The following is a 56,437-nucleotide window of genomic DNA, read 5'->3' as shown; positions in this document are numbered from 1 at the left end:
TGCCTTCGACATGCGCGTCGACCGCGTCGACGAGCGGCCGCGCGTGACCGCGCCCTTCTCGGATGATGCCTGGGAGCGGCTCGACGCGCTTGGCGCGGCCGTCGATGCCGATCTCGTGGCCAATGACGTGCGCCTCACCATGGGCGGCGAGCCGACCTTCATCTCCATCGACGATTACGAGGGCGAGGAATGGAATTCCGGCGCCGTCGGGCCGATGAAGCGCGACCGCGCCGACGTGCTCATCCGCCGCCTGCGCGAGGCCTTCGCCCCCGGAGGCTTCCTGCATTACGGCCAGGGCAAGTGGTATCCGGGCGAGAGCCTGCCGCGCTGGACCTTCGCGCTCTACTGGCGCCGCGACGGCAAGCCGATCTGGCGCGACGAGAGCCTCATCGCCAAGGAGACCGGCACCGAGCCTGCGACCATCGACGGCGCGGCGGCCCTCGTCTCCGGCATCGCCGACAAGCTCGGCCTCGACAGCGACTCCGCCATCCCCGCCTGGGAGGACCCGGCGCACTGGGTGCTGAAGGAGGCGGAACTGCCGGTCAATGTCGACCCGCTGGATTCAAAGCTCGAGGATGCCGAGGCCCGGGCCCGCATCGCGCGGGTCTTCGAGCGCGGCCTGACCGAGCCCTCCGGCTACGTGCTGCCGGTCCAGCGCTGGAACGCCGCCGCCTCGCGCTCCAGCTGGATGACCGAGAAGTGGAAGCTGAAGCGGGAACGGCTATTTCTCGTGCCCGGCGACAGCCCCGTCGGCTATCGCCTGCCGCTGGCTTCTCTGCCCTATGTTCCGCCGGCCGCCTACCCCTATGTGGTCAGCGCCGATCCGGGTGCTGTGCCGTCCGACCTCCCCGACCCCCAGGAGATCGAGGGCCGCATCGTCCAGCGCATTTCCGGGGAGCGCGAGCGCGAGGCCGACCGGGCCCAGCAGGTGGAGCAGGTGCTGACCGAGGGCAATTCGGTGCGCACGGCGCTGGCCGTCGAGCCGCGGGACGGCAAGCTCTGCGTGTTCATGCCGCCGACGGAACGGCTGGAGGATTATTTGGAGCTGCTCGTTGCCACCGAGGCGACCGCCAAGGAGCTCGGCCTCACCGTCCATGTCGAGGGCTATCCGCCGCCGACCGATCCCCGCCTCAACGTCATCAAGGTGACCCCGGATCCCGGCGTCATCGAGGTCAATGTGCAGCCCGCCGCCTCGTGGCGCGACTGCGTCCACATCACCCGCACGCTCTACGAGGAGGCGCGGCAGTCCCGGCTCGGCACCGAGAAGTTCATGCTCGACGGCCGCCACACCGGCACGGGCGGCGGCAACCATGTGGTGGTGGGCGGCGCGACGCCAGCCGATTCACCCTTCCTGCGCCGGCCGGACCTCCTCAAGAGCCTCGTGCTCTACTGGCAGCGGCACCCGTCGCTGTCCTACCTCTTCTCCGGCATGTTCATCGGCCCGACGAGCCAGGCACCGCGCGTCGACGAGGCTCGCCATGACGGGCTTTACGAGCTGGAGATCGCCATGGGCATGGTGCCGAAGCCCGGCGAGGGCGAGGCGCCAGCGCCCTGGCTGGTCGACCGGCTGTTCCGCAACCTGCTGGTCGATTCCACCGGCAACACCCACCGCACCGAGCTGTGCATCGACAAGCTGTTCTCGCCCGACAGCCCCTCGGGCCGCCTCGGGCTCGTGGAGTTCCGCGGCTTCGAGATGCCGCCGGATGCCCGGATGAGCCTTGCCCAGCAGCTTCTCATCCGCGCCCTCATCGCCTGGTTCTGGAAGGAACCGCAGGACGGGCCGCTGGTGCGCTGGGGTACGGCGCTGCACGACCGCTTCATGCTGCCGCATTTCGTCTGGGAGGATTTCCTCGGCGTGCTCGGCGACCTCGGGCGCGCCGGCTATGCCTTCGATCCCGCCTGGTTCGAGGCGCAGTTCGAGTTCCGCTTTCCCCTCGCCGGCCAGGTCGATCATGCGGGCGTCCGCATGGAGATCCGCCAGGCGCTGGAGCCCTGGCACGTCCTCGGCGAGGAAGGCGCGATCGGCGGCACGGTGCGCTACGTCGACTCCTCGGTCGAGCGCCTGCAGGTGCGTCTGCTCGGCCTGCAGCCCGAGCGCCACACGGTGGCGTGCAACGGCCGGCCCGTGCCGCTCACCCCGACCGGCCGGACCGGCGAGTTCGTCGGCGGGGTGCGGTTCAAGGCCTGGCAGCCGCCATCGGGCCTGCATCCGACCATCCCGGTCCACGCGCCACTCACCTTCGACATCGTCGACACCTGGAGCCGGCGGTCGATGGGCGGCTGCGTCTATCACGTCGCCCATCCCGGCGGGCGCAACTACGACACCTTCCCGGTCAACGCCTACGAGGCCGAGGCGCGGCGGCGCGCCCGCTTCCAGGACCACGGCCATACGCCCGGCCTCGTCGACCCGCCGCGCTCGGAGCGCTCCGGCGAGTTCCCGGCTACCCTCGACCTTCGCCGTCCTCCGGTGCATTGAGGCCGCATGACCGTCAGGGGCCACCGCACGACCGATTCCCGCGCCGAACGCATCCTGGCGATGCTGGCGCGCTATCAGCCCGTGTCCGGCGTCTATGACGAGATGCTCGATGCGGACGGTGAACCGCGGGAGCACTGGAAGCCGATCCTCGCGACACTGGCCGATCTCGGCCCGCGGGAGCTGGAGCGCCGCTTCGCCGGGGCCGACCGCTACATGCGGGAATCCGGCGTCTTCTACCGGGTCTATGACGACCCGCAGAACAGCGAGCGCACCTGGCCGCTGGCCCATATGCCGCTGGTCATCGCCCCGGATGAGTGGAAGGCGCTGAGCGCAGGCCTCGCCGAGCGCGCCGAACTGCTGGACATGGTGCTGAAGGACCTGTTCGGACCGGCCGAACTGGTGCGCGACGGGCTCCTGCCGGGTGCGACGCTGGCGGGATCGCCGGATTTCCTGCGCCCGCTCGTCGGCATCCCGCCGCGGGGCGGCTCGCACCTGCTCTACTATGCCGTCGATGTGGGGCGCGGCCCGGACGGCCGCTGGTGGGTGCTCGGCGACCGGGCCCAGGCGCCGTCCGGCGCGGGCTATGCCCTGCAGAACCGCCTCGCCATGTCGCGGGCCCTGCCCGAGATCCATCGCACCCTGCCGGTCGAACGCCTGGCCGGCTTCTTCCAGGCCTTGCGCTCGGAGTTTTCCTCGCACGCCCAGGCGACGGATTCGCGCGTCGCGGTGCTGACCCCCGGTCCGCTCAACGAGACCTATTTCGAGCACGCCTTCCTGGCGCGCTATCTCGGCTTCCTGCTGGCCGAGGGCGCCGACCTCACGGTGCGCGACGACAGCCTCTATGTCCGCACCGTCTCGGGCCTCAAGAAGCTGGAAATGGTCTGGCGGCGCCTGGACGCCGATTTCGCCGATCCGCTCGAGCTCAACCCGCGCTCGCAGCTCGGCGTTGCCGGTCTCGTCCATGCCGTCCGCTCAGGCACCGTGACGCTGGCCAATGCGCTGGGCTCGGGCGTCGTCGAGGCCCGATCGCTCCTTGCCTTCCTGCCCTCGATTGCCCGCGCGCGCCTCGGCCGCGACCTCGCCATCCCCCATGTCGCGACCTGGTGGTGCGGCCAGCCGCTGGAGCGCGGCGCGGTCATCGCCGATCTCGATTCCTTCGTCATCGCCCCGGCCTTCACCCAGACCATTGCGGGCCTCTTGCCCGAAGGCGCGGTGCTCGCCTCCGACCTCGACGCCGAGCGCAAGCTGAGGCTCGCCGAAGAAATCCGCATCCGTGGCTCCGACTTCGTCGCCCAGGAGGCGGTGAAGCTTTCGACCATGCCGGTCTGGAGCGATGGCTATCTGGAGCCCCGCCCCTTCATCCTCCGCCTGTTCCTGGCCAAGGTGAACGGCCGCTGGGAGGTCATGCCCGGCGGCTTCTGCCGCATCAGCGACCGGGTCGATGCGCGCGCCGTGACCATGCAGGCCGGCGGCCGTTCCTCCGATGTCTGCGTGCTCAGCGACGGGCCCGTCGAGGAGACGACGCTGCTGCCGACGCCGGACAAGATCGAGCTGCGGCGCGCCACGGCCTCGCTGCCCAGCCGGGCGGCGGACAATCTCTTCTGGCTCGCCCGCTACATGGAGCGCGCCGAGGGCACGCTGCGCCTGATCCGCGTCCTCGGCGACCAGGTCGGCGGCGGCGAACCGATGAGCGCCGACGTCGTGCGCCGGATCATCGAACTCCTCATGTCCTGGGAGGCGCTGCCGCGGGAGCCGACGGTGGCGGATCCGCAGGCCGTTGCCGCCGTCGTCCTGCATGGCCATGCGCCCGGCGGGCTGCTGGCGCTGTCACGGGCCGCCCTCAATGCCGCCTCCGTCATTCGCGACCGGTTCTCGCCCGACGCCTGGAAGACCATCGGCGACATGGTGCGGCTGGCGGAAAGCGGGGCCAAGCCCGAGGGCACCGCGCTCGACCGGGTCGAGGCGGGGCTGCGGCTGGCAGCCGTCTTCTCCGGCCTGTCGCAGGAGAACATGAGCCAGCTCATGGGCTGGCACTTCATGACCATCGGCAAGCGCATCGAGCGGGCGCTCGCCACCTGCCGCTTCGCCCGCACCTTCGCCGATGGCCGCGCCGGAACCGGCGGTTTCGACCTGATGCTGGCGCTCGCCGACAGCCAGATCACCTATCGCCGCCGCTACGTGATGATTGCGGCGCGGGCGCCGGTGCTCGACCTGGTCATGCTCGACCCGAACAATCCGCGCTCCGTCGCCTTCCAGGTGGAGCGCATCGCCGACCATCTCGGCCATCTGCCGAACCACCTGAACGATGGCCGGCTCAACGTGCCGGAGAAGCTGATCGCCCGCGCCCGCGTCGACCTGCAGACGGCCGACGCCCATACGCTGGACGTGAAGCAGATCGTCGCGATCGAGCAGCGGCTGATGGCCGTGTCCGACGAGATCTCGGAGCACTATTTCACCCATCGCGACGGGGCCCTGCCGCGCGGCGCCGGGGATCTGTTCTGATGCTCTACGACGTGCGCCAGGTCACCGACTATCGCTATGCGCGCTCCGTGGTCTTCGCCCAGCACGTGCTGCGCATCCTGCCCGTGGACCGCCCGGGCCAGCGCGTCGTCGGGGTGGATGTGACGATCTCGCCGTCGCCCGCCAAGCGGCGCGACGACATCGACTTCTTCGGCAACCGCCGCATCTTTCTCGATCTCGACCGGCCGCACCGCGAACTCGTCATCGACATGCGGGCCCGCGTCCAGGTGACGGGACAGGGCCGCCCCCTGCCCGGCATGGACCCGCCCTGGGAGCGGGTGCGCGAGACCGCCTTCGCCAGTGCCGACATGTCGGCCACCTCCCCCGTCCACGCGCTTTTTCCCTCGACATACGTGCCGCGCGACCCGGCCATCCGCGCCTATGCCAGCGCCTCCTTCCCGCCGGGGCGGCCGATCCTCGAGGCCGCCTTCGACCTCGCCAAGCGCATCCAGGCCGACTTCACCTATGCGCCGGGGGCGACCGACGCCTCGACGCCGGCGGCCAAGGCCTTCGCCATGCGCAAGGGCGTCTGCCAGGACTTTACCCATGTGATGATCTCGGGCCTGCGCGGCCTCGGCCTGCCGGCGGCCTATGTCTCGGGCTTCCTGCGCACCATCCCGCCGAAGGGCCAGCCGCGACTTGAGGGCGCTGACGCCACCCATGCCTGGGTGTCGGTCTGGTGCGGACCGGAGCTCGGCTGGTGGGGGCTCGATCCCACCAACGGCCTCATCGTCGGCGAGGACCACATCGTGCTGGCCATCGGCCGTGACTTCGTCGACGTGGCGCCGAATGGCGGCGTCGTCATCGCCGCTGGCGAGCAGGAGATTGGCGTCGCGGTCGACGTGGTGCCCGTGGCGGGCTGAGCGCTCAGGTTCCGAAGGTGAGCTTGAGGCGGCGGCGCAGATCCGGGTAGCCGCCCATGATCACCGCGCGCTCGGGAAGCCTGAGGCCTGCGAGCATGGCGGCATGGGCGCCGATCCAGACGGGGATGTGGACGGAGAGATGGGCGTCGAGCTCTTCGAGATCGCGGCGCAGCGCCTCGCGATCCTCGGGGTGGACGATGCTGAGAACCAGCGCCGCCGCACCGACATCGCCAACGCTCCGCGCCAGGTCAGCCGCGGGCATGCCGGCGCCGAAATAGACGATGCCGTGGCCCAGCGCCGCGGCCAGGAAGGCGCCGGCGAGCAAGCCGAGTTCGTGCTGCTCGCCCGACAGGGTCGCAAAAGCAATGGGCGGCCGATGGGCGGCCGGCGCGAGAGCGAGGGTTGCCGACTGCACAACGTCCCTCGCCCGGGCCGACAGGCGGTGCTCGTCGCCGATGCCGATCACCCCCTCCTCCCAGCGGCGGCCGATATGGCGGAGGGCATGGGCGAAGACATCGACCGAGACCGATGCGGGAAGAGTGGCGAAGGTGATCCGCAGCAGCGCCGTGAAGCGATCGACATCGCGCTCGTCGATGGCCTGTTCCAGACGCAGGATCGCATCGCGGGAGAAGGGATCGGTGGCCGGCGCCTCGGCGTGCAGCGCCTTCAGTTCGGCGAGAGACCGGTCCTTCAGTTCGGGCAGCCGGCTGCCGCGCGCCAGCAGGTCTTTGATGACGAGAAGACGCTCGACATCCTCGGCGCTGTACAACCGATGGCCGGAATTTGAGCGGGCCGGACGCAGCAGCCCGTGGCGGGTTTCCCAGCTGCGCAGCGTCGAGACGTGAACACCCGTCAGCTGAGACAGCCGCGAAATGTCGATTGTCCGGTCCCCTGTCCGGTTCATGACGTCACTTTCGGGCCGAATTCCCGCATGTTCTGCTGCATGGCTCCTGCCGCCGCTGTCCGGCCTGCATAGCCGCTGCGCAACTGTAGTTTGCTCACGCGCTGCGCAACCTGCGACATTTGGACCATAACAGGTGCCTGTGAACCAAAGGTTGCCCCTGCGTCACCGAGTACGCGGTTTTGCGGGCATAACGATTCAGATTCTCTTCAATTCCAGGAGGTTTCCCTAGCGGCACGCCGACGAGGCCAGATGTTCCGGGGGGAACCATTTCATGCTGTTTCACAACGCTGCAGCCGACAAACTTGCCGCCATCGACCGCTCCCAGGCGGTGATTGAGTTCCAGCCGGATGGGACCATCGTCACCGCCAACGAGAACTTCCTGAACGCCATGGGCTATGGCCTCGAGGAGATCCGCGGCAAGCACCATTCGATGTTCGTCGCGCCCGAGGAAAAGGACGGCGCGGCCTATCGCGCCTTCTGGGATGGCTTGCGCGCCGGCAAGTATCAGGTCGCCGAGTACAAGCGCATCGGCAAAGGCGGCAAGGAGGTCTGGATCCAGGCTTCCTACAACCCGATCATCGACAAGCGCGGCCGGGTCTACATGGTCGCCAAATATGCCACGGATGTCACGGCCCAGAAGCTGATGAACGCCGACGTGCAGGGCCAGCTTGCGGCCATCCACAAGGCGCAGGCGGTCATCGAGTTCAAGCTGGACGGCACCATCCTCACCGCCAACCAGAACTTCCTCGACACGGTCGGCTATCGCCTCGACGAGATCCAGGGCAACCATCACTCGCTGTTCGTCGATCCCACCGAGGTCAGGAGCCCGGCCTATCGCGAGTTCTGGGCGGCTCTCGCCCGCGGCGAGTTCCAGGCCGCCCGCTACAAGCGCTTTGGCAAGGGCGGCAAGGAGGTCTGGATCCAGGCCACCTACAACCCGATCTTCGACATGAACGGCAAGCCCTTCAAGGTCGTGAAGTTCGCCACCGACATCACCGCGCAGGTCCATGAGCAGGAGCGCCGGATCCAGGTGCAGCGGCAGATCGACGGCGACCTCACCGGCATCGGCGAGGCTGTCTCCAAGGCAAAGCACGAGGCGACCCAGGTCGCCGCCGCCTCCACCCAGACCTCCGGCAATGTCCAGGCCGTCGCGGCCGGCGCTGAAGAGCTCGCCGCCTCGGTCGGCGAGATCAGCCGCCAGGTGACCCATGCCCGGGAAATCTCGTCCGGCGCCGTCGCCCAGGCGACGCGCACCAGCGAGATCGTCTCCGGCCTCACCTCGGCCGCGGCCCGCATCGGCGATGTGGTCCAGCTCATCACCAACATTGCCGGCCAGACCAATCTGCTCGCGCTCAACGCCACCATCGAGGCGGCGCGAGCCGGTGAAGCCGGCAAAGGATTTGCGGTCGTGGCATCGGAGGTGAAGAGCCTTGCCACGCAGACCTCCCGCGCCACCGAGGAGATCTCCTCGCAGATCGCCTCCGTGCAGGCCTCGACCCAGGACGCCGTGAGCGCCATCGGCGACATTTCCGGGACGATCATGCGCATCAGCGAGATCTCGACCGCCATCGCCACGGCTGTCGAAGAACAGAGCGCGGTGACGGCGGAGATGTCCTCCAACATGCGTGTCGCGGCGGAGGGCGTGCAGGCCATCTCGCACAGCATGAAGGAGATCGCCGGCTCCACCGCGGAGATCGACGAGGCGACGGTGAAGGTCAGGGCGGCCTCGCGTTCGCTGGGCTGAGACCGGAGCGGGCTGCGCCGTCCGCGCCACGGCCCGCATCAACCTTGACGACAATTTGTCGCATCGCGGATGGTAAATTTACCTTTGGGAAATGCGCCGGGGCGCAAGCTGCCTGACACCTTCACGTGTCAAACCGGTCAATGGCGACCGGGGTCTGGACTGCCTCCATGTTTGCCTTTTCCCGCGATGGCGCTGCAAAGCTTGCGGCTCTCGACCGCTCTCAGGCCGTCATCGAATTCGAGCCGGATGGCACGATCGTCACCGCCAACGACAACTTCCTCGCCACGCTCGGCTATCGCCTCGAAGACATCCGCGGACGCCATCACGCCATGTTCGTGGCGCCGGAAGAGCGCGAAAGCGCGGATTACCGATCCTTCTGGGCGAGCCTTGCCGCCGGCGAGTACAAGGTGGCCGAGTTTCGCCGCATCGGCCGGGATGGCCGCGAGGTCTGGATCCAGGCCTCCTACAATCCCATGCGTGACCGCAGCGGACGGACCTACCGCGTCGTCAAATTCGCCACCGACGTGACGGCGCAGAAGCTGCGCAATGCCGAGATCGAGGGCCAGCTCGAGGCCCTCCACAAGGCCCTGGCCGTCATCGCCTTCTCCCTCGACGGCACGATCCTCTCGGCCAATGCCAATTTCCTCGCCGCCATGGGCTATCAGGAGAACGAGATCGTCGGCCGGCATCACCGCCTCTTCGTCGATCCGGACGAGGCGCGCAGCCCGGACTACGCTGCCTTCTGGGCGGCTCTTGCCCGCGGGACCTTCCAGGCGGGCCGCTACCGCCGCTTCGGCAAGGGCGGCCGCACGGTGTGGATCCAGGCCTCCTACAATCCGATCCTCGACATGAACGGCAAGCCCTTCAAGGTCGTGAAGTTCGCTTCCGACGTGACGCGCGAGGTCGAGGAGAGCGAACGCCGCGAGGCAGCCCAGCAGACGATCAGCGGCGGCCTTGCCGGGATCGCCCGTTCCGTCTCGGTCGCCCAGGACGAAGCGACAGAGGTCGCCAGCGCCTCCGAACAGACCTCCGGCAATGTCCAGGCGGTCGCGGCCGGGGCGGAAGAACTCGCCACGTCGGTCGGCGAGATCAGCCGCCAGGTGGCCAGCGCCCGCGAGATCTCCCGCGGCGCGGTCGACCAGGCGGCGCGCACCGGCGACATCGTCACCGGACTCTCGGCCGCCGCGGCGCGGATCGGCGACGTGGTGCAGATCATCAACGGCATTGCCGGCCAGACCAACCTGCTGGCGCTCAACGCCACGATCGAGGCGGCACGGGCGGGCGAAGCCTGCCGCGGCTTCGCGGTCGTCGCCCAGGAGGTGAAGCAGCTCGCCGGTCAGACCTCGCGGGCGACGGAAGAGATCGGCGCCCAGATCGCCTCCGTGCAGGCCTCCACCGAGGGCGCTGTCGGCGCCATCGGCGAGATTTCGGCGACAATCCTGCGGATCAATGAGATTTCCACGACGATCGCGAGCGCGGTCGAGGAGCAGAATGCGGTGACGACCGAGATGTCGTCGAACATGCGCGTCGCCGCCGAGGGCGTGAGGGCGATCTCCGGCCGCATGGGAACCATCGCCGCGACGGCCTCCGACATCAACGCCGCGACGGCGGATCTGCGCGAAGCCGCCCGGCGCCTCGCGTGAGGCGATCCGTCAACGCGGCTTCACCGCCGGACAGGTCAACGATTCAGTCTTCGTTGGTCGTCTTCTTTTCGCATTGTTTTATGGGTTTGCGCGAGGATCGGGTGATCGAAAGGGCGCTTTCATGTCCCTGATGCTCGTTGCCGCGCAGTCCGACCCGCCGATCGTTGCCGCCCCGCCGCTCGCGCCGGAGCCCGACGCGCACCAGGAGCGGCACAGCGAACTTCTCTCCCGCCTCGGCATCCACAGCTGGTCGATCGACCTGAAGACGGAGGCCGTGCGCTGGGAACGGGTGAGCCCGACCGGTGCGGCCCTCGTGGTGCGGGCGACGCTGTCCGATCTGCTCCGCCAGGCCAATGACGCGGATTCCGCGACCTTCCGCGGCCACCTCAAGGAAGCCATCGACCTGGGGCATTCCGGGCCTGTCCGGTTCCGGTTCGATGACCTCGACCAGAGCGGCCTCGAGATCGAATCGGTCTGCGTGCTGCGCCGGATCCACGGCCATCCCGTGGTGATCGGCCTCTACCGGTCCTGCGACCGCGAGGCGCGCCAGGCCGGCATGGTCCAGGCGCTGCGCTCCAGCCTCGACACGCTGGTGGCGGAATCAACCAGCTGCATGCTGGTTCTGGCGCGCGACGGCACGATCCTCAACTGCAACCCGCCCTTCCTGAAGTTCCTCAACATCCGCGAGCGCAAGCTCATCATCCGCCAGAATGCCGTCGAGCTGTTCAGCCGGGTGTCGGACCGCATGGAGGGCATCCTGCGCGGCGTCCTCCTCTCGCACGAGACGATCGGCGGCCATGCGGTGGCAACCTTCCATGCCGGACAGGTCCGCGACGTGCGCTGGAAGGCCTATGATCTCGCCTTCCAGAGGGCCGAAGCCGCGACGCGGATCTTCGCCTTCGACCTGCACCGCGTCGATTCAGACGATCTCGTGGGCTGAGGACGTCAGGTCGCCTTGTAGAGGCGCCTGATGTCGAAGCGGGCCATGTCGTCGAGCAGCTTGACGAATTCGCCAGCCTGCCAGGCCGCCGTCGCCTTGCCCTTGTCGGCGGTCGCGAGCGAGGCATCGCCCGCCGTGCCGTCGGGGTGGATGTCCTGGGCCATCCATCCGAAGGCGTGGTTCACGGTCGGGCGGAGATAGGTGAACTCCTTCTCCATCGACACCATGATGGGCTCGAAGAGCTTGGCGTGGGCCATGTCCACGAGGTCCGGGCGGAAATGCAGCATGAGCGATGTCTCGACATCGCCGCCATGGATGCCGTGCTTGATGTCGAGATCGCCATAGAGACCGGGCGGGCGGCCGAAGGCGGTCCAGCTGGTGACCACCGCCAGCTGGCCGAAGCGCACCCGCAACTCGCGCGCCACCACCCGCATCGGATCGAGATTGCCGCCGTGGGAGGTCAGCAGCACGATCTTGGAGATGCCGGCGCGCTTGACGCTCTCGCCGATCTCGATCCAGCCGCGCAGCACCGTCTCGGCCGAGAGCGTCAGCGTGCCCTTGGAATGGAGGTGCTCGTTGGACTTCGCCACGGCCTCGATGGGAAGGAAGAGCGCGGTGACGCCGTCACCGACCAGCGGGAAGGCGGTCTCGATCATGCCCTGCATGATGGAGGTGTCGGTGGAGACCGGCAGGTGCGGTCCGTGCTGCTCGATGGCGGCGAGCGGCAGGATGGCGACGGTGGTCGCGGGGTCCAGCCGGTCGAAGTCCGTGGTCTTCAGGTCACCCCAGTGGCGCGCCGGCATGGGAGGTCTCCGCAATTCTCATGTCGCGGCTGTTGGCAAGCCGCTGCCCGCCGCGCAATCTGACGCCCCCGACGGGATGCGGCAACGGGCCCATCCGACCGTCCACAGCTAGCGGAGCCTTCCATGACCTTCGACCTGATCCTGCGCGGCGGCCGGGTGATCGACCCCTCGCAGAAGATCGACGGCATCCGCGACGTCGCCTTCGCCGGCGGCAAGGTGGCGGCGGTGGGCAAGGACCTGAAACCGGATGCCGGCACCGAGATCCGCGACGTCTCCGGCTATATCGTCACCCCCGGCCTCATCGACCTGCACACCCACGTCTATTGGGGCGGCACCTCGCTCGGCATCGACGCCGAGGAGTTCTGCCGCACCTCCGGCGTCACCACCGCGATCGACACGGGGTCCGCGGGTCCGGGCAACTGGATGGGTTTCCGCAAGCACGTCATCGAGAAGAGCCAGGTGCGCATCCTCGCCTATCTCCATGTCAGCCATGCCGGCATCTACGGCTTCGACAAGAAGGTCATGGTCGGCGAGAGCCGCGAGATCGACATGCTGAACCCGGCGGACTGCGCCCGCGTCGCCGACGAGAACCGCGACCTGATCGTCGGCATCAAGGTGCGTGTCGGCCGCAACTCCTCCGGCACCAATGGCGAGGCGGCGCTCGACATGGCGCTGCAGGTCGCGAACGAGGTGGGCATGCCGCTGATGGCCCATATCGACCACCCGCCGCCGTCCTATGAGCATGTCATCGGCCGCCTGCGCCCGGGCGACGTGCTGACCCACGCCTTCCGCCCCTTCCCCAACGCCCCCTGCACCGCGCAAGGGGCGGTGAAGCCCGAGGTCATCGCCGCCCGCAAGAAGGGCGTCATCTTCGACATCGGCCACGGCAAGGGCTCGTTCTCGTTCAAGACGACGCGCGCCATGCTGGCCGGCGGCTTCGAGCCGGACGTCATCTCCTCCGATGTCCACACGCTCTGCATCGAGGGGCCGGCCTTCGACCAGGTGACGACGCTGTCGAAGTTCCTGTGTATGGGCATGCCGCTGGACCGGGTCATCGCCGCCTCCACGGTCAATGCCGCCATGGCGCTGAAGCGCCCCGAACTCGGCACGCTGAAGCCGGGGTCCGTGGGTGATGCCACCATCCTCACGATCAAGGACGGCAAGTTCGACTATGTCGACGTGGTCGGCGAGCACCTGATCGGCGACAAGAAGATCGTCTCCGAGGGAACGGTCATCGGCGGCAAGTGGTGGCACCCGAAGCGGTCCAACAAGTTCCGCAAGCTGGCCACCGCCTGAGCGTTTTGGGCCTTCTGAATGACAAAGGCCCGGCGCGAGCCGGGCCTTTCGCTTTTGGGACGTGCCGCGCGATCAGGCGGCGCGAATGCGGCCGAGGAAACCGGACACGGCGGCGTTGAGCTGGCCGGAGCCGGATTCGAGCTGGCGGGCGGCTTCGGTCATGGCGCGGGCGGCCTCGCTCGTCTCGGCGGCGGCGCGGGTGACGCGGCCGATATCGGTGCCAACGGAGCGGGTGCCCTCGGCGGCATCCGCGACGGAACCGGCGATGCCGTTGGTGACGGCCGACTGTTCCTCGACGGCCGCCATGATCGACGACGACACGGAGTTGATTTCGCCGATCGTCTTGTTGATCGCCTCGATGGCGGCGACCGCCTCGCCGGTGACCGACTGCACTGCGCCGATCTGGCTGGCGATCTCCTCGGTCGCCTTCGAGGTCTGTGCGGCGAGGCTCTTCACCTCGGTCGCGACAACCGCAAAGCCCTTGCCCGCCTCGCCCGCCCGCGCCGCCTCGATGGTGGCGTTGAGGGCGAGGAGATTGGTCTGCGCGGCGATGGCGTTGATGAGGTTGACCACCTCGCCGATCTTCTGGGTCGAGGTCATCAGCGTGCCGACGATCTCGCCCGTGCGGGAGGCCTGCTCGACGGCGGAGGCCGCGATCTGCTGGGCCTGGGCGGTGCGGCTGGAAATCTCGCCGATGGAGCTCGCCAGCTCCTGGGCGGAGGTCGCAGCGCTTTCGACCGACTGGGTGGCCCCGGCGGAGGTGGTGGCGACGGTGCGGCCGAGATCGTTGACGTTGGCCGCTACCTCGCCGACGCGGGCGGCATTGCCGACAATGGCATCGGCCGAGCGAGTCACGGTGGTCACGACGGACTGGACTGTGGCGGAGAATTCGTCGGCCAGGGCCGCCATGTCGCGGGCGCGCTGGTCGCGGGCCTCGGCCTCACGCTCGGCCTCGGATGCCTTGAGGCGCTCGACCTCGCGGACATTGTCGCGGAAGACGAGGACCGAACGGGCCAGGCCACCGATCTCGTCCTGGCGTTCGGTATCCGACACGTCGACGGCCGTGTCGCCATGGGCAACGCCGTCGACCGCCGCGGTCAGGCGACCGAGAGGCCGGGTGACACCGGCAAGGATGGTCCAGAAGGCGGCAAGGCCCGCCAGGAGAGCGAGGCCGACGGTCGCGGCAATCAGCCAGGTGAGCTGGCGGCGCGTGGTCTCGACCTCGGCGGCCAGCGCGGTGACGCGGCGCGCGTTGACCTCGGCGAAGGCCGTCATCTCGGTGTTGAGCTGCTGGCGGGTCGTGCGGTTCGCGTCATTGTCGCCGATGGCGCGCGCCGCGGCATTGCCGGACTGGCGGCCGGCGGCGGCGAGTTCGCTCCGCAGGCGAATGAAGGTCTCTGTCTGGGCGAGGAGGCGCTGCTTGATGGCCTCGTCCTCAGGACGGGCGAGCCCTGCCCACTCGGTGATCACGGTGCGAAATTTGGCGAGTTCGCGGTCCTGGTTGGTGGCAAACCGCTCCAGCACCGCCTTGTCGGCGGACATGTAGATGCCGCGGGATTCCATCACCACCGCGTAGATCAGGCCATTGGCCTGTTCGGCGAGCTGGGTGACCCGTGCCGTGCGCTGGCTTTCCTCTACAACCGCCTGATAACGCTGGAAGCCGTAGCCGGCGACACCGCCGACAATGAGCGAGGCAGCGGTCAATCCGCCCACGATGGCGAAGAGCTTGGCTTTGATCTGCACGCGTTTCCCCCGATAGAAATTTCCCGTAACTTTCTGCGTAATCTCTTTCCTTGACGTTAATTGCACCCCGACTCCGCATGGTGGAGGTTGCAGCGGCGCAGATCGCCTGCAATGGTCCGGGATCATCCGGATGGCTTCCATGACCCTGCACCAGCGCGCCGAACGCGCGTCCTATGACCTCGCTGCCCTCGACGCCCTGCTCGGCGATGTTCCCGTCATCCGGGACCCGATCCTGATCCGCCGCCGATCGCGCGACTTCTTCTGGTACTCGCCGATCCTGGCGGAGCAGCTGAAGGAGGTGTCCGCCGACATCGTCGTCAAGCCGCGCAACGAGGCCGACGTGGTGCGGACGGTGGCCGCCTGCGCCAAGCTGCGCATTCCGGTGACGGCGCGGGCCGGCGGCACTGGCAATTACGGCCAGGCCATGCCGCTCGCCGGCGGGGTCCTGCTGGATATGACCGACATGACCGGCGTCATCTGGCAGAAGCCGGGCTCGGTTCGGGTCCGCGCGGGAACGAACATCCTCGCGCTTGACCAGGAGATCCGGCCCAACGGCTTCGAGCTCAGGATGCATCCCTCGACCAAGCGCACGGCGACCATCGGCGGCTTCGTCGCCGGTGGTTCAGGTGGTGTCGGATCCGTCGCCTATGGCGGCCTGCGAGAGCCCGGCAATATCCTCGCCGCGCGCATCGTCACCATCGAGGAGGAACCGCGGATGCTCGAACTCCGGCAGGACGCGGCGCAGAAGGTGAACCGCGCCTATGGCACGACCGGCATCATCACCGAGCTGGAAATGCCGACCGCGCCCGCCTGGCCGTGGATCGACGTTGTCGTCGCCTTCGACAGCTTCGCCGAAGCCTTCCGCGCCGGGCGCGACGTCGCCCATGCCGACGGCGTGGTGAAGAAGCTAGTCACCCCCATCGCCTGGCCGATCCCCTCGCAGTTCAGTGCGCTGAAGGATGCCTGCCCGGAGGGCAAATCCATTCTCGTCTGCATGATCGCAGAGCCCTTCCTCGACAGTTTCCGGACGATCCTCGGAGGGCGCGGCCAGGAGACCTATGCCTCGCCGTCGCGCGAGGAGCCGACGGAAACGCCTCTCTACGAATATGCGTGGAACCACACGACGCTGCAGTGGCTGAAGACCGACCGCTCCGTCACCTATCTCCAGCTCCTCTATCCGCAGGACCGGCTGGAGGAGAGCGTCATGGAGATGGCGGCGCTGTTCGAGGGCGAGGTGCTCCCCCATCTCGAATTCATCCGCTTCGCCGGGCGCATCACCTGCTCGGCCCTGCCGATCGTGCGCTACACCACGGCGGAGCGGCTCTTCGAGATCATCCGCATGCACGAGGAGCGCGGCGTCATGGTCGCCAATCCGCATGTCTACGGGCTGGAGGGCGGCTCGCGGCACAAGCGCGCCGAGGCCGACCAGCTCGGCTTCAAGGCGGAGGTGGACCCGATGGGCCTGCTCAATCCCGGCAAGATGGAAAGCTACGTGCCGGTGCGGTGACGGCGGCACGCGCCTTGCGAAGGCACCGCGCCCCTCCCCGACCAGGCTGATCCATGCGCATCCTCTATCTCTACTGCCACCCCCTCCCCGAGAGCTTTCACGCGGCCATCCGCGCGGAAGCCCTCGCTACCCTCGCCGCCGCCGGCCACGAGGTTGACCTGCTCGACCTCTATGCCGAGGGCTTCGACCCGGTCCTCTCCGAGGAAGGTCGGCGGCGCTATCACGACGAGAGCCGCAATCAGCAGGGCCTCGAGCCCTATATCGCGCGGTTGCGCGCGGCCGAGGCCATCGTCATCCAGTTCCCGACCTGGAGCTTCGGCCCGCCTGCCATGCTCAAGGGCTTCTTCGACCGCATGTTCATGCCGGGGGTCGGCTTCGACATTTCCGATCCGGCGGCGGTGAAGCCGCTGCTCGGTAACATCCGGGCGATCACCGGCATCGTCACCTATGGCCGGCCGTTCTGGTACGCGCTGTGGATGGGCGACCCGCCGCGGAAGATCGTGATGCGCTACCTGTGGTGGTTCACCGGCTGGAAGGCGCGCCGCCGCTATTGCGCGCTCTACCACATGAACGTCGCGACGCCTGAGCAGCGCGCGGGGTTCATCGCCAGGGTGAAGGCCGCGATGGCGGGGGTGTGAAGGTCCGGGGGCAGGCTCGCCCCCGTCCTCAGTTCTCCCGCTTCAGCGCGCTCTCGTGCCAGCGCCGCAGCAGCAGGTGCGAGACCCAGCTGATGGCGAGGAAGATGGCGATGCCCGAGGCCGAGATCATGATGAGCGCGGCGAACATGCGCGGGATCTTCAGCTGATAGCCGGCCTCGAGGATGCGGTAGGCAAGGCCTGAGGCATTGCCGCCGGAGCCGGCGACGAACTCGGCGACGACCGCACCGATCAGCGCCAGGCCGCCCGAGATCTTCAGGCCGCCGAGGAAATAGGGCAGCGCCGCCGGCAGGCGCAGGTAGCGCAGGGTCTGCCAGCGCGAGGCGCCGTAGAGCTCGAAGAGGTTGCGCAGGTTGTGGTCGGCCGAGTTCAGCCCGAGGATCGTGTTCGACAGGATCGGGAAGAAGGCGACGATCCAGGCGCAGATCAGCAGCGACAGGTTGATGTCGCCCACCCAGATGATGATCAGCGGCGCGATGGAGACGACCGGCGTCACCTGCAGGATGACCGCATAGGGGAAAAGCGACTTCTCCAGCCATTTCGACTGGGTGAAGAGGATGGCGAGGCCGACGCCGAGGGTGACCGCAGCGATCAGGGCCGCAGCGGTGATGCGCAGCGTGATCCACAGCGAGGCCGAGAGCGTCGTCCAGTCGGCGACCAGCGTCTTGGCGATCAGGAGCGGGCCCGGAAGGATGAAGGGCGGGATCGCCCGCCACCAGACGATGAACTCCCAGGCCGAGAGCGCCAGGATGCCGATGCCGAGCGGGGCGAGGATGCCCGGCCAGGTCTCGGTCGAAATGCCCAGGACCTTGCGATCCTCGCGGAAGATCGGCCGGGCCTCGGCATCGGTGCCGTCATGCGGGACCGTGGCTTGCGGAAGCGTCGCGTCGGTCATGCGGAGATCGCCTCCTTCAGGGTCTCGGATGCGATGCGGCACCAATGGGCATAGTCGGCGGAGGTGCGGAACATGTCGTCGCGCGGATAGGGCGCGCCCACACGAAGATCCGCCATGACCCGGCCGGGACGGGCGGCCATCACCACGATGCGCTGCGAGAGATAGACGCTCTCGAAGACGGAATGGGTGACGAAGACCGCCGTGAAGCGGTTTGCCTCCCACAGGCGCAGGAGGTCGTCGTTGAGCTTGTGGCGGGTGATCTCGTCCAGCGCCGCGAAGGGCTCGTCCATCAGCAGGATCTTGGGATGGGTCACCAGCGCGCGGGCGATGGAGACGCGCATCTTCATGCCGCCGGAGAGCTCGCGCGGATAGCTCGTCTCGAACCCCTTGAGGCCGACGAGGGCCAGCATCTCCGCGCCGCGCGCAGCCGCCTCGCCGCGGTTCACGCCGGCAAGCTTCAGCGGCAGGACGACATTGTCCAGCGCCGTCGCCCAGGGCATGAGCGTCGGATCCTGGAAGACGAAGCCGAGTTCGCGCGCCGGCCGGCCCCAGGCATCATGGGCCGACCCCATCCAGTCGATCGTGCCGACGCTCGGATCGCCGAGGCCGGCGACCATGCGCAGCAAGGTCGACTTGCCGCAGCCCGAGGGCCCCAGCAGGCTGACGAACTCGCCCGCCGCAAGGTCGAGATTGACGTCGCGGACGGCGATCGTGCCGTTGGCGAACTGCTTGGAGACATTGCGGATGGCGACGAGCGGCCTGCTGCCCGTCGCCATCGGGGTCCCGTCGGGAATGGCGTCGCTCACGATCAGGACTTGCCCACGCCCTTGTTGACGAAGCGCAGGTCATAGGCCCGCTTGAAGTCGACGCCCGCAGGGAAGACGCCGGCATCGCGCATCTGGTTGTAGAAGGTCTGCCAGCGCGAGTCCGTCATGGCGCCGATGCCGAGCGTCGTCGCGTCGCCGGACATGACGATGCCGTTCTCGGTCATGACCTTGATCGCGTAGTCGATCTTGGCCTGATCCATGTCCGGATTGTCGCGCATGATCAGCTTGTTGGCCTCGGCGATGGCGGGGCCGCCCTTCATGTACTCGGCCCAGCCCTCGAGCGAGGCGGTGACGAAGCGCTGCACCACGTCGGCGCGCTCGTCAACCATCTTCTTCGAGATGTTGATGGTGGTGTTGTAGTTGGCGAAGCCGGCATCGGCGATGAGATGGACGAGCGGGGTCACGCCGCCCTGCTGCTGGATGGCGAAGGGCTCGGAGGACAGGAAGCCCTGCTGGCAGATGTTCTTGTCGGCGAGGAAGGGCGCCATGTTGAAGGTGTAGGGGCGCGCCTGCTCGTCGGTGAAGCCGAAGCGGGCCTTGAGGTAGGGCCAGTAGGAGGTGCGGCCGCCGGCGCCGACGAGGATCGTCTTGCCCCTCAGCGCAGCGAGGCTGTCATTGCCGACGCCGGGATGGCAGATGATGACCTGCGGGTCCTTCTGGAAGATCGAGGCGATGCAGAGGAACGGCAGGTTCTCCTGCACGTAGCGGATGGCCTCGAAGGAGTTCGACATGATCATGTCGACCCGGCCGCCGAGGAGCAGCTGCGAGGGGTTCTGCTGCGGGCCGCCCATGCGGATGTCGGCGTCGATGCCGTACTTGCGATAGATGCCGGCGGCGACCGCCTGGTAGAAGCCGCCATGCTCGGCCTGGGCGCGCCAGTTGGTCTGGTAGGACACCTTGTCGAGGCCCTGCGCGGTGACCATGCCCGACCGCATCAGGTAGGCGGCGGACACGGCGCCGCCAAGGGCGAGGGCACGGCGGCGGGTCATGCTGGTGCGGGGGAACGTGGCGGGCATTGCGACCTCTCCTGGTGCGGGCCTTGGCAGCCCTTGAACGCGATCATCTCGGCGGGAGCAACGCCCGTGCCGACTTATCCTCCATTTATAGCGCGAGGCAGCGGCGGCGGAATGCCCAAGGTTCAGGCAATCTGCCACCGAAGGCGGCGAATGGGCTCCCCTGCGACAGCGGGCCACGGCTGCGCGGACAGCCATGGCGGCGATGGCGTGGATTTGGCAGGGTGCGATCGTCCCTTGCCCCCGCCCGAGTAGCATTGAGCTCGCCCATGACAGCCCTCGACCGCCTGCGCGCCGATCTCGCCGGCCTGACCCTCGCCGACGACGCTCCAACGCTCCGCATGGCGAGCCGCGACTTCTTCTGGTTCTCGCCGGTGCTCAAGCCCGAACTCGAAGGCAAGGTGGCCGACCTCGTCGTGACGCCGGCGAGCAAGGACGAACTGCGCCGTGTCGCGGCGGCCTGCGCGCGCCACCGCGTGCCGCTGGTCATCCGCGGCGGCGGCACCGGCAATTACGGCCAGGCCGTGCCGCTGGCCGGCGGCGTGGTGGTCGACATGCGCAAGCTCGACCGGAAGATCTTCGCCCGGCCCGGCGGCTGCCGCTTCGAGGCGGGGGCCAACATGCTCGACATGGACAAGATGCTCGATGCCGACGGGCAGGAGCTGCGCTTCCATCCCTCGACGCGGGCGCAGGCGACCATCGGCGGCTTCGTGGCCGGCGGCGCGGCGGGCGTCGGCTCCTGCACCTGGGGCCAGATCGACAATCTCGGCGCCGTCACCGCGCTGGAGGTCATGACGGTGGAGGAGGAGCCGCGGCTCATCGAGCTGCGCGGCCGCGAGATCCTGAAAGTGATGCATGCCTACGGCGTCAACGGCATCATCACCGAGGTGGAGCTGCCGACCGCGCCCGCCCATGACTGGGCCGAGCGCATCGTCACCTTCGACAGCTTCATGGCCGCGGTGCGCTTCGGCCAGGCCTTCATGGAATGCGAGGGTATCGCCAAGAAGCTCGTCTCGGTCCATGACGCGCGGATCGGGCCCTACCTGAAGCGTCTCGCGCCCTACCTGCCGGAGGGCCGCGCCTTCGCCATCCTCATGGTCTCGGAGCCGCAGGCGGACACGCTCGACCTGCTGATCGCCGACCACAAGGGCGAGGTGACGTTCCGGCGCGGCGCGGCCGAGGCCAAGGCGGTCGCCTTCGGCACCCATCACGGGCGCGGCGGCCCGGGACCCCTCTACGAATACACCTGGAACCACACGACGCTGCACGCGCTGAAGATGGACCCGGCCATCACCTATATCCAGCTGCGCTTCCCGGCGCCGAACAACGTGGCGCTGGTGGAATGGACAGCGAAGGAATTCGACGAGGACGTGCTGCTCCACCTCGAATTCCAGCGGCGCGAGGGCAAGGTCATCACCTCCTCGCTGGCGCTGGTGAAATACACCACGACCGAGCGGCTGAACGCCATCATGGCGCGCGCCACCGAGGGCGGGGTGCAATCCTCCAACGCCCATACCTATGTGCTGAACAATGCCGGCTGGAAGCGCATCGACGCGCCGCAACCCGAATTCAAGCGCCTCGCCGATCCTTTCGGCCTGATGAACCCCGGCAAGCTGGTGGGCTGGGAGGCGGCCAGCCAGGCGGCGGAGTGAGGTCGTTGGGTGCAAGCCGTCGCGCGTGCTAGACTTGCTCCATGACGCGGGAAGAGGTCATTGAAAAGCTCAAGGCGACCGAGAGCGAGCTGCGCGCCCTCGGCATCGGCGAGCTCTACCTTTTCGGCTCCTACGCCCGCGGCGAAGCCACCGAAGACAGCGATGTGGATGTGCTCGTGACCTTCGGCCCGCAGCCGGGGAACCGCTTCCGCAACTTCATGACCACCCGCGAGCTTCTGCAGGATGCGGTCGGTCGGTCCGTAGACGTCGGAACGCCGGCCAGCTTCTCTGTTCGGGTTCGGCAGGAGATTGAGCGGGATGCGGTCCGGGTTTTCTGATGAGGAAGCCGCCGCGATCCATAGAGCTGAGACTTGAGGATGTCCGGGAACAGATCGCAATTGCGCGCAAGGCGGTCCGTAGATCGACGCTAGCCGACGCGATCGCCGATCCCGTCTATCGCAATGCTATTGAACGCTGCGTTTCTGTGATCTCTGAAGCTTTGCGCCACGTCCCCGACGACCTCACACGGGATCATGCTCATGTCCCATGGTCCAAGATCCGGGGCATCGGCAACATTATCCGCCATGACTACGAGCGGATCGACCCCGGCGTTCTCCACGATATCGTGTTGTACGAACTGGACTCACTCGATGAAGCCTGCGCGACGCTTCTGATGAACCTCCCCCGCTGATCACCCGCCCGCCTTCACCGCGCCCCTCTGCTCGACGATGCGCCGGTACTGGTCGGGCTGGCGGTGCATGTCGAAATTGAAGGTCGTCGCCTTGTAGCTCTTTGTCAGGTCGAGATCGCAGCGCGCGACGACGAGTTCGTCGTCCTGGGTCAGCGCCTGGCCGATGACCTCGCCGGTCGGCGCAATGATCGAGGAGCCGCCGATCATCTCGCAGCCCTCCTCCACCCCCGCCTTGGCAACGCCGACGACCCAGGTGCCGTTCTGGTAGGCGCCGGCCTGCATGACCAGCTGGTTGTGGAACTCGGAGAGCCGGTCATGGTCCGGCGCCGGCGGGTTGTGGCGCGGCGTGTTGTAGCCGAGCAGGATCATCTCGACGGATTGCAGGCCCATCACCCGGTAGCTCTCGGGCCAGCGGCGATCGTTGCAGATCATCATGCCCATGGCGCCGCCAAAGGCGTTCCAGGTGCCCCAGGACAGGTCCCCCACCTCGAAATAGCGCTTCTCCAGGTGCTGGAAGGCCCGCCAGGGCTCGTGGCCGGCATGGCCGGGAAGATGGATTTTCCGATATTTCCCAACGATCTCTGCGGATTTGTTCACAAGGATCGCGGTGTTGAAGCGCCGCCCCTCCGGCGTCAGTTCTGCATAGCCGAGGGAGAAGCCGATGCCGAGCCGCTTGGCCTCGGTGAAGAGCGGCGCCGTCTCGTTCGAGGGCATCTCGCGCTCGAAGAAGGCGTCGATCTCGGCCTGATCCTCCATCCACCAGCGCGGGAAGAAGGTCGTCAACGTCAGCTCGGGGAAGACCACCAGATCGCAGCGGTGGGAGGCGGCCTCCCGCATCAGCTCGACCATGCGGGCAACGACCTCGCGCCGCGAATGGGCACGCTGGATGGGGCCCATCTGCGCGGCCCCGACGGTGACGATGCGGCTCATGCGGCGGCCCTTTCGACATCTTCGGCGGCGCGGCCGACGATCTCTCGGTAAATGGCGGGATCGGTGGCGCCCTCGGTGCCGATGCACAGGACACGGGACGTCGCATCCAGGCGCAGCAGCGCCCGCGCCGCGGGATCGGCGGCGGCGGCCATCAGCCCGGCAAGGCCGGCGACCCCTGACTCGCCTGCGGCAATGCCCAGTTCGGCGAGACGGCGCATGGTGTCGGCAGCCCGGCCGTCCGGAATGTCCATGAAGGCATCGGCGCCGGGCGACAGCAGCGCCCAAGCGAGTTCGGAGGGCTCGCCGCAGGCAAGGCCCGCCATGATCGTGTCGAGGTCGCCGCCAACCGTGGTCCAGCGCCGCGCGGCAGCGCTTTCGAGCAGGCAGGCGGCACGGTTCGGCTCGACCACGACGAGGATCGGCCGGTCGGCCCCAAGGCTCTCCCAGGTCCAGGAGAGCATGGCTGCGGCAATGCCGCCGACGCCGCCCTGGACGAAGACATGGGTCGGACGCGCGCCCTGCGCCTCCGCCTCGAGCCCCAGCACCGCATAGCCCTGCATGACACCGCGCGGGATGAGGTCATAGCCCGGCCAGGACGTGTCGGAGACGATGGTCCAGCCGTTGGCGGCCGCGGCTTCCGCCGAGGCCCGCACGGCATCGTCGTAATTGCCGGGCACGCGGCGCACCTCCGCGCCATAGGCGGCGATGGCATCGGCGCGGCCCTGGCTCACGGTCTCATGGACATAGATGACCGCGCGCACGCCGAGCCGGCGGGCGCCCCAGGCCACGGCCCGGCCGTGATTGCCGTCGGTGGCGCAGGTGACGGTCAGGCCCTCGGCCGACCCGCGGGAGACCACCAGCCGCTCCACCGCATAGGCGCCGCCCAGGGCCTTAAAGCTCTTCAGCACGAAGCGGTGCGCCTCGTGCTTGTAGAGGATCGCGCCGACCCCCGCCTCTTGCGCCAGGGCGTCGAGCGACAGGAGCGGCGTCGGCGCGTAGCCATCCCAGGCCGCGATGGCGGCATGGGCGGCCCGGCCACCCTCCCGCGACAGGATGGCGCGCTGTTCGGCCCCATAGGGCAAGGACCGGTCGAGGTCGGGATTGGCGAGGAGACGGCTGTCGCCGCCGACGGTCAGGATCGTGGGGCTCGGCGATGTCATGGCTTACCCCGCATAGCCGAAGCCGACGGCCGGCGCCTCGGCCGTCTCCACCCAGACGCTTTTCGTCGTGGTGTAGGCGTGCAGCGCCTCAAGGCCGGACGAGCGGCCATAGCCGGACTGGCCGAAGCCGCCGAAGGGGCTCATCACGTTGATGGTCTTGTAGGAATTGATCCAGAAGGTGCCGGCGCGCACCTTGGCGGCGACGCGGTGGGCGCGCCCGACATCGCGGGTCCAGACCGCGCCCGCGAGGCCATAATCCGTGGCATTGGCGAGCGTCACGGCCGCCTCCTCGCAGTCGAAGGGCGTCACCGCCACGACCGGGCCAAAAACCTCCTCGCGGGCGATCTCCATGGTGGGCGTCACGCGGTCGAGCACGGTCGGCGCGTAGAAGAAGCCCTCCCCGCTTCCTTCAGGACGGCCACCGCCGGCCGCGACCACGGCGCCCTCGCCGATGCCCGCCTGCACCATGCCGTCGATCTTCGACCATTGGCCGCCATGGACGATGGGGCCGATCTGGGTTGCCTCATCCAGAGGATCACCGACCGGAATGCGCGGAGCGGCCTTCGCCAGGCGCTCGACGAATTCGGCGTGGATGGAGCGGTGGACGAGGAGGCGCGAGCCGGCGACGCAGGACTGGCCGGCGCCGGAGAAGATGGCGGCCTGCGCCCCCAGCACGGCGCGGTCGAGATCGGCATCGGGAAAGACGATGTTGGCGGACTTGCCGCCGAGCTCCAGCAGGGTCGGCACCACGCGCTTCGCCGCGGTGGCGGCGATGCGGGCGCCGGTCTCGCGCGATCCGACGAAGACGACGAGCCGGGTCAGCGGATGGGCGACGGCCGCAGCGCCCGTCGTGGCGCCAAGCCCCGCCAGGACGTTGACCAGGCCCTTCGGCACGCCGGCCTCCTCGCAGATGACCGCGAGGGCCAGCGAGGTGAAGGGCGTCAGCTCCGAGGGCTTCAGCACGACCGCATTGCCGGCGGCGATGGCCGGGGCGATCTGCCAGCCGGCGGTGAAGATCGGCGCATTCCAGGGGGTGATCTGCACCACCGCGCCAAAGGGCTCGCGCCGGACATAGTTGAGGTGCGAGGTCGGCACCGGAATGACATCGCCGTGGAGCTTGTCGGCCCAGCCGGCATAGTACTCGAACATCTCGGCGACCTTCGCGACCTCGACGCGGGTGTCGCGGATCGGCTTGCCGGAGGCGAGCGTCTCCAGTTCGGCGAGGGCCCCCGCCTTGGCCCGCACCCCCTGCCCGATGGCCCAGATGACGCGGCCGCGCGCAGAGGCCGGCATGGCGCCCCACGCGGCGAAGGCCGGCACGGTTGCCTCCAGCGCCTGCGCGGCGGCGCTCTCGCCACCATCGCGGAAGCTGGCGAAGGGCTTGGCCGTAACCGGATCGACGAGGGTGATGGCCTCACCGGTGCCGACCACGGTTTCGCCGGCGATGCGCGAGCCGATGACCCCGCCCGGCACGAGGGAGGCGAAGAGCGCCGCGACGCGGGCAGCGGTGTCGGGACGATGATGGAGCGTCATGGGGCCGTCTTGTCCTCGACGATGCGGTTGAAATCCTCGCCATCGGCGAGGCGAGCGGCGCTGTCCGCCCAGATGCGGGCCACGAGTTCGCTGACTGGAAGATCAGCGCCAACCTCCGCGGCGAGCGCCGCCGCGAGGCGCACGTCCTTGCGCATCAGGCCCATGGTGAAGCCGGAATCGAAGGCGCCGTTCAGCACCCAGCGGGGATAGTTGACCTCCGAGACCGCCGAGCGGCCGGAGGCGGCATTGACCACAGCCAGCACGTCCGCCGCGGGAACGCCGGCGGCCTCCGACAGGCGCACGGCTTCGGACACGGTGAGCAGATGGGCGCCCACGAGGAGATTGTTGACGAGCTTGGCGACATTGCCGGCGCCGGGACCGCCAACATGAAGCCGCTTGGCGCTGATGGCCTCCAGCACCGGCATGGCGCGGGCGAGGTGACCAGCCTCGCCGCCGATCATCATGGTGAGCGTGCCGGCCTCGGCGCCCGCTGGGCCGCCCGAGACAGGTGCATCGATGAAGCCAAGCCCCTTCTCGGCCGCGAGGGCCGCAAGGCGGCGGGAAACGCCGGCCTCCGAGGTCGAGGTATCGACGAAGACCGCGCCCTTTGGTGCTTTCGCGAGGAAACCATCGGGCGCCTCGACGACCTTCGCCACCACATCGGCCGTGGGCAGCGAGGCGATGACCACGTCGCTGGCTGCGAAGAGATCGGCGAGGCCGAGGGCGATGACGCCCTTCGCCTCCGCCAGGGCCACCCGGTCAGGCGAGGGATCGCTGCCATAGGTGCGGAAACCCTTGGCCACGCCATTCGCGGCCATGCCAAGGCCCATGCGCCCGAGGCCCACGACGCCGATGCTCAATGCCCTCACCCGGACCCCCTGCCCTGTGCTGCGCGACCCGCCCGGCGAGACTGGAGCGGTTGCTCATCAAAGGGTCAAGGCGCGAGATTGGGCAGACCCGGTGATGGCAAGCTGCCATGCGCCGGGGCTGGTTGTGACGCGAGGTCAGCGCACTTTTTCCGGGCTGAGATCGCGTTCGAGGCGCTGGGAGTAGCGGCTCATCGTGTAGCAGGCGACGAAATAGACGAAGGCGGCATAGAGATAGGCCTCCGTCGCGAAGCCCAGCCAGTTGGAATCGCCGAGCGCCGAGCGCAGCGTCGTGAAGAAGTCGAAGATGCCGATGATCAGCACCAGCGTCGTGTCCTTGAACAGGCCGATGAAGGTGTTGACCTGGGCGGGAATGGTGATCTTCAGCGCCTGCGGCAGGATGATGAAGCGCATGGTCTGCGCATAGTTCAGGCCGACGGAGGCGGCGCCCTCGAACTGTCCCTTGGGGATCGCCTGCAGGCCACCGCGGAAGACCTCGGCCATGTAGGCCGCGGCGAAGACGATGAAGGCGATCTGGGCGCGGATCAGCCGGTCGATCTCGACGCCCTGCGGCATGAAGAGCGGCACGATGAAGGTGGCGATGAAGAGGAGCGAGATCAGCGGCACGCCGCGGATGAACTCGATCCAGGCCACCGACAGCGCGCGCACGATCGGCCGCTTCGAGCGGCGGCCCAGCGCCAGCATGATGCCGATCGGATAGGCCATGGCGAGGCCGAAGACCGAAAGGAAGATGGTGACGAGCCAGCCGCCCCACAGCCGCGTCGCCACCGGCTCGAGGCCGGGAATGCGGATGCCGAGGACGGAGCCGCCCATCAGGCCCCACATCACGCCAAGCACGCCGACCCAGCCATAGACGAGTTCGCGCCGCCAGAAGACGCGCTGCGTCGACAGCGCGACCATCGCAGCGAAGATCACCAGGACGGTCGCGGGCCGCCAGCGCTGCTCGAAGGGATAGAGGCCGAAGACCGAGAACCAGAACTTCTCGCCGATGAAGGCCCAGCAGGCGCCGCCCGCCTCGCGGCACTGGGCGGCGGTGCCGACGAAGGTGGCGTTGAACAGCGCCCAGGAGAGGAAGGGCGGCAGCAGCCAGGCGAGGAGCCCGAGGCAGACGATCGTGATGACGGCGTTGCCGGGCGTGCCGAAATAGGTGCGCAGCAGTGCGACCGGCCAGGAGGGCCGGACGCTCGCCGGGGGCTTCAGGTCGGCCAGGCGCTCGCTGGCGACGAAGGCGGTAAAGGTGGCGGGGGCGACGGGAGGGTTCATGGGTCAGCGCTCCCGGATCGCGACGCGGCCGTTGTACCAGTTCATGAAGGCCGAGGTGACAAGGGAGATGGTCAGGTAGACCACCGCGAAGACGAGGATCACCTCCACGGCACGGCCGGTCTGGTTCATCGTCGTGTTGGAGACGTGGACGAGGTCAGGGTAGCCGATCGCCACCGCCAGCGACGAGTTCTTCGTGAGGTTGAGATACTGGCTGGTCAGCGGCGGGATGATGACCCGCAGCGCCTGCGGCAGGATGACGAGGCGCATGATGCGCGGCGCCGGCAGGCCCAGGGCATTGGCGGCCTCCCACTGGCCCTTCGACACCGAGACGATGCCGCCGCGGACGATCTCGGCGATGAAGGCGGCGGTGTAGAGCACGAGGCCGAGCAGCAGGGCGACGAATTCGGGCGAGAGCTCGACGCCGCCGGAGAAGTTGAAGCCCTGCAGGACCGGCACCGAGAGCGTTGCGGGGAAGCCCTGCGCGGCGAGGGCGAGGAAGGGCAGGCCGATGATCAGGCCGGCGGCGATGGGCAGCAGCGGCGGCGCGTCGCCCGTCGCCTCGCGGCGGCGCTTCAGGGCCTTGGCCGCGACGATGCTGGCGACAAGGCCAGCGACGAGGGCCCAGATGGCCGGCCACAGCGCCGGCGACCACTCGACCCAGGGCATCTTCATGCCGCGGTTCGACAGGAACATGCCGGGACCCACCGGCAGGGCCTGACGCGGACCGGGCAAGGCGTTGATGATGGCGTACCAGAGGAAGAGCTGCAGCAGCAGCGGCGTGTTGCGCACGACCTCGACATAGCCGGCCACGATGCGCGCGAGCAGCGGATTGGAGGACAGGCGCATGACGCCCACCGCGACGCCGAGCAGGGTCGCGAGCACGATGCCGACGACGGCGATGCGGAGCGTGTTGAGCAGGCCGACGAGGACGGCGCGCCCATAGGTGTCGGTGGGCGCGAAGCTGATGAGCCCCTCGCCGATGGCGAAATTCGCCTGCCGTCCCAGATAGTCCCAGCCGAAGGCGAGACCGCGGGCCAGCATGTTGGCCGACATGTTGTTGAAGGCGGCCCAGACGACCATCACGACGAAGACCACGAGCCCGGTCTGCAGGGCGAGCCCGCGCTTGACGGGATCGTTCCAGAACGCCGTTTTCGGCGCAGTCGGGCGGTCGGTTGTGGTCATGGCACTGTCCCGGGGCGGCGGCGGATGGCGACGGGGCTTCGCAAATCCCGTGCCCGGTATGGCGAACCCCGGGGCGCATGGCGCGCCCCGGGGCCGACGGTCATATGAGGCGCGATCAGCGGGCCGGCGGGGCGTAGAGCAGGCCGCCGTTGGTCCAGGTGCGGTTCAGGCCGCGCTCCAGGCCGAGGGGCGTGTTCGGGCCGAGATGACGCTCGAAGATCTCGCCGTAATTGCCGAAGGCCTTGATGATGGCGCGCATGTAGCCGGGATCGGCGGCGCCGAGGGCGGCGCTCATGCCCGGCTCGGTGCCGAGCAGGCGACGGATGCGCGGATCGGTGGCGGTGGTGGCCATCTGGTCGACGTTAGCCTGGGTGATGCCGAACTCCTCGGCGTCGATCAGGCCGAAGACGGTCCAGGCGACGATGTTGGTGAGCTCCTCGTCACCCTGGCGGACGACCGGCGAGAGCGGCTCCTTCGACATGCGCTCCGGCAGGATCACGTGATCGCGCGGATTGGTGAGCAGCACGCGGGCAGCGGCGAGCGCGGCGAAGTCGTTGGTGAAGACGTCGCAGCGGCCCTGGTCGTAGGCGCGGCGCAGCTCGTCGAGCGCCTCGATGACCACCGGGCGGAAGGTCATGTTGTTCTGGCGGAAATAGTCCGCGAGGTTGAGCTCGGTGGTGGTGCCGGGCTGGACGCAGACGGTGGCGCCGTTGAGCTGCTTGGCGGAGGTGACGTTGAGGCGGCGCGGCACCATCACGGACTGGCCGTCATAGAAGACGATGGCCGGGAAGTTGAAGCGGTTGACACCGGTGTCGCGGGTCAGCGTCCAGGTCGAGTTGTTGGAGAGGATGTCGACCTCGCCATTGGTCAGCGCCGGGAAGCGCGACTGGGTCGTCACCGGAACGAACTCGACCTTGTTCGGGTCGTTGAAGATGGTGATGGCGACGGCGCGGCAGATCTCGACGTTGAAGCCGCCCCAGACGCCCTGGGCGTTCGGCACGCCGAAGCCGGGGTTGGACGGGCCCTGCACGCCGCAGCGGATGGTGCCGCGGGCCTTGATGGCGTCCAGATCGCGGCCGGCCTCGGCGGCCGTCGGGCCGAAGACGAGGGCGGAGGCCGCAAGGCCCGCCAGGACGAAGTTCCTTATCATTCCCAACTCTCCTGATGAGGTCCCGCGCGCCGGACGCGGCATCGGCGGGACGATCGTTGGCCACCGGTGCGTCCCGGAAGCTGCGCAAAGGTCTGCAAATGGCGGCCGGCTTTTCAACGGGACCATCAATCTCTGTGACAATTTGCATCAGCTGCGCTGATCGGTGGCACCGTACCGGGTGGCCTGCCGCTTCTGGCGTCACGCGACGCCGGAAAGGCCGGGATTCACGGTGTCATCACACCGTTGCAGAGCCGGCACTGTGCACAAGGATGAGGCGACGCGCCGCAGGCCGGCAGACCCGGCCGGGAGGCGGCCGCATGCGTTGCGGCGATCCGCCGCAGCAACCCCTGCGGGTAGCGTGGCCGATCAGGGGGACGGACGGGACGTGCTGCGCCAGGCCCGCGGGTCGAGACCATGGGCCTTGAGGCGCGAGGCGAAGGTCGTCGGCCTGACGCCGAGCCGCTCCGCCGCGCCACCGGGACCGGAGATCTTGCCGCCGGCAAGGTCCAGCGCTGCCATGAGGCTGCGCCGGTCGCGCTGGCGTCGCTCCTCCTCGGTGAGGAGACCATCGGCGGGCAGCACGATCGGCTCGGGAGCCGTGGGACGGGGTGCGGTTCCCGGCAGGTCGATGGTCAGGCGGCCGTTGCGGGCGAGGATCGCGGCGCGCTCGATGACATTCTGCAATTCGCGGACATTGCCGGGCCAGTCATAGGCGGCAAGCCGCCTCACATCGCCCTCCGACAGGCCGAGGCCCGAAACCTTCAGCTTGCGTTCGGCATGGCGGAGGAAGTGGAGGGCGAGCGGCGCCACATCCTCGATGCGCTCGCGCAGGGGCGCCGAATGGATGGGGAAGACGTCGAGGCGGAAATAGAGGTCCTCGCGGAAGCGCCCTGCCCTCACCTCGGCCCGCAGGTCGCGGTTGGTCGCGGCAATGACGCGGACGTCGACCGTGCGCGTGCGCTCCTCGCCGACGCGCTCGAACTGCCCCTCCTGCAGGATGCGCAGCAGCTTGCCCTGCAGTTCCAGCGGGATCTCGCCGACCTCGTCGAGAAAGAGCGTGCCGCCATCGGCGAGCTCGAAGCGGCCGATGCGGTCGCGCAGCGCGCCGGTGAAGGCGCCCCGGACATGGCCGAAGAACTCGCTCTCGAAGAGTTCGCGCGGGATGGCGGCGCAGTTGACGCGGATGAGCGGGCGGTCGCGGCGGGCGCTGGCCTCATGGATGGCGCGGCCGATCAGCTCCTTGCCGGTCCCGGACTCGCCGGTGACGAGGACGGTCGCATCGGTCGGGGCGACGAGATCGATCTGCCGCTGCACCTTCTGGATGGCGGAGGAGCGGCCGATGATGCCGCGGTGATTGCTCTCGAGGCGGATTTCCTCCTGGAGATAGGCGTTCTCGCGCTCCAGCCGCTCGCGCAGGCTGTCGACCTCGGCGAGCGCCTGGCGCAGCTTCTCCTCGGCCTCGCGGCGCTGGCTGACATCGCGGAAGACGATGACCGCGCCGATGATGGCGCCGCGTTCGCGGATGGGGGTCGAGGTATATTCGACCCAGAGCGGCGTGCCGTCCTTTTTCCAGAAGACCTCGTCGGTGACGGTCTGCACCGCGCCATTGCGGAAGGCGGCGTAGATCGGACAGGCCTGGTTCGGATAGGGCGAGCCATCGGCGCGGTGGTGATGGACGAGCGAGTGCATGTCCTTGCCGACCAGTTCCTCGGCCGTCCAGCCAAGCAGGGCCTCGGCCGCCGGGTTGACAAAGGTGGTCTTGCCGTCGGCATTGACGCCATAGATCCCCTCGCCTGCCGCCTTGAGGATCAGCTGGTTCTCCTTCTCGATGGTGTGGAAGAGGCGCTCGACGCGCTTCCACTCGTCGATGCCCTGGCGGAGCGTACCGTCGGCATCGGCGTCGATGTCGCGGCGGTGGCGGGCCTCGAGATCGACCATCGTCAGCAGGACCAGCGGCTCGGCGCCCGCCCGCAGCACCGTGCCGGCATATTCGACGCGCAGCGTGCCGCCGCCGGCCTTCAGCGGCGACAGGCTGCGGGTATGGGCAACGCCCCGGTAGAGGACCTCCTCGGTGAAGACGACCAGGGCCGGCCGCTGGCCGCGGTGCAGGTCGGTGATGCGCAGCGCCCGCAGCGCGGCGGCGGGATAGCCGAGAAGGCGCTCGGCCGCCGGGTTGGCGTCGACGATGGCCGCCGAGCGCGGATCGATGACCAGCGCGGCTTCGGGAAGCGCGGTGAAGGCGGCGCCGGCAGGTGATGCGGTCGGGATCACGGCGGGTCTCCGGATGTCACGACATATCGTGAGAGTACCGACGAGACTTCGTCAATGACGATTTTTCGTAATTGGCCATTCGTAGCGCCCATCCAGCGGTTCTGCGGCTTTGGGTCGCCACGGCCGATTTGGCCCCGCCCTTGCAAGCTCCTCCTGGCGATCGCCGTCCACCGCAACCCCGAAGGATGACCCCATGGCCCTGTTCGACAATCCGTTCAATGCCGCGAAGCGTTTCCTGAAAGGCTGCGCCTGCGGCCGCCATGCCTCCGATGCCGAACATGAGGCGTCCATCCGCGCCGAGGCGACCGCCGTCGAGGCAGCGGGCGAGGAAAGCCGCTACCGCCGCGTCGTCGAGCAGGCGGTGATGCGCGCGCTGTTTCCGAACGACACCCATCGCCGCGCCTTCCTGAAGACGGTCGGCGCCTCCACCGCTGCCGCCGCCATTGCCAGCTTCTTCCCCATCGGCGCGGCGACGGAAGCCCTTGCCCAGACCGGCCCGATCGAGAAGAAGGACCTCAAGGTCGGCTTCATCCCCATCACCTGCGCCACGCCCATCATCATGGCCCATCCGCTGGGCTTCTATTCGAAGCACGGCCTCAACGTCGAAGTGGTGCGCACCGCCGGGTGGGCGGTCATCCGCGACAAGACCCTGAACAAGGAATATGACGCCGCCCACATGCTGGCGCCGATGCCGATCGCCATCACCATGGGCGTCGGCTCGAACCCGATCCCCTATTCGGTCTCGGCGATCGAGAACATCAACGGCCAGGCCATCACGCTTGCCAACAAGCACAAGGACAAGCGCGATCCGAAGGACTGGAAGGGCTTCCGCTTCGCCGTGCCCTTCGACTTCTCGATCCACAATTACCTGCTGCGCTACTACCTCGCCGAGGCCGGCCTCGATCCGGACCGCGACGTGCAGATCCGCGCCGTGCCGCCGCCGGAAATGGTCGCCAACCTGCGCGCCGACAATATCGACGGCTTCCTCGGCCCCGACCCGTTCAACCAGCGCGCGGTCTTCGACGGCGTCGGCTTCATCCACATCCTCTCCAAGGAGCTGTGGGACGGCCACCCCTGCTGCGCCTTCGCGGCGAGCCGCGAGTTCGTCACCACCATGCCGAACACCTATCGCGCTCTGCTCAAGGCGATCATCGACGCCACGGCCCATGCCCAGAAGCCGGAGAACCGGCGCGAGATCGCGACCGCCATCGCCGCGCCGAACTATCTCAACCAGCCGGTCACGGTGCTGGAGCAGATCCTCACCGGCACCTATGCGGACGGCCTCGGCCAGGTGAAGCGCGACCCGAACCGCATCCAGTTCGACCCGTTCCCGTGGGAGAGCTTCGCGGTGTGGATCCTCACCCAGATGAAGCGCTGGGGCCAGATCCGCGGCGACGTCGACTACAATGGCATTGCCCGCCAGGTCTTCCTCGCCACCGATGCCGCCGCGATGATGCGCGAGCTCGGCCTGACCCCGCCCGCCACCGCCAGCAAGAGCTTCTCGGTGATGGGCAAGGCCTTCGATCCGGCCAAGCCCGAGGAATACATCTCCTCCTTCGCCATCAAGCGCAGCTGAGGCGGCGGCAGACCGCCATCGGAGCCACCATGACCCGGCCTCCCATCCCGCCGTTCACCCTCGAGACGGCGCGCCAGAAAGTGCGCGCCGCAGAGGACGCGTGGAACACCCGCGACCCCGACCGGGTGGCGCTTGCCTATACCGAGGGCAGCACCTGGCGGAACCGCTCGGAGTTCTTCGCGGGACGGCCGGCGATCCGCGCCTTCCTCGCCGCCAAATGGGCGAAGGAGCAGGATTATCGGCTGATCAAGGAGCTCTGGGCGTTCCACGAGATCCGCATCGCCGTGCGCTTCCAGTACGAGTGGCACGACGGCGCGGGGCAGTGGTTCCGCTCCTACGGCAACGAGCAATGGCAGTTCGACGCCGACGGCTACATGGAGCGGCGCGAGGCGAGCATCAACGACGTCCCCATCACGGAGGCCGAGCGCCGCTTCACCTGGCCGCTCGGCATCCGCCCCGCCGACTTCCCCGGCCTGACGGAGCTCGGCCTGTGACACCTGTCCTTCCCACCTTCGAGGTCCGGCCATGACGCGCTCGATCGGCCTTCGCGCCCTCGTCCTCTCCCTCGTCATCCTCGGCGTCTTCCTCGCCGCCTGGCATGTCGCCGTCAGCGGCGGCGGCGCGGGCGGCCAGGCGGTCGACCCGGAATATGCCAAGCTCGTGGGCGCTGCCGCCGCGACCGGCGGCCAGACACCGATGCCCGGCCCGATCGATGTCGGCAAGGCGATCTGGAAGCACCTCTCCGACCCGTTCTATGTGCGCGGCACGAATGACATGGGCATCGGCATCCAGCTCGCCTATTCGCTCGCCCGCGTGCTGCTCGGCTTCGGCATCGCCGTGGCGGTGGCGGTGCCGCTCGGCTTCCTGATCGGCATGTCGCCGCTGGTCTACCGGGCGCTCGATCCCTTCATCCAGGTGATGAAGCCCATCTCGCCGCTCGCCTGGATGCCGCTCGCCCTCTACACGATCAAGGATTCCTCGCTCTCCTCGATCTTCGTGATCTTCATCTGCTCGCTCTGGCCGATGCTGATCAACACGGCCTTCGGCGTCGCCTCGGTCCGCAAGGACTGGCTCAACGTCGCACGCACGCTGGAGGTCGGGCCGGTGCGCAAGGCCTTCACGGTGATCCTGCCGGCCGCCGCGCCCACCATCCTCACCGGCATGCGCATCTCGGTCGGCATCGCCTGGCTGGTCATCGTCGCGGCCGAGATGCTCGTGGGCGGCACAGGCATCGGCTACTTCGTCTGGAACCAGTGGAACAACCTGTCGCTGACCGACATCATCACGGCCATCCTGCTGATCGGCCTCGTCGGCATGGCGCTGGACCAGATCCTCGCCCGCCTCACCCGCCTCGTGACCTATCAGGAGTGACGCGCGTGGCCTCGTCCTACATTTCCATCGAGGGCATTGCCCGCCGCTTCCCCGCCCCCGAGGGCGGCAAGACCACCATCTTCGAGGACCTGTGGTTCGGCATGGAGCGCGGCGAGTTCGTCTGCGTCATCGGCCATTCCGGCTGCGGCAAGACGACGGTGCTGAACATCCTCGCCGGGCTCGACGAGCCGACCGAGGGCGCCGTCATCATCGACGGCAAGGCCATCGAGGGCCCGAGCCTCGACCGCGCCGTCATCTTCCAGAGCCACGGCCTGCTGCCCTGGCGCACCGTGCTCGGCAATGTCGCCTATGCCGTCGCCTCTAAGTGGCGCGACTGGCCGAAGGCGAAGGTCGAGGAGCACGCCCGCAAGGCCATCGCCACGGTGGGCCTTGCGGGAGCCGAGATGAAGAAGCCCTCGCAGCTCTCCGGTGGCATGAAGCAGCGCGTGGGCATTGCCCGGGCGCTGTCCATCGAGCCGAAGATCATGCTGATGGACGAGCCCTTCTCGGCGCTCGACGCGCTGACCCGCGGCACGCTGCAGGACGAGGTCCGCGGCCTGTGCCGCACCACCGGCCAGACCGTCTTCATGATCACCCACGACGTCGACGAGGCGATCTATCTCGCCGACAAGATCGTGCTGATGACCAACGGCCCGGATGCCCGCATCGCCGAGATCGTCGTCAATCCTTTGCCGGCTGATCGTTCGCGCCACGACGTGCACAAGCACCCGGCCTTCTATCCCGTGCGCAACCACATCATCGACTTCCTGGTGACGCGCTCGAAGAGCTTTGCCGCCGAACTCGCCACCCCCGGCAAGGTGTGGAACCGCCGCTCGCCGCCGCTGGTCACTCCCGGCGCCCCCGATCCGACGCCGCCGCTGGCGCGCGCCGTCTGACGACCACCCCCGAAACCCCGAGCAATCCCTAAGGAGACGGACGATGATCCGCGAAGAGCTCACGGAAAAGATCCTCGACATCAAGCGCGAGAAGGGCTGGACCTGGAAGCACATCACCGACGAGATCGGCGGCATGTCGCCGGTCCTGGTGATCGGCGCGCTGCTCGGCCAGCACAAGCTGGTGAAGCCGCTGGCGAAGAAGGCCGCCGCCCTGTTCGGCCTCACCAGCGCCGAGGAGGCCATGCTCAACGAGGTGCCCTATCGCGGCACCGGCACCTCCATGCCGCCGACCGATCCGCTGATCTACCGCTTCTACGAGCTGGTCCTCGTCAACGGCCCGGCCTGGAAGGCGATCATCGAGGAGGAGTTCGGCGACGGCATCATGTCGGCCATCGACTTCAACATGGAGTTCGAGCGCGAGCCGAACCCCAAGGGCGACCGGGTGAAGATCACCATGTCCGGCAAGTTCCTGCCCTTCAAATATTACGGCAACGAGCAGGGCATCCCCGACTACGGCTTCAAGGAGGCGTGATCGGCGGGGGCTTCCGGTGACGGTCGCGGCAGGCGAGACTGCCGCGACACCTTTGCCGGAGCCCCGCTTGCGCCCTGCCGCGATCGCCCTTGCCGTCGCGGCCCTCGCCGCCGCTCCCGCCGCCCGCGCGGCGGAGGCCTGCCCGCCCGCCGCGCCCTGCGCGGTGTCCGGCGGCACCTATGCCCTCGCCGTGCCCTCCGGCTGGGACGGCCGGCGGCCCCTCCCCCTGGTCGTCTTCTTCCACGGCCTTGGCGAAAGCCCGGCCCTGGTCCTGTCGCGCGCCGACATGATCGGCCTGGTGGAGAAGGAAGGCATCATCCTCGCCGTTCCCGCAGGGCTCGAGGCGCGCTGGTACGTGCGCCCGGGCGGCCCGCGGCCGCGCGACGACCTCGCCTTTGCCGCGGCGGTGGTGGAGGACGTCATGGCCCACCACCCCGTCGACCCGACCCGGGTGGTCGCCAGCGGGTTCTCGGCCGGCGCCTTCCTCACCTGGACGCTGGCCTGCGACAGGCCCGGGCGTTTCACCGGCTTCCTGCCCATTGCCGGCGGCCTGTGGCACCCGGTGCCGGAAGGGCCATGCCCGGGCGGGCCCGTCGCCATCCGCCATGTCCATGGCCGCGCGGATCGCACCGTTCCGCTGGCCGGGCGGGCGCTGTCCGGCGGCGTGCGGCAGGGCGACATGCGGGCGAGCCTTGCGACCGCCCTCGTCACCAATCAATGCGCGGCGGTGCCGGAGGTGGCGGAGACAGAGGCCGAGACCTGCACGACCTGGCGCGGCTGCCGCAGCGGTGGGCTCTCCTTCTGCACCCATCCCGGCGGGCATGACATGGACGGACGCTTCATCGCCGAGGGCCTCGCCTGGCTGGCCGGCCTCAAGGGGCCGGGCAAGTGACATGTCAAAAGACACTGGGCACGGCGCTGCAATCCGGCATGATGCCCAGCTTCACGACACGGAAAGACGCGCATGGGTGAGACGACCGGCCTCATGCGGCTGACCTATTTCAGCCGCCACGACCTCCCCTGCGACGCGGAGGGCTTCCATCCGGCCTTTGCCGCGATCGAGGCCGAGGCGGTGCCGCGCAATGCCGCCCTTGGCATCACCGGGTTCCTCGTCTGCGCGCGGACCTGGTTCGCCCAGGTGATCGAGGGCCCGCTCGATGCCATCGAGCAGCTCTACGGCGTGATCTCCGGCGACCTCCGCCACCGCGACCTGCAGCTTGTCGAGCATGTGGTGGCACAGCGCAGGCTCTTCCCCGACTGGCACATGGCCATCGGCACCGCCTCGCCGCAGGCCGGCATGGTCTTCGCGACCCTCGACTTCTCGGAGGTCGAGGCGCCGGAGGGCCGGCTGCCCCGCGACTTCCACGACCTCGCCGCCGATCTCGCGGCGCTGAAGCGCCTCGCCGCCGACTGAAGCGCTCGCCTCCCGCTCAGAAGCCCGCCTGGACCGCGATGATCGTCTCGGAGCGGATGTCCTCGGTCAGTTGCTCCTCGAGCCGGCCGAATTCCGGCGTCGTCTTCAGCTTGTAGGACCGCGGATGGGCGAAGGGGATCGCGACCTCGCTCTTGAAGCGGCCGGGGCGCGCGCTCATCACCAGCACGCGGTTGGCCATGAACACCGCTTCTTCGATGTCGTGGGTGACGAAGAGAACGGTCTTGCGGTGCTCTTCCCAGATGGAGAGCAGCAGTTCCTGCATCAGCGAGCGGGTCTGGTGGTCGAGCGCGCCGAAGGGCTCGTCGAGCAGCAGGACCTTCGGGTCGTTGGCGAGCGCCCGGGCGAGCGCGGCGCGCTGCTGCATGCCGCCCGAGAGCTGCTTGGGGTAATGGTTGGCGAACTGGGTGAGGCCCACCTGCGCCATCAGCTTCTCGGCGATGGCGCGGCGCTCGGCCGCCGGCGTGCCGCTCTCGCGGGGCCCGAAGGCGATGTTCTCGGCGACCGTCAGCCAGGGAAAGAGCGTGTAGCTCTGGAACACCATGCCGCGGTCAGCGCCCGGGCCTGAGACCGGCTTGCCGTCGAGGGTCACCGTGCCCGTGGTCGGCCGGTCGAGCCCGGCGACGATGCGCAGCAGCGTGGACTTGCCGCAGCCCGAGGGCCCGAGGATGGCGACGAAATCGCCCTCGGCGACCGTGAGATCGACCGGCGCGAGCGCCTGGACGGGAGCGCCCCCGCGCACGCCCGGAAAGGTGCGCGAGACGCCCGCAACGACGACGCCGCTCATATGGTGCTCCAGGGAAACAGCTTCTGGTTCACGGCCTTGAACAGGAAGTCGGAGATGAGGCCGATGACGCCGATGACGATGATGCCGAAGATCATCTGACCGGTGGCGAGCAGCGCCTGGCTTTCGATGATCATGTGGCCGATGCCGGAGGACGAGCCGATAAGCTCGGCGACGATGACATAGGTCCAGGCCCAGCCGAGGACGAGGCGCAGGATCTCGGCGATCTGCGGGGCGGCATAGGGCACCATGACCCGGGCGACGATGCCCTGGTCACGCGCGCCGAGGGTGAGCGCCGCTTCCACGAGGTCCCGGCGGATGGAACCGACCGCCACAGCCACCATCAGCACGATCTGGAAGACCGAGCCGATGAAGATGACGAGAAGCTTCTGTTTCTCGCCGACGCCGGCCCACAGGATGAACAGCGGGATGAAGGCCGAGGCCGGCAGGTAGCGGGCGAAGGAGACGAAGGGCTCGAAGAAGGCCTCGACCGGCTTGTAGGCGCCCATGGCAAGGCCGAGCGGCACGGCGACGAGGGCCGCCAGAACAAATCCGCCGACGACGCGCCAGACCGTCACGCCGATATCGACCAGGAAGCCGTGGTTGGTGAGCAGATACCAGCCCTCGCGCAGCATGGTGACGGGGTCGGCGAGGAAGATCTTTGGCACCAGGCCGCCGAAGGTGACCGCTGCCCAGGCCGCGAAGAAGATCACGAAGAAGGCGATGCCGAGGACGACGCGCGCCGTCGGCGATACGGGCTCGAGGGGTTTCATGGGGTCATCCGGAGGACCAGGAAGATAGACAAGGCACGGAACGCGTCATGCCCGGCACAAGGCCGGGCATGACGGCATCAGCGGTCGCGACGGGCGCGGACGACGTGCGCGCCCGTTACTGGATGAAGCGCGTGTCGACCATGGTGTCGAAGTTCGGCTTGGTGCGGATGATGCCGAGCTCCAGCAGCAGGTCGGCGGCCTTCTCGGAGAAGGTGCGCCACTCGCCGGCGAAGAAGGTCTTGTTGGCGGCCTGGTCCTGCCAGCGCAGGTACTGGGCCGAGTTGCCGAACTGCTCCGCCGTCTGGCGCACGTCGGCGCCCATGATGCGGTAGGCCTCGGCCTGGTTGGTCTTGATCATCTCCAGCGCCTCGAAATAGCTCTTGGCAAGCGCCCGGACGGCGGCCTCATTGGCCTGGATGAAGGCCGGGGTGCAGCCGAACGTGTCCATCACCATCGGATAGTCGAGGGTGGTGGCGATGATCTTGCCGGCCTGCGGGGCGGCGCGCACCGAGGACAGGAACGGCTCGTAGGTCATGGCCGCATCGTTCTGGCCGGCGACGAAGGCCTGGGCGGCCGGGCCCGGCTCCATGTTGACGACGGTGACGTCGCGGATCGACAGGCCGTTCTCGCGGAGCATCCAGGCGAGGGTGAAATAGGGCGCGGTGCCCGGCGCCGAGGCGGCGACCGTCTTGCCGCGCAGGTCGCGGATCGAGTTGATGCCGTTGCGCACGGCCATGCCGTCGGCGCCGTAGCTCTTGTCGAGCTGGAAGAGCTGGGTGGTGGCGATGCCGTTGGCGTTCCAGACGATCCAGGTCTCGACCGTCGTCGCGGCGCACTGGATGTCGCCGGAGGCGATGGCGAGGTGGCGGCTGGCCTGCGGGATCTTGCGGATCGTCACGTCGAGGCCGTTGCGGGCGAAGATGCCGGCTTCCTTGGCGAGGGTCAGGGGCGCGAAGCCGGTCCAGCCGGAAATGCCGATGGCGACCTTGGTCTGGGCGAAGGCCGGGCCCGCGACGGCGAGACCGAGGCCGAGCGCCGCGCCGGCCAGAAGGCGGCGCAGGGTGGACGGTTGCGACATGGTTGTTCTCCTCTGGCGGCCGTCTTGGAAAGGGCCGCTGCTGACCGCACTCTAGGAGGGCGGTTCCATGCTGTGGCATACGGATTTATGCGTATCCCACCGAAAAGTTTGCGCCGCAGCACGGGGATCGACGCGTTGGCTTCCGTCCAATAGCGGCGCCGCGCGTCAATGACGGCCTGAACGAGAGGACATGCGCATGACCGGAACGACCGCCCTGCCCGCCGCCGCCGATGTCGTCACCTTCTGGCACGCGGCGGGCGCGGACGCCTGGTTCACCAAGGACGAAGCCTTCGACGCGCGGTTCCGCGAGCGCTTCTGGGAGGCGCATTTCGCCGCCGCACGCCGGGAGCTCGACGGCTTCATGGCGACGGCGGAGGGCGCGCTCGCCCTGATGATCCTGCTCGACCAATTCCCCCGCAACGCCTTCCGCGGCACCGGCCACATGTATGCGACGGACCCGCTGGCGCTCTCCTTCGCGCGGATCGCAGATGCGCGGGGCGATGCCGCCCATGTCGATCCGGCCTTGAGGGTGTTCCTGTCCCTGCCCTACTCGCATGCGGAAGTGCTGGCGGACCAGGAGCGCGCGGTCGAGCTGACCCGCGCCATCGGCGGCGAGACGCACGCCCACGCGATCGGCCACCGCGACGTCATCGCGCGGTTCGGCCGCTTCCCGCATCGCAACGCGATCCTCGGGCGGACGACGACAGCGGAGGAACAGGCGTTCCTCGATGGCGGGGGATTTGCGGGGTGATGGAGGCTGGCGATCCCGGCAGGGCTCGAACCTGCGACATTCTGCTTAGAAGGCAGATGCTCTATCCAGCTGAGCTACGGGACCGAAGGAGCCCGCCGCCGCCCCGCCCTCAATGGGTCCAGGCGCCGACGCGGTTGAACTTGAAGTTGTCGGAATAGGCGGCGATACGTCTCTTCGGCTCCTCGGCCTCGAAGACCTGATAGGCGATGCCGTTCTTCTCGGCATAGGCGATGGCCTCTTCCTTCGTGGCGAAGGAAAGCTTCACCTGCTGCGCCATGTCGGTCGAGCTGGTGTAGCCCATCAGCGGCTCGACGGTGCGCGGCGCGGCCGGCTCGAACTCGAGCCGCCACTGGCCGGTCTTGGCCTGTCCGGACTGGGTGGCGGTCCTGGCTGGCTTGTAGATACGGGCGACCACGGCATTCCTCCGAAGGCTGGTCGGGGCGACTGGATTCGAACCAGCGACCTAGAGTACCCAAAACTCTCGCGCTACCAGGCTGCGCTACGCCCCGTGAGCAAAGGCAATAACCGAGCGCCGCGGCAGCGGCAAGCCGGACGGCGCGGAGCGCCTCAGCCGCGGAAGAACGGGTGCTCGACCCGGTCGCCGGCGGCGATGCCGAGGCGTCTCGCCGTGCCGGCGATGACCTCGAGAACCCCCTTCACCGGACCGTTCGAGGAGATCGTCGCCTCGGAGAAGGGCGTGGTGTTCTCGGCGATGTGGTTGATGAGGCCGTTGGCGCGGATGAAGACCATGTCCAGCGGGATGTAGGTGTTCTTCATCCACATCGAGACCTCGGTCTCGCGCGCGCCGAACTCGAAGAGCATGCCGCGGCCCTCGGGCAGCTCGCGGCGGAACATCAGGCCGCGGGAGCGCGTCTCCGGCGTGTTGGCGATCTCGACGATGAAGGGATGGCGTGCGCCCGAACGGGTGACGATGGCGAGCTGGCCGGTCTCGCCCTGGGCGAAGGCGGCATCGGCGGCCAGCGCCGGCGCCGCGGGCAACAGCAACGCCGCGCCAAGGAGGCGGCGGCGGTCGAGCCGGAGGTCAGCGAGGGCGAGGTCGGAGGTCACGGCGCTGGGCATGGCCGCGGTTCTAGCCCGTCAATGGGAGGCTGGAAAGGGTGCACCGTCGGGCCGCACCTCGGCGGCCATCAGTCCCTTCGAGCCGTCGCCGTAGCGCACCAGCACCCACTGGCCGGGGCGCAGCTCGGTCATGCCATAGCGACGCAGGGTCTCCATGTGCACGAAGATGTCGGGCGTGCCGGGACCGCGGGAGAGGAAGCCGAAGCCGCGCAGCCGGTTGAACCACTTCACCTCCGCGCGCTCGAGCCCGGAAGTCGGCACCACGTGCACATGGGTGCGCGGCGGCGGCAGCTGGGCCGGATGGACCGCGGTCGATTCGTCCATGGAGAGGACGCGGAAGGCCTGCAGGCCGCGCTGGCGGGCGGTCGCCTCGACGACGATGCGGGCGCCCTCATAGGCCGTCTGGAAGCCGTCGCGGCGCAGCGTGGTGACGTGGAGGAGAACGTCCGGGCCGCCGCCGTCGGGAACGATGAAACCGTAGCCCTTGGCCACGTCAAACCACTTGATGGCGCCGGCGACCTCGACGAGATCCGCGGGGACGGCTTCCGGCGCCATTTGCGCATCGGCAAGACGCCGCTGACCGTCCTTGTTCACGGGGCCATTCGCATCGGAACCGTCCGACGTCATCACACTCACCGCCGCGCTCTCGGGATCTTGGCCTCGATCCCTGCCCACCCTGATTCTCCCCATGAGGATAGCACCCGCCCTGCGCCGGCAAAGCCCAAAAATCAGCTTTTGCGCGTCGTCCCCAGACCTTTGGTGGACGAGGCGTTGACGCACGGTCACGAAACCTGTGGCAGTTGGAACCGTTCCATGACCGCCGACAGGAGCGGTCCGATCTCGGTGCGCAGGACCAGCGTGGCGATGTCGTCAAGGGGCGTCGGCTCGCGATTGATGATGACGAGGCTGGCGCCGTTCTCGGCCGCGGCGGCAGGCAGGCCGGCCGCGGGATAGACGACGAGCGAGGAGCCGATGGCGAGGAAGAGGTCGCAATCGGCCGCGAGGGCCGCGGCCCGGCGCATCTTGTCCTCCGGCATGGCCTGTCCGAAGGAGATGGTGGCGGATTTGACCGGCCCGGCGCAGGCCTCGCAATCCGGCGGCGCTCCGCTCGCCTCGAAGCGCTCGCGCACCCAGCCGAGTTCGTAACGGCGCTGGCAGGCCAGGCAGGTCGCATAGGTGCCGTTGCCATGGATCTCGATGAGCCGCTCGTCGGGGATGCCGGAGTCCTGGTGCAGGTTGTCGATGTTCTGGGTGATGACGGCATCGAGCCGGCCGGCGCGCATGAGGGCCGCGAGCGCCAGGTGGCCGCGGTTCGGCGCGGCGCCGCGATAGCTGTCGTCCATGGTGAACTTGCGCCGCCACGCCTCCGCCCGCGCCTCGCGGCTCGCCACGAAGGCCTGGAAGGGGATCGGCTTGTTCTGGGTCCACAAGCCGCCGGGCGAGCGGAAATCGGGAATGCCGGATTCGGTTGAGATGCCCGCACCGGTGAAGGCCACCGCACGGCTGGACTGTGCAAGGAGGCTTGCAAGTTCGTCCGCCGCCGTCTTCAACTCCGCATCCACCATCGGCACCTCCCGCACGAAGGGCTCTCCCCCATGCGCTACCTTCACACCATGGTCCGCGTCACGGACCTCGACCAGTCGCTCGACTTCTACTGCAACAAGCTCGGCCTGGTTCAGGTTCGCAAGAACGACTTTCCGCAGGGCAAGTTCACCCTCGTCTTCCTCTGCGCCCCCGAGGACAAGGCGGCGGCGGAAGCGGCGATCGCCGCCGGCCGGCGCGACGCGCCTATGCTGGAGCTGACCTATAACTGGGATCCGGAGACCTACACGGGCGGGCGCAATTTCGGCCATCTCGCCTATGAGGTCGAAGATATCTACGCCACCTGCGAGAAGCTGATGAAGGCCGGCGTCACCATCAACCGCCCGCCGCGCGACGGCCGCATGGCCTTCGTCCGCTCGCCCGACGCCATCTCCATCGAGATCCTGCAGAAGGGCGAGGCCAAGGCCCCGGCCGAGCCCTGGGCCTCCATGCCGAACACCGGCGTCTGGTGAGCCCTTGCTGCAGCTGAACCCGCAGGTCCTCGACACCGGCACGCCGCCGATTCCGGCGGCGCGCGCCTGGATGGCGTCCTATGGCGGCCACCACGGCCCGGCCATCGACCTGTCGCAGGCCGCGCCCGGCGCCCCGCCCCCGGCGGAACTGCTGGCAAGGCTCGGCGCCGCGGCGGCCCGGCCCGAGGTCGCACGCTATGGCGCGATCCTCGGCGATGCCGCCCTGCGCGAGGCCTATGCGCGGGATGTGGCGGCGACCTATGGCGGCGACGTGGGTCCTGCCGATGTGGCGATCACCGCCGGCTGCAACCTCGCCTTCCTCGCGGCGGTGCTGGCGGTGGCGGGGCCCGGCTCCTCGGTGATCCTGCCCGCCCCCTGGTACTTCAACCACCAGATGACGCTGCAGATGCTCGGCATCGGCGTCACGCCCCTGCCCTGCCGTCCCGAGGATCGCTTCGTGCCGGATGTGGCGGCGGCCGAGGCGCTGATCGACGCGACGACGCGGGCCCTGGTGCTGGTGACGCCGAACAACCCGACGGGTGCGATCTATCCCGAGGGCGTCATCGCCGCCTTCGCCGATCTCGCGAAACGGCGCGGCCTCGCGCTCATCGTCGACGAGACCTATCGCGACTTCCTCGCCGATGGCGCCAACCGCGCCCATGGCCTGCTGACGCGGCCCGATTGGCGCGACACGGTCATCCAGCTCTATTCCTTCTCCAAGAGCTACGCCGTGCCCGGCCACCGCGCTGGCGCCATCACCGCCGGGCCGCAGGCCATGGGGGAAATCCTGAAAGTTCTCGACAGCGTGCAGATCTGCGCGGCCCGCCCCGCCCAGGAGGCGCTGGCCTGGGCCATCGACGGCACCGCGGACTGGCGCGCGACCATGCGGGCGACGATCAACGGCCGCATCAGCGCCTTCGCCCGGGTGGTGGAGGCCTGCCCCGGCTGGTCCATCTCCTCCATCGGTGCCTATTTCGCCTATGTGCGGCACCCCTTCGCGGGCGTGCCGGCGGAGCGGGTCGCCGAATGCCTCGCCAAGGAGCGCGGCGTGCTCGGCCTGCCCGGCTCCTATTTCGGCCCGGGCCAGGACGACCACCTGCGCTTCGCCTTCGCCAATGCCGACGAGGCGGCGATCGCCGACCTGCCGGCGCGGCTCAAGGGCCTTGCCCCCTAGAGCTCCATCACCGCCTGCACGCCCGGCACCGCCTTGATGGCGCCGGCGATCTGCGGTGAGACGGCAAAGCGCCCCGGCAGCTTCACCTCGACCTCGCTCGCTGCATCGGCGAGGCGGATGACGAGGCTGACCTCGCCGTCGCCCTTGCCCGGCAGGCGCTTGGCGACGCTGTCGACCGCGCCGAGATCCTCGATGAAGACGCGGAACCCCTTCTGGACGCGCACCGCCGCCTCATCCAGTGGCTCGACCGACTGGATGCGGATGCGGACATCCTCGCCCTGCACCTCGGCGCCGACCGCCATGAGCACGGCCCGGCCGGGTTCCAGCAGGTCGCGGTAGAGCGCGAGGCCTTCGGAGAACAGCACGCCCTCGTAATGGCCCGAAGGGTCGGAGAAGGTGACGATGCCCATCTTATTGCCGGTCTTGGTGCGGCGCTCCTGGCGGGCGGTGACGACGCCGGCGAGGCGGCCGGCGCTTGCCCCCTGGCGCACCGAGCGGGCGAACTGGGCATAGGGCTCGATGCGCAGGCGCTTCAGCGCCGCCTGGTAGTCGTCGAGCGGGTGGCCGGAGAGGAAGAAGCCGATGGCCTTGTATTCCTCGTCGAGCTTCTCGGCGGGGAGCCAGGGCTCGACCTTCGGCACGCGGATGAGCGGCGCGCCCGAGCCGCCGAAGAGTTCGTCCTGGCCGAGCGCCCGGCCCTCGGCCTGGCGCTGCGCCTCGGCCAGCACCTGGTCGATGGCGGCGAAGGCCGCGGCGCGGTTCGGCTCGAGGTCGTCGAAGGCGCCGGCCGACGCGAGGTTCTCCAGCGTCTTGCGGTTGAGCATGCGCGGATTGATGCGCTGGGCGAAGTCGCCGAGGTCGCGGAAGGGCTTGTCGCCGCGCGCCTGGACGATCGCCTCCACCGCCTGGGCGCCGACCCCCTTCACGGCTGCGAGCGCATAGAGGATGTGGCCGTCGGCGACGTCGAAGTGAACGCCGGAGCGGTTGATGCTCGGCGGATCGACGGGGATGCCGAGCCGCAGCGCCTCGCGGCGGAATTCCGAGAGCTTGTCAGTGTTGGAGAGGTCGAGCGTCATGGAGGCCGCCATGAACTCGACCGGGTAGTTCGCCTTCAGATAGGCCGTCTGGTAGGAGACCAGGGCATAGGCGGCCGCGTGGCTCTTGTTGAAGCCGTAGTCGGCGAACTTGGCCAGCAGGTCGAAGATCTCGTCGGCCTTGGCCTTGGGGATCGACCGCTCGACGCAGCCGGAGACGAAGCGCTCGCGCTGCTTGTCCATCTCCGCCTTGATCTTCTTGCCCATGGCGCGGCGCAGGAGGTCGGCCTCGCCGAGCGAATAGCCCGACAGGATCTGCGCCGCCTGCATCACCTGCTCCTGGTAGACGATGATGCCGTGGGTCTCGGACAGCACCTGTTCCAGCAGGGGATGGGGATATTCGGGCTGTTCCAGCCCGTGCTTTCGGGCGCAATAGACGGGAATGTTGGCCATCGGGCCCGGCCGGTAGAGGGCGACGAGGGCGATGATGTCCTCGAAGCGGCTCGCCTTCATCTCGACGAGCGCCTTGCGCATGCCCGCGCTTTCCACCTGGAACACGCCGACCGTCTCGCCCTTGGCCAGCATATCGTAGGTCCTGGCGTCATCGAGTGGGATGGCCGCGAGGTCGATGTCGATGCCGCGGCGGCGGATCAGGTCCACCGCCTTCTGCAGCACGGTGAGGGTCTTCAGGCCGAGGAAGTCGAACTTCACCAGGCCCGCCTGCTCCACCCATTTCATGTTGAACTGGGTGACCGGCATGTCGGTCTTGGGGTCTCGGTAGAGCGGAACGAGCTCGACCAGCGGCCGGTCGCCGATGACGAGGCCGGCGGCGTGGGTCGAGGCGTGGCGGTTGAGGCCCTCAAGCTTGGTGGAGACGTCGAAGAGGCGGGCGATCACCGGATCCTCGTCGCGGGCCGCCTGCAGCTTCGGCTCGCCCTCGATCGCCTTGTCGAGGGTCACGGGCGCCGCCGGGTTCTGCGGCACCAGCTTGCATAGCTTGTCGACCTGGCCGTAGGAGAGTTCGAGGACGCGGCCGACATCGCGCAGCACGCCGCGCGCCTGCAGAGTACCGAAGGTGATGATCTGGGCGACCTGGGCGCGCCCATAGCGCTCCTGCACGTAGCGGATCACCTCGTCGCGGCGGTCCTGGCAGAAGTCGATGTCGAAGTCCGGCATCGACACGCGCTCGGGGTTGAGGAAGCGCTCGAAGAGCAGGGCGAAGCGCAGCGGATCGAGGTCGGTGATGGTGAGCGCATAGGCCACCAGCGAGCCGGCGCCCGAGCCGCGGCCCGGTCCCACCGGGATGTCATGGGCCTTCGCCCATTTGATGAAGTCCGACACGATGAGGAAATAGCCGGGGAACTTCATGCGCTCGATGATCGAGAGCTCGAAATCGAGCCGGTCGCGATAGTCCTTCTCGGTGAGGCCGGGCGCAGGGCCATGGGCGGCGAGCCGCCGGTCGAGCCCCTCGCGGGCCTGGCGGGCGAGCGCCGCCGCCTCGTCCAGCGCGACGCCGCCAGCTTCTTCCGTGAAGGTCGGCAGGATGGGCTTGCGGGTCTTCGGCCGGTAGTGGCAGCGCCGGGCGATCTCGATCGTCGAGGCGACGGCCTCCGGCAGGTCGGCAAAGAGCGCGACCATCTCGGCCTGGGTCTTGAACCGGTGCTCGGGCGTGAGCCGGCGCCGCTCGGGATCGGAGAGGATGCGCCCCTCGGCGATGGCGATGAGCGCGTCGTGGCTCTCATAGTCGCCGAGCGAGGCGAAGTAGCACTGGTTGGTGGCGACCAGCGGCAGGCCGAGGCGGTAGGCCTCCTCGACGAGGTCAGGCTCCACGGCCCGCTCCTCGTCGAGCCCGTGGCGCTGGAGCTCGACATAGAGGCGGTCGCCGAAGGCGGCATGGAGGCGGGCAAGGCGCGCCCGGGCAAGGTCCCCCTGCCCCTCCCGGAAGGCCTGGTCGACCGGCCCGCCGGGCCCGCCGGTCAGCGCGATCAGCCCGCCCGCATGGGCCTCCAGCACCGCGAAGGCGACACCGGCATCGGCAGGATCGGGGCTGTCCATGAAGGCCCGCGTCGTCAGGGCCATGAGGTTGCGGTAGCCCTCCTCGGAGGCCGCGAGCACCGCGATGCGCGGCTTCACGCCTTGAAGGTTCGGCCGGCGCGGATCGACGGCGCGGTCGCCGCAGTCGAGGCCGAGGGTCAGCCCGACGATGGGCTGGATCCCCTCGCCCTTCAGCTTCTCGGAGAATTCGAGCGCGGCGAAGAGGTTGTTGGTGTCGGTGATGGCCACCGCCGGCATCCGGTCGTGCCCGGCGAGCTTGGCGAGCTTGCCGACCGAGAGCGCCCCCTCGAGCAGCGAGAAGGAGGAATGGACCCTCAGATGCACGAAGGGTTGCGCGGACATCCTGCCTCCCGGTGGCGCGGCCCCTGCCGCGCGACTCGTCTCTCCGGACCTTGCCGCCCCAAGGCGGCTCACGACAAGCGCGGTGAGCGTCGGCCTCCCGCTATGCACAGGCTGTGGGGTTGTCTCTCAGCGGTTGGGGTCAGCCATTCAAGGCCTGGGCCCAGACGGTGAGCATGCCGGTGAAAAGGCCGAGGGCCACAAGGGCGGCGGCGTCTTCGATGAAACTGCGGATCATGTCGTCCTCCGTTTTCAGCGACCAGATCAGCATGTTCCTTTTTTGTTCTCATGTCCAGCGAAGAGAACGGAGCGCGAACACATCCGGTTACCGAAACGTAAAGATCATCACAGTTCGACGATGAGCCCGTCGCGGATGGTCACCCGCCGGTCCATCCGGGCGGCGAGGTCCATGTTGTGGGTCGCGACCACGGCGGCGAGCCGCGAGGCGCGCACCAGCTGGCCGAGCGCCGAGAAGACGTGGTCGGCGGTCTTGGGGTCGAGATTGCCGGTGGGCTCGTCGGCGAGCAGGATGCTCGGCGCATTGGCCACGGCGCGGGCGATGGCGACGCGCTGCTGCTCGCCGCCCGAGAGCTCGGCGGGACGGTGGGTCTGGCGCTCGCCGAGGCCGAGATAGGTCAAAAGCTCGGAGGCCCGCGCCTTCGCCTCCTTGTAGGTGAGCCCGCGGATCATCTGCGGCAGGACCACGTTCTCCAGCGCCGAGAATTCGGGCAGCAGGTGGTGGAACTGGTAGACGAAGCCGATCTCGTTGCGGCGGATGCGGGTGCGGTCCTTGTCGGCGAGCTTCGAGGTGGCCTTGCCGGCGATATAGACCTCGCCGCCATCGGGGGCCTCGAGCAGGCCGGCGACGTGAAGCAGCGTCGACTTGCCGGTGCCGGAGGGCGCAATGAGCGCCACGGTCTCGCCCGGCCAGATGGCGAAGTCGACGCCCTTGAGGATCTCGAGCGGCGCGCCGGCCTCGGTGTAGCGGCGCTCGACCTTGTCGAGCCAGAGGACCGGCGCCTCCTCGTTCGGGGCGCTGGCGGCCGGGCGGTCGGCGTTCACGACGTCACTCATAGCGCAGCGCCTCGACCGGATCGAGCTTGGCCGCCCGCCAGGACGGATAGAGCGTCGCGAGCAGGGACAGGGTCAGCGCCATGACGAGGACCGACAGCGTCTCGCCGGTGGACATGTCGGCGGGGATCTGGGTGAGGAAGCGCACCGTCGGGTCCCACAACGTGGTGCCGGTGACCCAGGAGACGAATTCCTGGATGGACTGGATGTTGAGGCAGACGATGACGCCCAGCGCAAAGCCGGCCAGCGTGCCGACCACGCCGATGGAGGCGCCGGTGATGAGGAAGATGCGCATCACCGCGCCGCGCGTCGCCCCCATGGTCCGCAGGATGGCGATGTCGCGCCCCTTGTCCTTCACCAGCATGATGAGGCCGGAAATGATGTTCAGCGCCGCGACGAAGACGATGAGCGTCAGGATCATGAACATGACGTTTCGCTCGACCTGCAGGGCCGAGAAGAAGGTGGCGTTGCGCTGGCGCCAGTCGACGATGAAGACCGGCCGCTCGACGCTCTCCGACACGACGCGCCGGTAGTGCTCGATGCGGTCGGCATTGTCGGTATAGACCTCGATCGAGGAGGCGTCGCCGTCGCGGTTGAAATAGGCCTGGGCCTCGTTGAAGGGCATGAAGACGAAGGCCGAGTCATACTCGGTCATGCCCACCTCGAAGATGGCGACGATCGGATAGGCCTTGATCCGCGGCGTCATGCCCATGGGCGTCGAGGAACCCTTCGGCGAGACCAGCGTCAGGCTGTCGCCGAGGCGCAGCGACAGCTGGTTGGCGAGCCGCTGGCCCACCATGACGCCCTCGGTCGTGTCGAAATCCTGCAGCCCGCCCTGCTTGATGTTGGTGGAGATGAGCGGCAGGCGCCGTAAATCCTCGGCCCGCATGCCGCGGACGATGGCGCCGCCGGCGTTAAAGGCGGAAGAGGCCAGCGCCTGGCCCTCGATGACGGGAGCGGCAAGCCGGACGCCCTGGATGCGCATCAGCCGCGTCGCCACCGCCGCATAGTCGGTCAGGGGCGTGTCGATCGGCTGCAGCACCATGTGGCCCTGGACGCCGAGGATCTTGCCGAGCAGCTCCTTCCGGAAGCCGTTCATCACCGCCATGACGATGATCAGCGTCGCGACGCCGAGCATGATGCCGACGAAGGAGAAGCCGGCGATGACCGAGATGAATCCCTCCTTCCGCCGCGCCCGCAGGTAGCGCAGCGACAGCATCCACTCGAAGGCGGAAAAGGGGCGAGTTCCGTTGGCGTCTGACATCGACCGTTCATGCTGGGCAGACCGCGACAGGCGGCCGGCGTCACAAACTATCTGATTCAGGCCTTCTCGCGACGGGGGCGCGGCGGAAAATCCGGTGGAGGCCGCTCAGGCCGCGTTCACCCTGCGGAACCTGTTGAAAAAGGCGAAGGCGGCGCCGGAGAGCAGCACGTCGAGATAGCGCAGCGACTGGAAATGGCCGTTGAGCGAGACGCGGGGCAGAGCGGTCAGGTGGTCGGCATGCTCGGCAAAGAGCACGCCGGGGCGCGTCGTCACCGCGGTGGTGAAGCCCGCCTCCCGGGCAAGGGCAAATTCGCGCGGCCCGGCCGAGGTCGGGTCCCCCACCGGATAGGCGAAATGGTGCACGGGGCGGCCGAGCTCGTCCTTGACCCGCGCCTTGGAGGCGACCAGCTCCTGCCGGACCGTCTCCTCCGGGAACTTGGCGAGCATCAGGTGCTCGACCGTATGGGCGCCGAAGGTGACCAGGGGGTCGGCGCCGAGCGCCCTCACCTCGTCCCAGGTCATGCAGAGGTCGCGGCAGATGTCGCGGAAGTCGATGCCGTGGCGGGCGGAGAGGTCGCGGACATAGGCGCGCAGCTCGGTCTCGGGCAGCGATCGCAACCACCAGTAGATCTCGCGAAAGGCCTCGGTCTTCAGCGACGCGGTCGAACAGTCGAAATGGACGGAGCGACCGGCAATGGTCGCGGTCACGGCGCGCTGGGTGCGCACGGTGTGTTCCAGGACCAGCCACCAGAGCTCGCCGCGGCGGTCCATGAACGAGGTCGGCAGGTAGATTGTGAAGGGCGCGCCGTGCTTCTTCAGGATGGGATAGGCGAATTCGGCATTGTCGCGATAGCCGTCGTCGAAGGTGAAGGCGACGAAGGGCCGGCCCTCCCCGCCAAGCGCAATGCGGCCGGGAACCTCGTCCATGGCGACGATGTCGAAGCCGGCCTGCCGGACGCGCTCGACGACGCTGTCGAGATAGTCGGGCGTCACCTCGAGCAGCGCATTGGGGGCGAAATCCCGAGGCTCCGCCGGGCGGACGTGATGGAGCATCAGGATGGCGCCGATGCCACCGGTGATCGGGCGCAGCATGCGGTGGGCGCCCGTCAGATAGAGCGCCTCCAGACCAGCCTTGAAAACGGACGTCCTGAGCCCGCTCATTCCCGAGCACCTCCCCTCATCATCTCAGCAAAAACCCGGACTCCGATGGTGCCAACCATTTCTTGAGACTTCTTTGACAGCCTGCAACCCTGACACGAAGGGCGGAACCGATGAGCCTGGTCGCCGAGATCACCGACGCGCCTGCGCAAACGTCCGCGCCCGCCCTGCCCTTCGCGGTGGGCGTGACGACCGATTTCGACGCCGTGCGCAAGGCCTGGCAGGCGCTGATCGCCGAGGCGCCGCACAGCGGCTACCAGCTCCTCGCCTGGCAGGAGACCTTCCAGCGCCATCTCGGCACCGGCGAGACCACCTGCATCGCCCTCGTCAGCGACGCAGCCGGCCGGCCGCAGGCGCTTCTGCCGCTCACCATCGCACGGCGCCGCGGCGTGGCCACGGCCTCCTTCATCGGCGGCAAGCACGTTAATTTCGCCATGGGCCTGTGGCGGCCGGCTTTTGCCCGTTCGCTCGACGCTGCGGCCCTGCGCTCCATCCTCGGTGAGGTGGCCCGCAAGGCCCCCGCCGCCATCGACGTCTTCGCCTTCGCCAACCAGCCGCTCGCCTGGGCGGGACAGGCCAATCCGCTGGCGCTCCTGCCGCACCGTCTCTCGCCGTCCTTCGGCTATCATCTGGCGCTCGGGCCCGACGCCGAGGCCGTGCTGGAGCGCGTCGTCTCCTCGGCCTCCCGCCGCAAGCTCCGCAAGAAGGAGCGTGCGCTCGCCGACGAGGGCGCAGTGACATTCACGGTCGCCCGCGACGCGGCGACCATTGCCCGCTTCACCGATGCCTTCCTGGCCCACAAGGCCGCCCGCTTCGCCGAGCTCGGCATCCCCAACGTCTTCGCCGAGCTGGGGACCCGCGACTTCATCCTGGCTGCTGCCGCCGGCGACAGCCCGGCCATCGAACTCTGCGCCCTCATCGTTGGCGACGAGCCCGTGGCGCTGTTCGGCGGCACCATCGCCGCCGGGCGCTATTCCGGCATGTTCAACGCCATGGCGCCGGGTCCGCAGCAGCGCCACAGCCCCGGTGAATTGCTGCTGCATCATCTCATCCGCCATTGCTGCGAGCGCGGCCTGACGGTCTTCGACCTCGGCGCCGGCGAGGCCGACTACAAGAGCCATATCTGCGACGGCACCGACGCGCTGTTCGATCTTGCCGTGCCGGTCACGGCCAAGGGCCAGGCCGCGGCCTTCGTCCAGGACATGGCGGGGCAGATGAAGCGGCGCATCAAGCAGTCGCCGCGCCTCTGGCCGCTGATCGTGCGGCTGCGGCGTCTGCGCGGCCGCCTCTCGGCTTGAGGCTTCAGGCAGCGACCGCCTCGTCCTCTTCGGCCGCCAGCATCACCACCACCGGCTTCAGCCCCGCCCCGACGAGCCGTCCATAGGCCGCCTCGACAAGGGGATCGCGGCTGTCGCCCTCGGCGACCACCACGGCATCGTCGCCCAGGCGGCAGAGCGCGTCGAAATCTGCCGGGTTTGCCGGCAGGCGGCCGGCCGCGATCACCACCGCATCGTAGGAACGGGCGAGCGCGTCGATGACGAACTCAGCCATATCCGGCTCAACCGCACCGAGCGTGCCGCAGGGCACGATATGGGCCGGAGACATCGGGTCCTCGTGGATGATGGCGCCGATTGAGGCCTGGCCGGCGGCAAGATCCGACAGTCCGGGAGCCGCAGGACCCGCAAGACCGGAGAGCGGCGCCTCAGCCGGATCGCAATCGACGAGCACCGTCCGGCGGCCGGCACCGGCCAGCTCGCGGGCAAGAGCCAGGGCCACGGCGGAGGCGGCGAGCGCATCGGAGGAGCCGGTCACCAGCGTGCGGCGGGAAGCGCCGGAATGCGGCTCGGCGTCGAGAAGGCGTGCCAGCGCACCGATGCAGTCGGGCTGGGCGACAGGAACCGCAAGGCCAGGCTCGTCACAGGCGGCGGCCAGCGGCGGGGCATCGACCGCCTCGTCCCGATGGTTCTCGTCCGAGTGGTTCTCGTCGTCTGCCAGGGCGGCAGCGGCAGGACGCCCCTCGCCTGAGAGCAGCGCCAGGGTGGCGGCGATGGCGATGGCGAGGATGAGCGTGCCCAGCGTGACGATGAGGATGGTCGGGATCTTCTTGGGGAAGGCCGGGACGTTGGAGACGAGAGCCCGCGAGATGATGCGGGCATCGGCGGGCAGCGCGGCGAGCGTGTCGCGGGCCGAGGCGTCGCGGTAGCGGGCGAGCAGGGTCTCGAGCTGATCGCGCAGCGACTTCGCCTCGCGCTCCAGAACCCGCAACTGCACCTCCTGCTCGCTGGCCTGGCTCGCCTGGCGCTTCACCTGGTCGAGGGTCTGCTGCAGCGCCTCGACGCGGGCGCCGGCGAAACGGGCATCGTTCTCCAGCACCCGCACCAGCTTCTCGGCCTCGGAGCGCATCTGCGTCTCGAGGCTCGAGCGCTGGGCCTGAAGCTCGGCGATTCGGGGGTGGCGCGGGCCCAGCGTCGAGGACTGCTCGGCGAGCTGGGCGAGCACGGCCGCCCGCTGCTCGGTCAGGCGGCGGATGATCTCGGAATTGATGACATCGCCCGATTCGATCGGGCGGCCCGAGCGCAGGAAGTCGCGCAGCAGGCGCGAACGGGTCTGGGCGTCGGACTGCTGGGCGCGGGCGGAGGCGATCTGGCTGTTCACCTCGGCGAGCTGCTGCGCCGTGAGGCTGGTGTTGTTGGAGCCGACGAAGAGATTGGCGCGGGCGCGGAACGTCTCGACGCGGCCCTCGGCCTCCTCGACCTTGCGGCGCAGCCCGTCGACCTCGCCGGACAGCCACTGGCTGGCATTGCGCGTCTGGGCCCGCTTGTTGGCCTGCTGCGCCTCCATCACCGCTGCGGCGATGGTGTCGGCGGCACGCGCCGCCAGCAGCGGATCCTGCGATTCGAACTGCACGGCGACGATGCGGCTCTTGTCGACCTGGAAGGCCGAGAGCTTCTCGAAATAGGAGCGCAGCACCCGCTCCTCCGCCGTCATGCGCAGCGGATTGTCCATCAGCCCGAGGGCGATGAAGACCTGCTTGACGGGATTGAAGCCGCGCAGGGCCGGATCGAATTCGGGCTTGCCGGACAGTTCCAGCTTCTCCGCGACCGTCTTGGCGACATCACGGGAGAGAACCAGCTGGACCTGGCTGAGGACGGCCTCCTGGTCGACGGTGGCACGATCACCGGCGGAGCGGTCGCTCTCCGGGCGGGTGTAGGGCGACTCGCCGTTCTCGACGAGCAGGCGCGTCTCGGAGCGATAGGTCGGCGTGGTGAGCGTCACGGCGACGAAGGAGCCCGCGAGCGCAACCAGAGCGGGCGCAATGATCCAGACCCGGCGGGCCCAGAGCGCCTCCGCCAGACCCTTCAGATCCAGATCGACAAGAGAAGGCCGATCCCGTGCCGGTATGTCGCCACCTGCCACAACCCTGCTCCCACCACATGCACGTCATCATCAATGGGATGATTAGAAA

The 56,437-nt window shown here is 68.6% G+C and carries 49 protein-coding genes, 2 tRNA genes and 1 pseudogene (1 of these 52 cut by a window edge); 23 read left to right on the top strand and 29 right to left on the bottom strand.

Going from position 1 to position 56,437, the window contains the following annotated elements:
• The 3 genes in view from C8P69_RS03610 to C8P69_RS03600 are tightly spaced (at most 6 nt apart) and all read left to right on the top strand, a layout consistent with a single transcriptional unit that may run on beyond the window.
• Positions 1–2,476: the 3' portion of a transglutaminase family protein gene (locus tag C8P69_RS03610; RefSeq protein ID WP_108174475.1), read on the top strand. 845 nt of this gene lie to the left of the window's left edge; the window shows 2,476 of its 3,321 coding nt (coding positions 846–3,321); its start codon lies off the left edge, out of view; it ends in the stop codon at positions 2,474–2,476.
• Between the two features lie 6 nt (positions 2,477–2,482).
• A complete protein-coding gene (locus tag C8P69_RS03605; protein WP_245901842.1) occupies positions 2,483–4,978 on the top strand; it encodes a circularly permuted type 2 ATP-grasp protein in 2,496 nt (831 codons plus the stop codon).
• The gene (locus C8P69_RS03600; protein ID WP_108174474.1) at positions 4,978–5,859 is read left to right on the top strand and encodes a transglutaminase family protein; all 882 of its coding nucleotides are present in this window, start codon (positions 4,978–4,980) and stop codon (positions 5,857–5,859) included. The genes C8P69_RS03605 and C8P69_RS03600 overlap by 1 nt, the downstream gene beginning before the upstream one ends.
• A 4-nt stretch (positions 5,860–5,863) precedes the next feature.
• On the opposite strand, the gene C8P69_RS03595 is transcribed toward C8P69_RS03600, so the two are convergent.
• The gene (locus C8P69_RS03595) at positions 5,864–6,763 is read right to left on the bottom strand and encodes a MerR family transcriptional regulator (RefSeq protein ID WP_108174473.1); all 900 of its coding nucleotides are present in this window, start codon (positions 6,761–6,763) and stop codon (positions 5,864–5,866) included.
• 271 nt (positions 6,764–7,034) lie between these two features.
• Between C8P69_RS03595 and C8P69_RS03590 the strand changes: the two genes are divergently transcribed.
• From C8P69_RS03590 to C8P69_RS03580, 3 genes are all read left to right on the top strand, one after another.
• Positions 7,035–8,507, top strand: a complete 1,473-nt coding sequence (locus C8P69_RS03590) for a methyl-accepting chemotaxis protein (protein ID WP_108174472.1) — start codon at positions 7,035–7,037, stop codon at positions 8,505–8,507.
• 167 nt (positions 8,508–8,674) lie between these two features.
• Positions 8,675–10,150 carry a methyl-accepting chemotaxis protein gene (locus C8P69_RS03585; RefSeq protein ID WP_108174471.1) on the top strand — a complete coding sequence of 492 codons (1,476 nt, stop codon included), beginning with the start codon at positions 8,675–8,677 and terminating at the stop codon, positions 10,148–10,150.
• Between the two features lie 121 nt (positions 10,151–10,271).
• Positions 10,272–11,090 carry a hypothetical protein gene (locus C8P69_RS03580; RefSeq protein WP_108174470.1) on the top strand — a complete coding sequence of 273 codons (819 nt, stop codon included), beginning with the start codon at positions 10,272–10,274 and terminating at the stop codon, positions 11,088–11,090.
• 5 nt (positions 11,091–11,095) lie between these two features.
• On the opposite strand, the gene C8P69_RS03575 is transcribed toward C8P69_RS03580, so the two are convergent.
• Complete coding sequence (locus tag C8P69_RS03575) at positions 11,096–11,893, bottom strand: creatininase family protein (RefSeq protein WP_108174469.1); 798 nt, start codon at positions 11,891–11,893, stop codon at positions 11,096–11,098.
• A 123-nt stretch (positions 11,894–12,016) separates the two neighbouring features.
• Here C8P69_RS03575 and C8P69_RS03570 point away from each other — a divergent pair, with 123 nt between their 5' ends.
• Positions 12,017–13,189 (top strand): amidohydrolase/deacetylase family metallohydrolase, encoded by a 1,173-nt coding sequence (locus tag C8P69_RS03570; protein WP_108174468.1) that lies wholly within the window; start codon positions 12,017–12,019, stop codon positions 13,187–13,189.
• A 72-nt stretch (positions 13,190–13,261) separates the two neighbouring features.
• Here the strand turns inward: C8P69_RS03570 and C8P69_RS03565 are convergent, their stop codons facing one another.
• Complete coding sequence (locus C8P69_RS03565; protein WP_170118104.1) at positions 13,262–14,932, bottom strand: methyl-accepting chemotaxis protein; 1,671 nt, start codon at positions 14,930–14,932, stop codon at positions 13,262–13,264.
• 139 nt (positions 14,933–15,071) lie between these two features.
• Between C8P69_RS03565 and C8P69_RS03560 the strand changes: the two genes are divergently transcribed.
• Positions 15,072–16,439 carry an FAD-binding oxidoreductase gene (locus C8P69_RS03560; RefSeq protein WP_108174466.1) on the top strand — a complete coding sequence of 456 codons (1,368 nt, stop codon included), beginning with the start codon at positions 15,072–15,074 and terminating at the stop codon, positions 16,437–16,439.
• 53 nt (positions 16,440–16,492) lie between these two features.
• A complete protein-coding gene (locus C8P69_RS03555; protein WP_108174465.1) occupies positions 16,493–17,077 on the top strand; it encodes an NAD(P)H-dependent oxidoreductase in 585 nt (194 codons plus the stop codon).
• Between the two features lie 28 nt (positions 17,078–17,105).
• Here C8P69_RS03555 and C8P69_RS03550 read toward each other — a convergent pair whose 3' ends face one another.
• From C8P69_RS03550 to C8P69_RS03540, 3 genes are read right to left on the bottom strand one after another with little or no spacing between them, the layout of a single operon-like run.
• Positions 17,106–17,990 carry an ABC transporter permease gene (locus tag C8P69_RS03550; RefSeq protein ID WP_108174464.1) on the bottom strand — a complete coding sequence of 295 codons (885 nt, stop codon included), beginning with the start codon at positions 17,988–17,990 and terminating at the stop codon, positions 17,106–17,108.
• On the bottom strand, positions 17,987–18,766 hold the full coding sequence (locus C8P69_RS03545) for an ABC transporter ATP-binding protein (RefSeq protein ID WP_108174463.1): 780 nt from the start codon (positions 18,764–18,766) through the stop codon (positions 17,987–17,989). The genes C8P69_RS03550 and C8P69_RS03545 overlap by 4 nt, the downstream gene beginning before the upstream one ends.
• A 32-nt stretch (positions 18,767–18,798) precedes the next feature.
• Positions 18,799–19,833: an ABC transporter substrate-binding protein gene (locus C8P69_RS03540; RefSeq protein WP_108174462.1), complete on the bottom strand. Its 1,035-nt coding sequence runs from the start codon at positions 19,831–19,833 to the stop codon at positions 18,799–18,801.
• A 266-nt stretch (positions 19,834–20,099) separates the two neighbouring features.
• Here C8P69_RS03540 and C8P69_RS03535 point away from each other — a divergent pair, with 266 nt between their 5' ends.
• The 3 genes from C8P69_RS03535 to C8P69_RS03525 are packed head-to-tail and all read left to right on the top strand — an operon-like array spanning position 20,100 to position 22,173.
• Positions 20,100–21,482 (top strand): FAD-binding oxidoreductase, encoded by a 1,383-nt coding sequence (locus tag C8P69_RS03535; protein ID WP_108174461.1) that lies wholly within the window; start codon positions 20,100–20,102, stop codon positions 21,480–21,482.
• A 41-nt stretch (positions 21,483–21,523) separates the two neighbouring features.
• Positions 21,524–21,820 carry a nucleotidyltransferase family protein gene (locus C8P69_RS03530; RefSeq protein WP_108174460.1) on the top strand — a complete coding sequence of 99 codons (297 nt, stop codon included), beginning with the start codon at positions 21,524–21,526 and terminating at the stop codon, positions 21,818–21,820.
• A complete protein-coding gene (locus C8P69_RS03525; RefSeq protein WP_108174459.1) occupies positions 21,820–22,173 on the top strand; it encodes a HepT-like ribonuclease domain-containing protein in 354 nt (117 codons plus the stop codon). Before C8P69_RS03530 ends, C8P69_RS03525 begins: the two co-directional genes overlap by 1 nt.
• Here the strand turns inward: C8P69_RS03525 and C8P69_RS03520 are convergent, their stop codons facing one another.
• The 8 genes and pseudogenes from C8P69_RS03520 to C8P69_RS03485 form a co-directional block, all read right to left on the bottom strand.
• Positions 22,174–23,103: an N-carbamoyl-D-amino-acid hydrolase gene (locus C8P69_RS03520; RefSeq protein ID WP_108174458.1), complete on the bottom strand. Its 930-nt coding sequence runs from the start codon at positions 23,101–23,103 to the stop codon at positions 22,174–22,176.
• Positions 23,100–24,263 carry a diaminopropionate ammonia-lyase gene (locus C8P69_RS03515; RefSeq protein ID WP_108174457.1) on the bottom strand — a complete coding sequence of 388 codons (1,164 nt, stop codon included), beginning with the start codon at positions 24,261–24,263 and terminating at the stop codon, positions 23,100–23,102. Before C8P69_RS03515 ends, C8P69_RS03520 begins: the two co-directional genes overlap by 4 nt.
• A 3-nt stretch (positions 24,264–24,266) precedes the next feature.
• Positions 24,267–25,796, bottom strand: a complete 1,530-nt coding sequence (locus tag C8P69_RS03510; protein ID WP_108174456.1) for an aldehyde dehydrogenase family protein — start codon at positions 25,794–25,796, stop codon at positions 24,267–24,269.
• Positions 25,793–26,674 (bottom strand): annotated as a pseudogene (locus tag C8P69_RS03505) (NAD(P)-dependent oxidoreductase); the annotation flags it as partial. The pseudogene C8P69_RS03505 and the gene C8P69_RS03510, both read right to left, overlap by 4 nt.
• Before the next feature lie 126 nt (positions 26,675–26,800).
• Positions 26,801–27,946 (bottom strand): amino acid ABC transporter permease, encoded by a 1,146-nt coding sequence (locus tag C8P69_RS03500; protein ID WP_108174454.1) that lies wholly within the window; start codon positions 27,944–27,946, stop codon positions 26,801–26,803.
• A 3-nt stretch (positions 27,947–27,949) separates the two neighbouring features.
• The gene (locus C8P69_RS03495) at positions 27,950–29,128 is read right to left on the bottom strand and encodes an amino acid ABC transporter permease (RefSeq protein ID WP_108174453.1); all 1,179 of its coding nucleotides are present in this window, start codon (positions 29,126–29,128) and stop codon (positions 27,950–27,952) included.
• A gap of 115 nt (positions 29,129–29,243) precedes the next feature.
• Positions 29,244–30,278, bottom strand: a complete 1,035-nt coding sequence (locus C8P69_RS03490) for an amino acid ABC transporter substrate-binding protein (protein ID WP_108174452.1) — start codon at positions 30,276–30,278, stop codon at positions 29,244–29,246.
• A gap of 366 nt (positions 30,279–30,644) precedes the next feature.
• Positions 30,645–32,549: a sigma 54-interacting transcriptional regulator gene (locus tag C8P69_RS03485; RefSeq protein WP_245901841.1), complete on the bottom strand. Its 1,905-nt coding sequence runs from the start codon at positions 32,547–32,549 to the stop codon at positions 30,645–30,647.
• A gap of 193 nt (positions 32,550–32,742) precedes the next feature.
• Between C8P69_RS03485 and C8P69_RS03480 the strand changes: the two genes are divergently transcribed.
• The 7 genes from C8P69_RS03480 (at position 32,743) to C8P69_RS03450 (ending at position 38,338) form a co-directional block, all read left to right on the top strand.
• The gene (locus tag C8P69_RS03480; RefSeq protein WP_108174450.1) at positions 32,743–34,125 is read left to right on the top strand and encodes a CmpA/NrtA family ABC transporter substrate-binding protein; all 1,383 of its coding nucleotides are present in this window, start codon (positions 32,743–32,745) and stop codon (positions 34,123–34,125) included.
• A 29-nt stretch (positions 34,126–34,154) separates the two neighbouring features.
• Positions 34,155–34,619, top strand: a complete 465-nt coding sequence (locus C8P69_RS03475) for a nuclear transport factor 2 family protein (RefSeq protein ID WP_108174449.1) — start codon at positions 34,155–34,157, stop codon at positions 34,617–34,619.
• 31 nt (positions 34,620–34,650) lie between these two features.
• Positions 34,651–35,496, top strand: a complete 846-nt coding sequence (gene ntrB, locus C8P69_RS03470; RefSeq protein WP_108174448.1) for a nitrate ABC transporter permease — start codon at positions 34,651–34,653, stop codon at positions 35,494–35,496.
• Positions 35,497–35,501: 5 nt separating this feature from the next.
• Positions 35,502–36,392 carry an ABC transporter ATP-binding protein gene (locus C8P69_RS03465; protein ID WP_108174447.1) on the top strand — a complete coding sequence of 297 codons (891 nt, stop codon included), beginning with the start codon at positions 35,502–35,504 and terminating at the stop codon, positions 36,390–36,392.
• A 43-nt stretch (positions 36,393–36,435) separates the two neighbouring features.
• Positions 36,436–36,924, top strand: coding sequence for a cyanase (gene cynS / locus C8P69_RS03460; RefSeq protein WP_108174446.1), 489 nt, complete (start codon positions 36,436–36,438; stop codon positions 36,922–36,924).
• 67 nt (positions 36,925–36,991) lie between these two features.
• Positions 36,992–37,816 (top strand): CE1 family esterase, encoded by an 825-nt coding sequence (locus tag C8P69_RS03455; protein ID WP_170118103.1) that lies wholly within the window; start codon positions 36,992–36,994, stop codon positions 37,814–37,816.
• 72 nt (positions 37,817–37,888) lie between these two features.
• A complete protein-coding gene (locus C8P69_RS03450) occupies positions 37,889–38,338 on the top strand; it encodes a BLUF domain-containing protein (protein WP_108174444.1) in 450 nt (149 codons plus the stop codon).
• Positions 38,339–38,354: 16 nt separating this feature from the next.
• On the opposite strand, the gene C8P69_RS03445 is transcribed toward C8P69_RS03450, so the two are convergent.
• The 3 genes from C8P69_RS03445 to C8P69_RS03435 form a co-directional block, all read right to left on the bottom strand.
• Entirely contained in the window at positions 38,355–39,143 is a 789-nt protein-coding gene (locus C8P69_RS03445) for an ABC transporter ATP-binding protein (protein WP_108174443.1), read from the bottom strand.
• Complete coding sequence (locus C8P69_RS03440) at positions 39,140–39,913, bottom strand: ABC transporter permease (protein WP_108174442.1); 774 nt, start codon at positions 39,911–39,913, stop codon at positions 39,140–39,142. Before C8P69_RS03440 ends, C8P69_RS03445 begins: the two co-directional genes overlap by 4 nt.
• Positions 39,914–40,028: 115 nt before the next feature.
• Positions 40,029–40,991 carry an ABC transporter substrate-binding protein gene (locus C8P69_RS03435; RefSeq protein WP_108174441.1) on the bottom strand — a complete coding sequence of 321 codons (963 nt, stop codon included), beginning with the start codon at positions 40,989–40,991 and terminating at the stop codon, positions 40,029–40,031.
• Positions 40,992–41,187: 196 nt separating this feature from the next.
• Between C8P69_RS03435 and C8P69_RS03430 the strand changes: the two genes are divergently transcribed.
• Positions 41,188–41,742, top strand: coding sequence for a DUF924 family protein (locus C8P69_RS03430; RefSeq protein ID WP_108174576.1), 555 nt, complete (start codon positions 41,188–41,190; stop codon positions 41,740–41,742).
• 7 nt (positions 41,743–41,749) lie between these two features.
• On the opposite strand, the gene C8P69_RS03425 is transcribed toward C8P69_RS03430, so the two are convergent.
• From C8P69_RS03425 to C8P69_RS03400, 6 genes are all read right to left on the bottom strand, one after another.
• Positions 41,750–41,826, bottom strand: a tRNA-Arg gene (locus C8P69_RS03425).
• A gap of 25 nt (positions 41,827–41,851) precedes the next feature.
• Complete coding sequence (locus tag C8P69_RS03420) at positions 41,852–42,157, bottom strand: ETC complex I subunit (protein WP_108174440.1); 306 nt, start codon at positions 42,155–42,157, stop codon at positions 41,852–41,854.
• A gap of 17 nt (positions 42,158–42,174) precedes the next feature.
• A tRNA-Pro gene (locus tag C8P69_RS03415) sits at positions 42,175–42,251 on the bottom strand.
• A 58-nt stretch (positions 42,252–42,309) separates the two neighbouring features.
• Complete coding sequence (locus C8P69_RS03410) at positions 42,310–42,822, bottom strand: DUF192 domain-containing protein (protein ID WP_108174439.1); 513 nt, start codon at positions 42,820–42,822, stop codon at positions 42,310–42,312.
• Positions 42,823–42,840: 18 nt separating this feature from the next.
• Positions 42,841–43,449, bottom strand: a complete 609-nt coding sequence (locus tag C8P69_RS03405) for a cold-shock protein (RefSeq protein WP_108174438.1) — start codon at positions 43,447–43,449, stop codon at positions 42,841–42,843.
• A 155-nt stretch (positions 43,450–43,604) separates the two neighbouring features.
• Entirely contained in the window at positions 43,605–44,387 is a 783-nt protein-coding gene (locus C8P69_RS03400) for an SIR2 family NAD-dependent protein deacylase (protein WP_108174437.1), read from the bottom strand.
• Positions 44,388–44,417: 30 nt separating this feature from the next.
• Here C8P69_RS03400 and gloA point away from each other — a divergent pair, with 30 nt between their 5' ends.
• Both gloA and C8P69_RS03390 read left to right on the top strand, forming a co-directional pair.
• Positions 44,418–44,876, top strand: a complete 459-nt coding sequence (gene gloA / locus C8P69_RS03395; protein ID WP_108174436.1) for a lactoylglutathione lyase — start codon at positions 44,418–44,420, stop codon at positions 44,874–44,876.
• Between the two features lie 4 nt (positions 44,877–44,880).
• Positions 44,881–46,050 carry an aminotransferase gene (locus C8P69_RS03390; RefSeq protein WP_342750194.1) on the top strand — a complete coding sequence of 390 codons (1,170 nt, stop codon included), beginning with the start codon at positions 44,881–44,883 and terminating at the stop codon, positions 46,048–46,050.
• Here C8P69_RS03390 and dnaE read toward each other — a convergent pair.
• The 5 genes from dnaE to C8P69_RS03370 form a co-directional block, all read right to left on the bottom strand.
• Positions 46,047–49,481, bottom strand: coding sequence for a DNA polymerase III subunit alpha (gene dnaE, locus C8P69_RS03385; protein WP_108174435.1), 3,435 nt, complete (start codon positions 49,479–49,481; stop codon positions 46,047–46,049). The genes C8P69_RS03390 and dnaE overlap by 4 nt on opposite strands.
• Positions 49,482–49,620: 139 nt before the next feature.
• The gene (locus C8P69_RS24405; RefSeq protein ID WP_281260018.1) at positions 49,621–49,749 is read right to left on the bottom strand and encodes a hypothetical protein; all 129 of its coding nucleotides are present in this window, start codon (positions 49,747–49,749) and stop codon (positions 49,621–49,623) included.
• 74 nt (positions 49,750–49,823) lie between these two features.
• Positions 49,824–50,552: an ABC transporter ATP-binding protein gene (locus C8P69_RS03380; protein ID WP_108174434.1), complete on the bottom strand. Its 729-nt coding sequence runs from the start codon at positions 50,550–50,552 to the stop codon at positions 49,824–49,826.
• Positions 50,545–51,813: a lipoprotein-releasing ABC transporter permease subunit gene (locus C8P69_RS03375; RefSeq protein WP_108174433.1), complete on the bottom strand. Its 1,269-nt coding sequence runs from the start codon at positions 51,811–51,813 to the stop codon at positions 50,545–50,547. Before C8P69_RS03375 ends, C8P69_RS03380 begins: the two co-directional genes overlap by 8 nt.
• 105 nt (positions 51,814–51,918) lie before the next feature.
• Positions 51,919–52,974: a polysaccharide deacetylase family protein gene (locus tag C8P69_RS03370; protein ID WP_108174432.1), complete on the bottom strand. Its 1,056-nt coding sequence runs from the start codon at positions 52,972–52,974 to the stop codon at positions 51,919–51,921.
• Between the two features lie 110 nt (positions 52,975–53,084).
• On the opposite strand from C8P69_RS03370, the gene C8P69_RS03365 reads away from it, so the two are divergent.
• Positions 53,085–54,269: a GNAT family N-acetyltransferase gene (locus C8P69_RS03365; protein WP_108174431.1), complete on the top strand. Its 1,185-nt coding sequence runs from the start codon at positions 53,085–53,087 to the stop codon at positions 54,267–54,269.
• A gap of 4 nt (positions 54,270–54,273) precedes the next feature.
• On the opposite strand, the gene C8P69_RS03360 is transcribed toward C8P69_RS03365, so the two are convergent.
• Positions 54,274–56,388: a GumC family protein gene (locus tag C8P69_RS03360; protein ID WP_108174430.1), complete on the bottom strand. Its 2,115-nt coding sequence runs from the start codon at positions 56,386–56,388 to the stop codon at positions 54,274–54,276.
• Between the last annotated feature and the right edge of the window lie 49 nt (positions 56,389–56,437).

Origin of the sequence: Phreatobacter oligotrophus, from assembly GCF_003046185.1 — a bacterium.
Taxonomy (GTDB): Bacteria; Pseudomonadota; Alphaproteobacteria; order Rhizobiales; family Phreatobacteraceae; genus Phreatobacter; species Phreatobacter oligotrophus.
The sequence above is the reverse complement of the archived record's forward strand: the minus strand, read 5'-3'. Positions and strand labels throughout refer to the sequence as shown.

Bases quoted from the DNA above. Each gene is read 5' to 3' on its own strand.
- C8P69_RS03430 (WP_108174576.1), top strand. From the start codon at position 41,188: ATGACCGGAACGACCGCCCTGCCCGCCGCCGCCGATGTCGTCACCTTC.
- C8P69_RS03510 (WP_108174456.1), bottom strand. From the start codon at position 25,796: ATGACGCTCCATCATCGTCCCGACACCGCTGCCCGCGTCGCGGCGCTC.
- gloA (WP_108174436.1), top strand. From the start codon at position 44,418: ATGCGCTACCTTCACACCATGGTCCGCGTCACGGACCTCGACCAGTCG.
- C8P69_RS03495 (WP_108174453.1), bottom strand. From the start codon at position 29,128: ATGACCACAACCGACCGCCCGACTGCGCCGAAAACGGCGTTCTGGAAC.
- C8P69_RS24405 (WP_281260018.1), bottom strand. From the start codon at position 49,749: ATGCTGATCTGGTCGCTGAAAACGGAGGACGACATGATCCGCAGTTTC.
- C8P69_RS03545 (WP_108174463.1), bottom strand. From the start codon at position 18,766: ATGGCGACGGGCAGCAGGCCGCTCGTCGCCATCCGCAATGTCTCCAAG.
- C8P69_RS03375 (WP_108174433.1), bottom strand. From the start codon at position 51,813: ATGTCAGACGCCAACGGAACTCGCCCCTTTTCCGCCTTCGAGTGGATG.
- C8P69_RS03475 (WP_108174449.1), top strand. From the start codon at position 34,155: ATGACCCGGCCTCCCATCCCGCCGTTCACCCTCGAGACGGCGCGCCAG.
- C8P69_RS03525 (WP_108174459.1), top strand. From the start codon at position 21,820: ATGAGGAAGCCGCCGCGATCCATAGAGCTGAGACTTGAGGATGTCCGG.
- C8P69_RS03520 (WP_108174458.1), bottom strand. From the start codon at position 23,103: ATGAGCCGCATCGTCACCGTCGGGGCCGCGCAGATGGGCCCCATCCAG.
- C8P69_RS03515 (WP_108174457.1), bottom strand. From the start codon at position 24,263: ATGACATCGCCGAGCCCCACGATCCTGACCGTCGGCGGCGACAGCCGT.
- C8P69_RS03490 (WP_108174452.1), bottom strand. From the start codon at position 30,278: ATGATAAGGAACTTCGTCCTGGCGGGCCTTGCGGCCTCCGCCCTCGTC.
- C8P69_RS03555 (WP_108174465.1), top strand. From the start codon at position 16,493: ATGCGCATCCTCTATCTCTACTGCCACCCCCTCCCCGAGAGCTTTCAC.
- C8P69_RS03365 (WP_108174431.1), top strand. From the start codon at position 53,085: ATGAGCCTGGTCGCCGAGATCACCGACGCGCCTGCGCAAACGTCCGCG.
- C8P69_RS03435 (WP_108174441.1), bottom strand. From the start codon at position 40,991: ATGTCGCAACCGTCCACCCTGCGCCGCCTTCTGGCCGGCGCGGCGCTC.
- C8P69_RS03480 (WP_108174450.1), top strand. From the start codon at position 32,743: ATGGCCCTGTTCGACAATCCGTTCAATGCCGCGAAGCGTTTCCTGAAA.
- ntrB (WP_108174448.1), top strand. From the start codon at position 34,651: ATGACGCGCTCGATCGGCCTTCGCGCCCTCGTCCTCTCCCTCGTCATC.
- C8P69_RS03400 (WP_108174437.1), bottom strand. From the start codon at position 44,387: ATGGTGGATGCGGAGTTGAAGACGGCGGCGGACGAACTTGCAAGCCTC.
- C8P69_RS03410 (WP_108174439.1), bottom strand. From the start codon at position 42,822: ATGCCCAGCGCCGTGACCTCCGACCTCGCCCTCGCTGACCTCCGGCTC.
- C8P69_RS03550 (WP_108174464.1), bottom strand. From the start codon at position 17,990: ATGACCGACGCGACGCTTCCGCAAGCCACGGTCCCGCATGACGGCACC.
- C8P69_RS03450 (WP_108174444.1), top strand. From the start codon at position 37,889: ATGGGTGAGACGACCGGCCTCATGCGGCTGACCTATTTCAGCCGCCAC.
- C8P69_RS03535 (WP_108174461.1), top strand. From the start codon at position 20,100: ATGACAGCCCTCGACCGCCTGCGCGCCGATCTCGCCGGCCTGACCCTC.
- C8P69_RS03575 (WP_108174469.1), bottom strand. From the start codon at position 11,893: ATGCCGGCGCGCCACTGGGGTGACCTGAAGACCACGGACTTCGACCGG.
- C8P69_RS03500 (WP_108174454.1), bottom strand. From the start codon at position 27,946: ATGAACCCTCCCGTCGCCCCCGCCACCTTTACCGCCTTCGTCGCCAGC.
- C8P69_RS03540 (WP_108174462.1), bottom strand. From the start codon at position 19,833: ATGCCCGCCACGTTCCCCCGCACCAGCATGACCCGCCGCCGTGCCCTC.
- dnaE (WP_108174435.1), bottom strand. From the start codon at position 49,481: ATGTCCGCGCAACCCTTCGTGCATCTGAGGGTCCATTCCTCCTTCTCG.
- C8P69_RS03585 (WP_108174471.1), top strand. From the start codon at position 8,675: ATGTTTGCCTTTTCCCGCGATGGCGCTGCAAAGCTTGCGGCTCTCGAC.
- C8P69_RS03570 (WP_108174468.1), top strand. From the start codon at position 12,017: ATGACCTTCGACCTGATCCTGCGCGGCGGCCGGGTGATCGACCCCTCG.
- C8P69_RS03590 (WP_108174472.1), top strand. From the start codon at position 7,035: ATGCTGTTTCACAACGCTGCAGCCGACAAACTTGCCGCCATCGACCGC.
- C8P69_RS03440 (WP_108174442.1), bottom strand. From the start codon at position 39,913: ATGAAACCCCTCGAGCCCGTATCGCCGACGGCGCGCGTCGTCCTCGGC.
- C8P69_RS03560 (WP_108174466.1), top strand. From the start codon at position 15,072: ATGACCCTGCACCAGCGCGCCGAACGCGCGTCCTATGACCTCGCTGCC.
- C8P69_RS03600 (WP_108174474.1), top strand. From the start codon at position 4,978: ATGCTCTACGACGTGCGCCAGGTCACCGACTATCGCTATGCGCGCTCC.
- C8P69_RS03580 (WP_108174470.1), top strand. From the start codon at position 10,272: ATGTCCCTGATGCTCGTTGCCGCGCAGTCCGACCCGCCGATCGTTGCC.
- C8P69_RS03380 (WP_108174434.1), bottom strand. From the start codon at position 50,552: ATGAGTGACGTCGTGAACGCCGACCGCCCGGCCGCCAGCGCCCCGAAC.
- C8P69_RS03605 (WP_245901842.1), top strand. From the start codon at position 2,483: ATGACCGTCAGGGGCCACCGCACGACCGATTCCCGCGCCGAACGCATC.
- C8P69_RS03405 (WP_108174438.1), bottom strand. From the start codon at position 43,449: ATGACGTCGGACGGTTCCGATGCGAATGGCCCCGTGAACAAGGACGGT.
- C8P69_RS03445 (WP_108174443.1), bottom strand. From the start codon at position 39,143: ATGAGCGGCGTCGTCGTTGCGGGCGTCTCGCGCACCTTTCCGGGCGTG.
- cynS (WP_108174446.1), top strand. From the start codon at position 36,436: ATGATCCGCGAAGAGCTCACGGAAAAGATCCTCGACATCAAGCGCGAG.
- C8P69_RS03595 (WP_108174473.1), bottom strand. From the start codon at position 6,763: ATGAACCGGACAGGGGACCGGACAATCGACATTTCGCGGCTGTCTCAG.
- C8P69_RS03370 (WP_108174432.1), bottom strand. From the start codon at position 52,974: ATGAGCGGGCTCAGGACGTCCGTTTTCAAGGCTGGTCTGGAGGCGCTC.
- C8P69_RS03530 (WP_108174460.1), top strand. From the start codon at position 21,524: ATGACGCGGGAAGAGGTCATTGAAAAGCTCAAGGCGACCGAGAGCGAG.